The organism is Actinoplanes sp. NPDC051411, from assembly GCF_040682075.1.
Classification (GTDB): Bacteria; Actinomycetota; Actinomycetes; order Mycobacteriales; family Micromonosporaceae; genus Actinoplanes.
This window is the reverse complement of record NZ_JBFBAD010000040.1, coordinates 33,925-82,467: the sequence shown is the minus strand read 5'-3', so window position 1 is coordinate 82,467 and position 48,543 is coordinate 33,925. Positions and strand designations below refer to the sequence as shown.

Below are 48,543 nucleotides of genomic sequence, written 5' to 3'. Positions count from 1 at the left end.
TGGTCGTTAAGCCATCTACCGGAGACCTCGCTATTTATCGATCAACGCCACGCCGTGAACATCAACCGGCACCGCCGACTTCGATACACGCCCTAATCGCATCTGATCGAATACGCGCACTGGTTAGAGCAAGATATGGCCTCTGGCCGCCAAACGACGTCGACCGGGCGCGGTCGACGTCGTTCAGCGGGCAGGTGCGGGCCGTCGAGCCGCAGCCCCGAGAGACGCCGCCGGTGACCGCTGCCGCCATTCCCCAACCGACCGACACGAAGCCGTCGTGGCCGCTCGACGGCGACGGTCAGCCCCAGGAGGACGCGACCGCCCCGGTTTCGGCAGCCGCTATGACCTGGGCGTGAAGCTGCTCGAGCTGGTCACCCGCTCGGTCCCGGCCGGCTGGGCCCGGCCGGCCGGCAAGACCGGCTCCGGCCTGCCCCTTCAGGAGCATCAGGCCCAGGTCGACGGCGACGGCTGGAGCTACCTCGCCGCGGCCGCCGTGTCGAAGGGCGACCGGACCGGCCGTCTCCTGGCTGAGGTGCACACGCCCGGCGACCCGGTGACCGCCACCGGTCCGTGCGTGCTGGCCGGCACGTTCTGCAGCATGCGCGACGACTGCCAGGCGTCACCGTCGTCTATGCGGCCCAGAGCCGCAACGCGGTCAACGGTGCCAGCAGCCTCAAGGCGCTGACCATGCTGCCCCTGACCGTTCCGCGGCTGGCCGCGCTGGCCGCCGACCCGAAGTTCCATCTCAGCTGAGGGATCACGTCGCCGGATAGGGTTCGGCCTGCAGCAGGCGGGCGAGGTGGGCGGTGTTGGCGGCCAGGGTCTTCGTGGCTCCGCCGGTGGTGTCGGGCTTCGGGCCGGCCTTGTCGTAGTCGAGTTTGCCCATCGCCTCGCCGACCCAGTAGGTGCCGGCCGCCGCCGCGATGCTGAAGCCGACGTCGTTGAGTGCCTGGAACACCTCGGCGGTGACGTGGTGGGCGCCGTCCTCGTTGCCGACCACCGCGACCGCGGCGACCTTGCCGTAGGTCAGCAGGCGGCCCCGGTCGTCGGTCTCGGACAGTTCGGCGTCGAGGCGTTCCAGCACCATCTTGCAGATGCTGGAGGGCTGGCCCATCCAGATCGGCGTCGCGATGACCAGGATCTGCGCGGCGAGCATTTTCTCCCGGATCGCCGGCCAGCCGTCGCCGTCACCCTCGTCGGTGGAGACCCCGAACCGTACGCCGTGGTCGGCGACCCGCACGATCTCGCCGTCGACGTCGTGGTCGGCCAGCGCGGTGAGCACCTCCCGGCCGAGCAGTTCCGAGCTTGACGGCGCCGGTGAGGGTTTGAGCGAGCAGCAGAGCACGAGGGCGCGCAGGGTGGTCACGTCGGGGTTCTCCTTCCGGACGGTCCGGGCCGGCCGCCACGGACTTCCCCGTCCCGGTGACCCCACAAACCAGTTCCGGTGGCCCGCGGACCAGTGACTTAGTCGACAGCCGTCTTCGTTTGGCCGGGCGGATAGGAGGGCATCCACTCGACGGCCCGAATACGGCAGTTGCGGAGCTTTGGGGGCATGATGCGAGTCCGGCGGAAGCCGTCGTCGACGGTGCGATGGGACATCGACCGCATGGTCGGCAACGTCGAGACCGGGCGTTTCGAGCGCAGCCTGTCCGCGCTGACCGCGGCGGGGGCCCTGGTGACCGCGGCCGAGATCTATTTCGAGCACGACTCGGCGAGCTTCGGCAACAAGATGATGTGGGTTCCGGTCGCGCTCGGCCCGGTCGGGGCGGCGGCCGGGGTCGCGGGCTTCTTCAGCCGGCGGATGGCCAAGACGGCGCTGCCGATCGCGTCGGCCGCCATCGTCGCGAACGGGCTGCAGGGCACATACCTTCACGCCCGGGGCATCGCGCAGAAGCCCGGCGGCTGGCGTAACGCCCGCTACAACCTGGAGATGGGGCCGCCGCTGCTGGCGCCGCTGCTGGTGACCATGGTCGGTGGGATGGGCCTGCTGGCGGCGGTGCTGCGACGTGAGCGCTGATCCCCGCTTTCCCGGTTTCGACGCGCTCGCCCAGCAGCGGCACTGGGATCCGGTGACCGCCGGCGTCGTGCTCGAGCGGGTGAGCAACGTACGCGACTTCCGCTTCTTCACCCCCCACGAGCAGGCGATCGCCACCGTGCTGTGCGACCGGCTGCTCGGGCAGGGCGGCGACGGCCGGATCCCGGTCGCGGCGATGATCGACGCGCGGCTGGCCGAGGCGCAGACCGACGGCTGGCGCTACGCCGACATGCCGGAGGACGGTCAGGCCTGGCGCGACACCCTCGCCGCGCTGCGGGAGGACGGGTTCGCCGAGGCCACCGAGAAGGAACAGGACGCGCTGATCCAGGGCGTACAGGACGCCGAGGGTGATTGGCACGGCCTGCCGGCGTCCCGGGTATGGAGCCTGTGGACCCGGTACGCGTGCACCGCCTTCTACGCCCACCCGGACGCGTGGTCGGAGATGGGCTTCCCGGGCCCCGCCTACCCGCGCGGATACAAGAACACGGGCGTCGACCGCCGGGAGCCGTTCGAGGTCCGCGACGCCCGGCCGGACGAGGATCCTCTGCGATGAACCCGGTACGCGAACGCAACGAGTCGGCCTGGCTGATCCCGAACGACGGCACCCGCACCAACCACGGACTGCGGCGGGACATGCGCCGCTTCGACGACACCGACGAGGTCGACCTGGTGGTCGTCGGCTGTGGCGCCGGCGGCTCGGTGCTGACCCAGCGGCTGGCCCGGTCCGGCTGGACCGTGGTCGCGCTCGATGCCGGCCCGTTCTGGGATCCGGACCGCGACTGGGTCAGCGACGAGGCCGGCTCGCACCGGCTGTACTGGACGGAGCCGCGGGTCATCGACGGCGCCGACCCGGTGCCGCTGGGCTCCAACAACTCCGGGCGCGGCGTGGGCGGGTCGATGGTCCACTACGCCGGCTACACCCCGCGCTTCCACCCGAGCGACTTCGAGACGTACACCCGCGACGGCGTCGGCGCCGACTGGCCGCTTTCCTATCACGACCTGAAGGGCTACTACGCGGCGATCGAGGAGGAGCTGCCGGTCGCCGGCGACGCCTGGCCGTGGGGCGACCCGCACTCGTACCCGCATCGCCCGCATCCGGTCGGCGGCAACGGCGAGATCTTCCTGCGCGGTGCCCGCAAGGCGGGAATCACCGCGAAGGTCGGTCCGGTGGCGATCGTCAACGGCCGTTTCGGCAATCGGCCGCACTGCATCTACCGCGGTTTCTGCCTGCAGGGCTGCAAGGTCAACGCCAAGGCGTCGCCGCTGATCACCCATATCCCGGACGCCCTCGCGCACGGCGCCGAGGTCCGCCCCGACTCGATGGTCACCCGGGTCGAGGTGGATCCGCGGACCGGCCGGGCGACCGGGGTGCATTACGTCCGCGACGGCATCAGCCGGTTCCAGCGGGCCCGGATGGTCGCGGTCGCCGGATATTCGATCGAGACGCCGCGCCTGCTGCTCAACTCGGCCTCGAAGCGGTTTCCCGACGGGCTGTGCAACGACTTCGACCAGGTCGGACGATACCTCATGGTGCAGGGCGCCCCGCAGACCGCGGGCCGGTTCGACGCCGAGGTACGGATGTACAAGTCGCCGCCGCCCGAGGTCAGCTCCGAGCAGTTCTACGAGACCGACCCGGCCAAGCCGTACCGAAGAGGGTTTTCGATCCAGACGGTCTCGCCGCTGCCGATCACCTGGGCCGAACACGTCGCCGCCCAGGGCCATTGGGGCCACAATCTGCGCGAATACATGAGCGACTACGTGCACTGGTCGTGTCTCGGCGCGCTGTGCGAGTTCCTGCCGCAGGCCGGCAACCGGGTCACCCTGGCCGACCAGAAGGACCGCCACGGCCTGCCGGTCGCCCGGTTCTCCTACAGCCAGGGCGACAACGACAAGCAGCTGATGCGAGCCGCGCAGAAGGTGATGGAAGACATCCTGCACGCCGCCGGGGCCGACGAGGTGATCACCATCAAGCGGTACGCCCACCTGGTCGGCGGCGCCCGGATGGCGGCCGACGAGCGGCACGGCGTGGTCGACGCCGACTGCCGCGCGTTCGCCGTACCCAATCTCCTGATCACCGACGGCAGCGTGCTGCCCACCCAGGGCAGCGCGAACCCGGCCCTGACCATCATGGCCGTCGCCGCCCGCGCCGCCGACCGCATCCGGGGCCGGGCGTAGGGCCTGGCCACCGGTGGGTGGTGGCCGGTTTCAGACGGCGGGTCCGCGGGCATCCCGGACGTCATGAGCGATTCGGATACCCCCACCGATCCCCAGGCGCTGCGCAGCGAGATCGCGGCGACCCGGGCCGATCTGGGCGACACGGTCGAGGCCCTGGCCGCCAAGGCCGACGTGAAGACGCGGGCGAAGGGCGCGATCGGTGACGCCGCCGGCCAGGCGAGGCAGAAGCTCGCCTCGGCGTCGGACCGGGCCGCGCAGGCCGCCGGCGCGCTCACCGAGACCGCCGTGTCGGCCAAGGATCAGCTGCCGCCCCAGGTGCGCCGTCCGCTCCCGTGGGCCCTGATCGGCGCGGTCGCGGCGGTGGCCGGCCTGGTGGTCGTGCTGGTCCGGCGGAAACGGGCCTGACCGGCCCGACGCCGGACACCATCCGCGTCGTCGCCTCTGATCCGCATCGGCCGATGGGGCAGGATAGGCGTACCTAGCCGCAAGGAGCTGTCCATGGAGTCATCGCCGATCTGGCGTCACCGCATGACGCGCGAGGCCGGTGTGTCCACCATCCTGCTCAGCGGCGAGCTCGACCTGGCCAGCGCCTCGACCGTGCAGGCACTGCTGTTCGAGCAGGTCGAGTCCCCGGAGGTCACCGCGGTGCGGGTCGACCTGGCCGGGGTCGGGTTCCTCGATTCCAGCGCGCTGGGGGTGCTGATCAGCGGCCTCAACCACGCGCAGGAGGAGGGCCGCGGCTTCGCGGTGGTCAACCCCAGCGTGGCGGCTCAGCGCATCCTGGCCGTCACGGGCCTGGACGAGGTCCTGTGCGGCCCTGAGCAGGCGGCCGCCGTCCCGGAATAGTCGTCCGCCGGCACCAAGATACGCTGGTGGATACGCCGTGCGGGCGACGCGGCGTCGATCACGACGAGGCAAGGTTCCTGCATTGGTGGACGACAGCGCCGACGACCTGTTCGAGCATGCCCCCTGCGGCAATCTGACCTCGCGGCCCGACGGCACCATCGTCAAAGTCAACGCGACCCTCCTCGACTGGCTCGGCTTCACCCGCGACGAGCTGGTCGGGCGCAGGCGGCTCGGTGATCTGCTCACGGTCGGCGCCCGCCTCTACTACGAGACCCACCTGGCGCCTCTGCTCGCGATGCAGGGCGAGATCAGCGGCATCTCGCTCGACCTGCGCACGAAGGACGGCGGCACGTTTCCCGTCCTGGTCAGTTCGATCGTGCGGACCGGCGGCGACGGCCGTCCCGACGTGGTCCGGACCATCGTCTTCGACGGCCGCGACCGGCGCGCCTACGAACAGGAGCTTCTCCATGCCCGCCGGGTCGCCGAGAACGAGGGTGGCCGGCTGCGGCACCTCGTGGCCGACCTGCAGCGCAGCCTGTTGCCCTCGGTGTTGCAGACGCCACCCGGGCTGGAGGTCGCGGCGCACTACCGGATGGCGTCGGTCGACGAGGTCGGCGGCGACTTCTACGACCTTTTCCGGTTGAACGACGGCCGCTGGGGGTTCTTCCTGGGCGATGTCAGCGGCAAGGGCGTCGACGCCGCCGCGGTGACCGCGCTGGCCCGTTACACGCTGCGGGCCGCCGCGGTCTACGACCCCGATCCGGCCGCCGTCCTCAACAATCTCAATCAGGTGCTCTATCAGGAGTATCGCCAGGACGCCCGCTACTGCACCGTGGTGTTCGGCATCCTGACGCTGGAGGACGACGGCTTCAGCGCGGTGGTCGCCAGCGGTGGGCATCCGGAACCACTGCTCCTGCGGGCCGACGGGACGGCCGGCCGGCACCCCACCAAGGGGCGGCTGGTCGGGGTGTTCCCGAGTTCGACCTACACCAACACGGTGCTGACCGCGCGGCGCGGCGACACCCTGGTGCTCTACACCGACGGCGTCACCGAGGCCCGCACCGGCATCGGCCGGCAGCGATTCGGCGTGGAAGCGGTCACCGCCTTCGCGAACGACCTGTCCCCGGCCGGTGCCGCCTCCACCGTCGACGCCTTCGTCGACCTGCTGGACGGCTTCGCCGCCGGCCTGGAGGACGACACCGCGGTCATGGCGATCGGCGTGCCCAAGTAGGACTTCCGAGGCGAATTCGTGATGTGGGTAAATCGCCCCGCCTGGGTAAGGGTCGGCAATGACCACGGGTGAACGAGCCGGCAACCGGGAGCGCACCACCGCGGCGATGCACTCCACCGCGACCCAGCTGGAGGAAGCGGAAGCGACGTTGCATCGCAGCGCCGAGGCCGCCCCGGAGGAGGAGGCGCGGCGCCGGTTGCACAGTTTGGGCGATCAGGTCACCGCGGAAGCGCAGGCGATCGAGCGCCGCGCCGACCGCCTGGACGATCAGGAAAGCTGATGGGTGAACCAACCGCCACCGGTGTGAGGCATGCTGGGCCGGTGGTGTCGGCAGGCAAGGCCCGGCGGGGCGAGGCGCGCCTGCCGTCCGCCCTGGTCGTGGTCGCGGCCATCGCGCTCTACGCGTTGCTGCCCGAGCAGCTGATCCTCGGGCCCCGCCTGGTCATCCCGGTGCTCGAGGTCGTGCTGCTGGCCGCGCTCGTCATCGTCAACCCGCGCCGGATGACCCGGGACAATCCGTGGGAGCGCGCGGCCGCGCTGACCCTGGTCGGCCTCATCGCCCTGGCCAACGTGGTGGCGCTGGTGCTGCTGCTGCGGCAGCTGGTCACCACCGGCAACTCCCGGGCCGTCGAGTTGCTGATCGCCGCCGGGCAGGTGTGGCTGACCAACGTGATCGTCTACGGGCTCGCGTTCTGGGAACTGGATCGCGGCGGGCCGGTCGCCCGCACCCACCTCCCCCGCCACCAGCTGGCCCCGGCCGACTTCCGGTTCCCGCAGGACGAGGACCACGACGCCGTCGACGAGGTGCAGGCCGGCTCGAGCCGGGTCAGCGACTGGGTGCCCGCGATCGTCGACTATCTGTACGTGTCGCTGAGCAACTCCTCGGCCTTCAGCCCGACCGACACCATGCCGCTGTCGACCCGCGCGAAGATCCTCATGGGCATCGAGTCCACGTCGGCTCTGGTGATTTCCGTACTCGTGATCGCCAAGGGCGTCGGCAGCCTCGGTCAGTAGGCTCTCACCGCACGCCCACGAGGTCGGGCAGGCGCACCTCGAACCGGCAGCCGTGCCCGGTGTTGCGCACGTCGACGCGGCCGCCGTGGGCCTCGACCAGGCCGCGTACGATCGCCAGCCCGAGCCCTCCCCCGGCGCCCGGGGTCCGGGCGCGCTCGCCGCGGAAGGCGACCTCGAAGACCCGGTCGAGATCGCCGTCGGGGATGCCCCCGCAGGTGTCCGAGACCGCGAGCCAGACGCCGTCCTGCCCGTGTCCGGCGTCGATCTGCACGGTCCCCGCCTCGGGCGTGTAGCGCACCGAGTTGACCAGCAGGTTGCTGACCACCCGGGCCAGTTCCCGCTCTCCCGCCTGCACGATCGGCCAGCCGGTCTCGGCCGCCACCAGCGTGATCCGCTTGCTGGCGGCGAGCGGGGCGATACCGGCGATCGCGTCGGAGACCACCTCCCGCAGCGGCACCCGGGTCGGGGCGAGCCGCAGTGCGCCCGCGTTGATGCGGGACAGCTCGAACAGGTCGTCGACCAGTTGAGTCATCCGGTCGGCCTCGACCCGGATCCGGGCGTGGTAGTCGGCGACCGTGAGCGGGTCGACGACCACACCGTCCTCCAGGGCCTCGGCCATCGCGCGGAGACCGGCCAGCGGCGTACGCAAATCGTGCGAGACCCAGGCGACCAGCTCGCGGCGTCCGGCCTCGAGGTGCCGTTCCCGTTCGCGGGCGGTCTCCGCCCAGACCGCCGAGGCGGCCAGCCGCCGGCCGAAGACCGCGCCGACGGCCAGGCTGACCAGCGCCGACGCGCTCACCGTGATCAACACGACCCGCAGGTCGTGCCCGGACAGGAACATCGCCTTGGCCACCGCGACCACCCCGGCGACCACGGCCAGCACGGTCACCGCGAGCATCACGACGGTGTGGGTGAGGATCGAGCGGCCCCGGAGCAGCCGCAGCACGACCGCGCCGCCGGCCCCGACGACGCCCCCGGCGGCCAGCGCGTAGAGCCCGATCTCCAGCGAGATCATCGGACGGCCACCGGCTCGTAGCGGTAGCCGACGCCCCACACGGTCAGCACCCGGGCCGGATCGGCCGGATCGGACTCGATCTTCTCCCGCAGCCGGCGCACATGCACGGTCACCGTCGACTGGTCGCCGAACTGCCAGCCCCACACCCGGCCCAGCAACTCGGTGCGCGACCAGGCCTTGCGCGGGTGGGTCATCAAAAAGACGAGCAGGTCGAACTCGCGTACGGTCAACGCGAGCGGCACCCCGCCGCGGCGGGCGATCCGCCGGGCCGTGTCGACCGTCAGGTCGCCGTCGGTGAGCGTCTCCGGCGCCTCCTCGGCCGGCGGCCCGGCGACCCGGCGCAGCACCGAACGCACCCGCAGCACGAGCTCCCGGGGCGAGAACGGCTTGGTCACGTAGTCGTCGGCGCCCACCTCGAGCCCGAGCACCCGGTCGATCTCCTCGCCGAGCGCGGTCAGCATGATCACCGGCAGGCCGGGGTGGGTGCCGCGCAGCCGCCGGCAGACCTCGAGCCCGTCGATGCCCGGCATCATGATGTCGAGCACCACCAGATCGGGCCGCTCGGCGTCGATCGCGGCGAGCCCGGAGCCACCGTCGCCGGCCAGCCGCACCCGGCAGCCGGCCTGCTCCAGATAGCGCCGGACTACGTCGCTGACAGTGGGGTCGTCGTCGACGACCAGCACGCTCTGTCCCATCATCAGGACGCTACCGACCCTTTCCCCGGTTGCCCGTTGTGAAATTCTTACGGCTACTTGACCGCGACGATGTCGACGGTCTCGATGCTCGGCGCGGCGGCCAGCAGTTCCGGAGCCACCTCACCGAGCGCGGCCGGAATCTGGCCTTGCAGGTGGGCGGTGCGCGCGTCCTCGGTCTCGAACGTGTCGAAGATGCCGAAACGGGACTCGGAAATGCGGAACGCGTACCACGTCACCGTGCCCTCCTCGGCGACCGCGAGCGCCCGCCTCGCCTCCAGGAAGGCGGCCAGCTCGGCGCCCTTACCCGGCTTGGCCTCCAACTGCGCGAGGACCCCATACCGAACGCTCATGCCATGTCACCTTTCGTAGTGCCGGACTTTCCTAGGGTGTGCGTCCGCTCGCGCCCGTTTCTTACGTCGCACGGCGAGAATCACCCCCGTCGCCCCGGCGACACCGAGCAGCAGCAGGGCCAGGTTCCGGCCGTAATCCAGGGGTAGCGCCGACGGGTTGTCGGCGGTCCGGCCGAGCCCGAACGCGAGCGGCAGCGCGGTCACCGTCAGGGCGGCGACCACGATCGCGGCCGTCCGGACCACCGGACCCCGTAACAATTTGCCGGCCAGCAGCACCAGCGGCGACCAGATCGCGTCATGCACCACCAGCACGGCGACGAGGAAAATCAACACCCCGCCGAGCTTGCCGCCGAGTTCGAGCACCGAACCGACGGCGGCATAGAGCATCGCGAGCACGCCCGCGACCAGCAACGGTCTTCTCATCACGCCTCCCGCACAGTCAGGCGCCCGACCCACTTCGTCTGCAGCACCCCGGGCCGGTTCGGCGCGATCAGCCGGGCCGGATAGCCGTGGTCGAGATGCAGCACCTCGCCTCGCAGCCGCAGCGCGATCAGCGTGAAGGAATCCGCGGTCAGCGGCGGCTCGACGGTCGAACTCCCGTAGTGGCCGCCCGCCTGCAACGATTCGACCAGCACATGGGCCCGGCCCGGGTCGGCACCGACCATCTCCACCAGATCGCGCAGGCGCACGCCGGTCCAGGTGCCGGAGGCGCTCCAGCCCTCCACGCAGGCGATCGGCAGCACCACGGTGTACTGCGGAAGGGCATTGAGCGCGGCCAGATCCAGTCGCACCGGCCCGGCCGGGCCGGTCACGGTCAGGGTGTACGCCGGGTCCGACGCGCTCTCCCGCACCCCCGCACCGAGGGCCGTCTTGTTGACCGGAAGGCCCTGCGGTCCGATTGTGGGCCGGCGCGGGGCCAGCACGGCGATCCGCGAGAGCGGCCGGACCGTCTGCCCGACCGTGGTCACCGTGATGAGGCCGGCCGCGATCCCGGCCCCGAGCAGCACGTGCCGCCGCCCGGGGTCCGCCTCGCCGGCCTCCGCCCCAACCCGCACTGGGTGGGGTGAGTCAAGCAGCCGGGTACGACGCTTTTCGGACCTTGTCCCCAGGGCGTCGCGCACGACCGGCAGCTGAACCGAGACGTGCACGAGCAGCGCCCCGACGGTCAGCCAGGCCACCCAGTAGTGCCCGGTGGTGAAGAAGAACGGCATCGGGGTGTACCAGCGGGCGATGTTGAACACCCCGCTGGTCAGCTGGAACAACGCGCCCGCGACCAGCGCCGCGACCCCGCCCCGCTCGGCCGCCTGGAGCAGCGTGCGGGCGGGCGGCCACGTGAACAGCCGCGGATAGACCGACCACAGCTTGGCGCCGAGCAGCGGGATCGACGCGAGGCCGGTCGCCACGTGCACGCCCTGGGTCGCGCGGTAGAGCCAGACCGGCCGCGACGGCCACCAGAACCACCCCGGTGGGTGCTGGATCAGGTGGCTGAGCAGCCCGGTGACGAAGCAGACCCCGAACGCGACCCCGAGCAGCAGCCCGAGCTGGCTCGTCAGCCGGGTCGAGCGGGGCCCGAACGCACCCTCCCGGAACGGCCCGCGCCGCAACCGCTCGGGCGGCACCGGCAACGGCTGCTCCATCAGCCAGGTCACCAGGCGCCGGACACGACCGGCGGGCCCGGCCGGGGCAGCGGGGAGGGCCGGTTCGTTCAGCGGGCGGTCAGAACGGCGAACCATCGCCCGGCCTCCGTCCGCGTGTCGAGGACGCGCAACCCCGCGGCGCCCGCCGGTGTAGCCACGTCGTCCCGGGAAAGCACCGCCCACGGCAGCCGGGCTCCCGACCCCGCCACCGCGGTGCGACCCGACCAGCTGGGCGTACCCGGCGGGGCGAGCTCGACGTGGATGCTTCCGCCCGGCCCGAGCAGCCCGCGGCACCGGGCGAGCAGCCGCGCCGGATCACCCCCGATGCCCACGTTGCCGTCGGCCAGCAGCAGGTGCCGCCAGCGCCCGGCGCCGGGCAGCGGCCCGAAGACGTCCCGGCACAGCGCGGCGGCGCCGCGCAAGCGGGCGAGCCGCACCGCGGCCGGGCTGACGTCGATGCCCAGGGCGGGCGTTCCGGCCGCCGCGAGGGCCGCGGCCAGCCGTCCGGGTCCGCAGCCGACGTCGAGGGTCGGCCCGGTGCAGGGTTCGAGCAGGGCGCGGTCGCCGGGCAGCGCGTCCCGGCACCACTGCTCGGGCTCGAACCGGTGGATCCCGCCGGCCGGATGCCGCACCGTGAAGGTGGCGGCCCGGCCCGAGACCACGTTGCGGAACGCGGCATCGAACAGCGCGGCCGCGCTCACCGTCCAGCCCCTTCAAAAGCCATCACGGCCCGGAACCGGGAGCCGGCCGGGCAGAGGGCCGACACCGCATACGCGTCGGCCGCGGTGTCCACATCGGTCAGGATCCGCAGGGACGCCACCCGCAGGCCCCGCCGGCGCAGAGCCGACCGGGTTTCCGCTCCGGTGGTCGCCGTCGACGTCACGATGCCGTCCAGAACCGCCGCGTGCCGGCCGTCGCGCAGCCCGAGCGCCCACCATCCGCCGTCCGCCGCCGGCCCGAGTACCGCCCCCGGCCCTCCCGGCACCGCCAGCTGCCGAAACATCAAGTCGAAGTCCTGGGTGGACAGCTGGGGCGTATCCATCCCGACCAGCACCGTGGCCGTGCCGCGCCGATAGCTGTCGGCGAAAGCGCCCGCGATCCGGGCGCCGAGCGACCCGTCCCGCTGCGGCACCGAATCCCACCCGGGCGGCGCCGCGTAGACGCCGTCGACCGCCAGGATCCGCCGGCCGACCCGAGCGTCGGTGACGACGTCGAGCGTGTCGGCCAGCGCCGCGGCGGCCACGGCCGCCGCCTGCGACGGGGTGCAGGGCGGGCAGAGCCGGGTCTTCACCCGGCCCGCGACCGGCGCCTTGGCGAGCACGATCACCTGGGTGCCGCTCACCGGGCCAGCACCGCGCTCATGTCCCGCACCGCGCGCAGGGTGCCGAGCGCGCTGCCCGACACCTTCGACCGGGTGCCGGCCGCCCGCGGGTGATAGTCGACGTCCACTTCGGACACCCGCCAGCCGGCCCGGGCCGCGGCGAGCAGCAGTTCGAGGGGATACCCGAACCGCCGGTCGCGCAGGCCGAGCGCGAGCAGGTCGTCGCGGCGGACCGCGCGCATCGGCCCGATGTCGTGCACGGCCAGGCCGGTCGTGCGCCGGATCCGGCCGGCCAGCACCGTGTTGCCGATCCGGGCGTGCAGCGGCCAGACCCCGCGGCCGACCGGACGCCGGCGGCCCGTCCCCAGCTGCGCGCTCCCGTCCAGGACCGGCCCGGCGACCAGCGGCAGCTGCGCCGGGTCGAACGAGCCGTCGGCGTCCATCACGCACACCACGCCGTCGTCCGGATCGCTCGCCAGCACCCCGGCGTGCACCGCCGCGCCATAGCCGGGCTCGGCCACCGCGACCACCTCGGCACCGAGGGCCCGGGCGACGTCGGCGGTGCCGTCGGACGAGCCGTTGTCGACCACGATCGGCCGATAGCCGGACGGCATCCGGGACAGCAGGGCGGGCAGGGCCGGGGCCTCGTTCCGGCAGGGCAACACCACGTCGGTCATGAGCTGCGACGCTAGCCACAGGCACCCCGACCAGGGCTTACGAAGAGGTGACCAGTTCTTACGGATCGATGACGGGCATGGCCCGCCGGCCCCGCGCGGCCCTAGCCTCGGCGCCGTGACCCATGTGCTCGTGACCGGCGGCGCCGGCTTCATCGGATCCCACGTCGTCGAGGCCCTGGCGGCCCGCGGCGACGACGTGACCATCGTCGACTCCGGACATCCGGGCGCCCATCGGGCACCCCTGCCGGGCTCCATCGCCGGGATTCCGCTGCGGCTTGCCGACGTACGCGACGTGGCCGCGCTCGAACCCCTCCTCGCCGGCGTCGACGTGGTCGTCCACCAGGCCGCGATGGTCGGCCTGGGCGTCGACCTGGACGACCTGCCCGAGTACGTCGGCTGCAACGACCTCGGCACCGCCGTCCTGCTGGCCGCGATGGCCCGCTCGGGCGTACGGCGCCTGGTGCTGGCCAGCTCGATGGTGGTGTACGGCGAGGGCGCGTACGCCTGCGACCGCCACGGCCCGGTCCGCCCCGCCGCCCGCCGGATCGACCACCTGGTGGCGGGCCGTTTCGAGCCCGGTTGCCCGCACTGCGGCCACCCGCTGGCCTGGCTGGAGATCGGCGAGGACGCCCCGCTCGACCCGCGCAGCGTCTACGCCGCGACGAAACTCGCCCAGGAACACCTCAGTGCCGCCTGGGCCCGCCAGACCGGAGGCTCGGTCGCCGCCCTGCGCTATCACAACGTCTACGGCCCGCGGATGCCCAAGGACACCCCGTACAGCGGGGTGGCCGCGATCTTCCGATCGGCGCTGGAGGCCGGCCGGGCGCCCCGGGTCTTCGAGGACGGCGGCCAGCGCCGCGACTTCGTCCACGTGCGGGACGTCGCGGCGGCCAACCTGGCCGCCCTCGACGCGACGGCCGGCGCGGAGGGCTGGCGTGCCTACAACGTCGCCTCGGGCCGCCCGGCCACGGTCGGCGGGATGGCGGCCGGGCTGGCCCTGGCGGCCGGCGGCCCGGAACCGGTCGTGACGGGCGAGTTCCGGCGCGGCGTCGTGCGGCACGTGGTCGCCTCGCCGGCCCGGGCCGAGGCCGAACTCGGCTTCCGCGCGCAGATCACCCTCGCCGACGGCCTGGCCGAGTTCGCCCACGCCCCCCTGCGCGGATGACCGACCCGCCGGAGCGAAAGGCCCGGACGACCCGTCACGCGGGCGCATCGGCGGCCGAGCGAGCGAGGCGGCTGACCCCTCAGCCAGGCGCGGCAACGGCAGCACAACCGGCGCGACTGACTCGCCTGCCGGCCGCATTGGCCGCCGCCAGGGCGCCCCTGGCGGCGCGGATCGGGCGACGGACCGATCTCACCGCAGCGGCCATCGGGCTGGGCCTGTTCGCGGTGGCCGCGGTCGGCGGCGGCCTGCTCTATCTGGCCGGGCATCCGGTCCAGGCGAGCGCGGCCCCCCTCTACGCCCACTGGCTCCCCCACGCCGGCCCCGGCACCCCGTTCGCGCTGCTGGTCGCCGCCGCGACCATCCTCTATGGCCCCGCCCTCGCCGCCCGGCTGCGCTGGGCGACGCTGCACGCGACCGCCTACGCGACCGCCGTCGCCTGGACACTCTCGCTGGCCCTGATCGACGGCTGGCAGCGCGGCGTCGCCGGGCGGCTGACCACCCGCCCGGAATACCTGCACGACGTCCCCGGCGTCACCGACGTACCGGCGATGCTGCGCGGCTTCACCGGCCGGATCCTCGACTTCCAGCCCGGCTCCTGGACCACCCACGTCGCCGGGCATCCACCGGGCGCGTTGCTGGTCTTCGTCGGCCTGGACCGGTTCGGCCTGCACGGCGGCGGTTGGGCCGGGCTGCTCTGCGTGCTGGCCGGTTCCCTGGTCGCGGTCACCGTTCCCCAGACCATGCGGCACCTGGGAGACGACGGTCTGGCCCGGGCCTGCGTGCCGTTCCTGGTGCTGTTCCCGGGGGCGGTCTGGGTGGGAGTCTCGGCCGACGGCCTGTTCGCGGGCGTCACCTCGGCCGGGGTCATGCTGCTCGCCTCGCGCGGCTGGGCACGGCCGGTCGCCGGCGGCGTCCTGCTCGGCCTCGGCTGCTACCTCTCCTACGGGCTCGCGCTGATGGCCCTTCCCGCGCTCGCCGTCGTCATCAAGAGCCGCAGCCGGGCGGCGCTGATCGGGGGCGTGCTCGGTGCCGCGGCGGTGGCGGTCGCGTTCACCGCCGCCGGCTTCGACTGGCTCACCGGCTATCACCTGGTTCAGCAGCGGTACTACCAGGGGCTGGCGGCCCGCCGGCCGTACCTCTACTGGGTCTGGGCCGACCTGGCGATCCTCGTGGTCAGCGCCGGGCCGGCGGCGGTCGCGGCCCTACCGCGTACGGTCACGAAAGCGCGACTCGGCGTGCCCCTGGCCGCCCTCGCGGCGATTCTCGCCGCCGACCTCTCCGGGTTCAGCAAGGCCGAGGTCGAACGGATCTGGCTGCCGTTCGCGGTCTGGCTGGTCGCCGCGGCCGGGCTGCTGCCGGCCCGCGACCGGCGCCGGTGGCTCGCCGCCCAGGCCGCGGTCGCCCTGCTCGTCAACCATCTGCTGCTGACCACCTGGTAAGGGAGAAGGATGAGGCCATGACCACCGTCATCGCGTTCGACGTCAACGAGACCCTGCTCGACCTGCGCGCGCTCGACCCGCTGTTCACCGAGACCTTCGGCGATCCGGCGCTGCGACCGCAGTGGTTCGCCCAGATGCTCCAGCTGTCCTTTGTGGGCGGTCTGACCGGCGACTACGTCGACTTCACCACCGCCCAGCACGCCGCGTTGCGGATGCTCGCCGCCCGTACCGGAAAGGACGTCTCCGCGGCGCAGGCCGCGGCGATCGTCGAGGGGATGAGTTCGCTGCCGCCGCATCCGGAAGTGCCCGAGGCGCTGGCCCGGCTGCGCGCCTCCGGGGTGACGATGGTCGCTCTGACCAATTCGGTGCAGGCGGTCGCCGAGGCCCAGCTCACCTTCGCCGGTCTGCGCGGGCTCTTCGACGCGGCCATCTCGGCCGACTCGGTGCGCCGGCTGAAGCCGGCTCCCGAGCCTTACCGGGCGGTGGCCGAGCGGTTCGGCGTCGGCCTTGTTTCCGTACGCCTGGTGGCCGCGCACGCCTGGGACATCTCCGGGGCCCTGGCCGCGGGATGCCGGGCGGCCCTGGTGGCACGGCCCGGGGTGGTCGCCAGCCCGCTCGGGCCGCAGCCCGACATCACCGGCCCGACACTATCCGAAGTGGTCGATCAACTGCTGGCGGCCGAATAGCCGTCGAGCGTCGGGCCGCCGGGTCGGCAACGTCCGCCGGTCGGTCGGCCAGCCACTGCCCGGCCGGCGTGAGCGCCCCGCCGAGCACCAGCGTGACGACCGCGAAGAACTCGCTCACCGGAAGAAGTGGGTGACCGGGCGCTCCGGCCGGCGGCCCGCGAGCACGGCCCGGGTCTCAGGCGGGAGTGCGGTGGCGGTCGCGGAAGGTGGCCGCCTTGGCGCGGTTGCCGCAGTTCGCCATGGCACACCAGCGGCGCGAGGTGTTGCGCGAGCCGTCGACGAAGACCCAGCGACAGTCCTCGCCCCGGCACGCCTTGATCCGGGACCAGCCCGGCCGGGCGGTGGCCCGCAGCAGCGCCGCGACGGTCGCGGCGCCGATGTCCCGGGCGAGGTCACCGGGGGTGTCGGCGCGGAGGGTCGGCGCACCCCGCAGGTCGAGGCGCAGGGGCAGCGCCTCCAGGCCCGACGTCCCGCTCAGGTCGGGTTCGATGCCGTTGTTGCGCAGGGCCAGACCGCGAATCAGAGTGCGCAGCGCGCGCAGCGTGGCGACGCTCTGGGGAGTGCTGCTCCGCGCGGCGCCGTCCCTCGGGCCGGGCCACCAGGCGGCGACCGTGCCCGCGTCGGTCAACTCGTCCTGCGCCTGGTGGGCGGTGTTGGCCACGGCGATGAGCAACTCCTCGTCGCCGAGACCGGTCGCGTCTGCCATGTAACCACCGTACAGGTTTTATCGGTTGACGAGATCCGTAACCAGTGAAACCTTAATGGCGGTTACGGGAGGGAGGTCAGGGTGACAACGCTGAACACCGAGGTGGTCCGGTCGCGCTCCGGCGAGACCGCGTTGCTGCTGTCGGCCGCGATCTACGGCTTGAGCACGATCCTCTCGGTCGTCGCCCTGCGGACCGTGCGGCCGGCCGACCTGCTCGCGGTCGAGGTCTCCGGTGCGGCGGCGACGCTGCTGATCACCGCCGCGGTGCGCGGGCGGCTGCGCCGGCGCGGTGCGCTCCGCCCGATGCTGATCGGCACGCTCGTGCCCGGGCTGGCCTTCCTCTTCGGCGACCTGGGCCTGGCCCGCACCAGCGCATCGAGCGGCAGCCTGCTGCTGGCCGCCGAACCGTTGCTGTCGGTGCTGCTGGCGCTCGTCGTGTTGCGGGAACGCCTGTCCGGCCGGTCGGCCGTCGCCCTGGTCGTCGGCCTGGCCGGCGGAGCACTGGTCGCCCTCCAACCGGGCGGCACCTCCGGCACCGACACGACGCTCGGCAACGTGCTGGTCCTGCTCGCGGTGGTGGCCTCCGCGATGTTCGTGGTCTCCACCCGCCGCTTCAACGGCGACGGCGACGAGCTCAACCAGAGCGCGTGGCAGAGCACCGGCGGCGCGCTGAGCGTGGCACCGTTCCTCGCCGCGTCCTGGTCGACCGGCGGCACCCGGCTCGACACGGCCGGGGCCGCCGGCTGGACGGTCTGCGTGGCGGTGGTCGTCTGCGGCGTGCTCGGAAGCGTCCTCTTCAACCGGGGCATCACCCGGGTGCCCGCGGCGCGGGCCGGGCAGCTCGGCAACCTGACCCCGGTGGTCGGCACGCTGGCCGCGGTGGCCCTCCTCGGCGACCGCCCGGCGCTGCCGCAGCTGGCCGGCGGCGCCGCGATCCTGGGCGCGCTCGTGCTGCTGCTGACTCCCGTGGAAGGGGCCCGGCCTCCCGAGGCCGGGCCCGCCGGAGGGGTCAGCCGAGCTCGGCGTACACGTCGTCGAGCAGGCCGTGATACATGTCGCCGTTCTTGAAGTTGGGGCCGCCGATCCGGATCGGCAGGCTGTTCGAGATCGACAGCGTCGCCGGGACGGTCGCCGTCCCCTTGAGCACGTCGTCCACATAGACGCTGAGAGCGGTGCCGGAACGCTGACACAGGACCTTGTGCCACCGCCCGTCGGCCACGGTCGTCGCCGACCGCACCAGGTAGCCACCGGTCAGCCCGACACCACCGATCACGCACTGGGCCCGGCCCTGGGTGGCGCCGATCTGCATCTTCCACTGACTGCCGGTGCCGGCCACACCCTTCTGCATGATGTTGGCCGAGCCCTTGACCTGGTCCTTGTTGATCAGCACCCGGGCCGACCACCGGAACGTCCGGTTCCCCGGGTTGAGGTCGGCCGTGCTGGCCCCTTCGAGCAGACTCCGCGGGCACGGGGTGGTCACCGGGCAGACAACGGGGAAGGCGGCGTACCGGCCGCCGGTCGCCGCCCCGGGGAACCGCAGGACGCCGTTGTCGACGGTCCGCACGGTGAGCGCCGGCCCGTGCCCGGACGAGTCCGGCACCTGGCCGTTGGTCGCCCCGGCGTCGAACGTGTAGCGGGCGACCAGGGTGATCGTCGCCGCGGGAGCAGGTGTATCCGCCAGGGCCGGCGTGGCCGTCCCGGCGATGCCGGCCGCCAGGGCCAGCGCAATCGCGATCTTCATACCTAAGGGATCGCCCCCGGGCCGATCCGTTACGGCGCCTGCTCGACCTCCGCGGCTCGGGCCGGTCCTAGAGGAGGCCGTTGGCGTCGGCCATGGCGCAGACGGCAACCATGCGCATGTGGTGCCAGTCGGCGGCCATCCAGCCGGGGCCGCAGATCGGGGCCGTGCCCGGTGACGGCAGCGGGCGGCCCGCGCGCCGGGCCGCGAACGCGATGGACTTCGCGTACGCCGCGAGGCCGGGCGCGTCGGCCCGGCGGCCGGCCTCGGAGAGTGCGTCGCGGATCGCCGCCGCGTGCTGGTCGATCTGGGCCAGCACCGCCACGTCGGTGAGCGCGGCGATCAGTCCGTCGACGCCGACCCGCGCCATCATCTCGTCCAGCAGCGCGGTGTCGGAGTCCAGCAGCGGGCCGGCGGCAGCGTCCTGAATCGGGGCGAAGGCGAGGAATTCGTTCGTCATGGCGAGAACGCTAGGGCCTGCCGGGGCCGCCCGACAGGGGGGTAACCGAACGGCACCCGAGCGCCAACGGAGCCGCTACACGGGCAGCTGGTCCATCGCCTTGTAGATCCGTTTGTCGGAAATGGGGTAGGCCGTGCCGAGCGTCTGGGCGAACAGGTTGATCCGGAGTTCCTCGATCATCCACCGGATTTCTCTCAGGCCGGGGCTGTCGGGCAGGTCGGTCCGCAACTCGCGGTATTCGGCCTCGATCTCGTGGATCTGGGCCATCAGCTGCCGGTCGCGGGCCAGGTTGCCGCCGAGACGGTCGAGGCGGTAGACGATGCCGCGCAGGTAGCGGGGCAGGTGGTGCAGCTGCTTCCACCCGGTCGCGGTGACGAAGCCGGTGTGCACGAGCCCCTTGAGCTGCTGCCGGATGTCGGCCAAGGCCGGGACCATGGCCGGGTCGCGCAGCGACCGGATGCGCTGGTCCACCTCGTACGAGGAGGCGAGCACCGCCTGCACCTCGGTCACCACGCCCTCGGTCGCGTCGACCAGGTCCTGGCGCACGGTGTCGCGCAGCGAGGCGAACTCGACCGACGACCAGACCGGGCCGCCCGCGTCGGTGACCAGCTGGTCGATGGCCGCCCCGGCGCAGTCGTCGAGCAGGTCGGCGATCGAGCGGTACGGGTTGGCGCGCGACAGCTCCAGTTTGGCCCGGTTGTCCATCCGCCCCTGCAGGTAGCGGGCGGCCGGCGGCAGGGTGAGCAGGAGCAGCCGCCGGGTTCCGGCCACCATCGCGAGCCGTTGCGAGGGCTCGTCCTCGAAGACGCGGATCGCCACCGAGTCGCCCTCGTCGACCAGGGCCGGGAACACGTTGACCTCGTAGCCGCCGCGTACCTGGGCGACCCGGCGCGGAATCGCGCCGAAATCGTTGGTCGTGATCCCCCGGCGCTCGATGTCGCCGGCGGCCGCCGAGATGGTCTGCTGGATCTTGGGCGCCAGTGAGCGCTGCAGCGCGATGAGGTCGCGGCCTTCGCCGACCACCGCTCCCTGCTCGTCGACGACGCGGAAATTCATCCGGAGGTGGTCGGGGATCTGGGCCGGCTGCCACGCACTGACCGGCACGACCGTGCCGGTCAGCCGCCGCAGCTCGGCGCCGACCGCGTCGGGCAGCGGGCCGCGGCGGGCCGGGATGCGGTCGAGGACCGCCTCGGCCCAGTCCGGCACCGGCACGAAGTTGGTGCGCAGCGCCTTGGGCAGGCCCCGGATCAGCGCGACCACGACCTCGCGCCGAAAGCCCGGCACCGACCAGCCGAAGTCCTCCGGGTCGAGCTTGTTGAGCAGCGCCACCGGCACCTGCACGGTCACGCCGTCGGACTTGCTGTTGGGCTCGAACGAGTAGCTCAGCGGCAGGCGTACGCCGTCGGCCAGCCACGCGTCGGGGTAGGCGTTGGGGTCGACCCCGTCGCGGCCCGCGTTGACCAGCAGCTCGCGGGTGAACGTGAGCAGGTCGGGGTCGGTGCGGCGGGCCTTCTTCCACCACGCGTCGAAGTGCCGGGACGAGACCACGTCGGCCGGGATGCGGGCGTCGTAGAGGGCGTACACCGTCTCGTCGTCGACCAGGATGTCGCGGCGCCGGGCCCGGTTCTCGATCTCCTCGATGCGTTCGAGGAGCTTGCGGTTCTCCTCGAAGAACTTGTGGTGGGTCTCCCAGTCGCCCTCGACCAGCGCGTGCCGGATGAACAGCTCACGGCTCAGCACGGGGTCGATCTTGGCGTAGCCGACGCGGCGCCGGGGCACGATCGGCAGGCCGTAGAGGGTGACCTTCTCGAAGGCCATCACCGCGCCCTGCCGCTTTTCCCAGTGCGGCTCGGAGTAGCTGTGTTTGACCAGGTGGGGCGCCAGTTTCTCGGCCCATTCGGGCTCGATGCGGGCGTTGACGCGGCCCCACAGCCGGCTCGTCTCGACCAGCTCGGCCGACATCACCCAGCGCGGCTGCTTCTTGAACAGCGCCGACCCGGGGAAGATCGCGAACTTGGCCCCGCGGGCCCCCAGGTATTCGCGCTTGTCGGTCTCTTTGAGACCGAGGTGGCTGAGAAGACCCGAGAGCAGGGCGGTGTGCACGTGCGGGCCGTCGGCCAGTTCCTCGCGGTCCTCGGCCAGGGTCAAACCGAGCGTACGGGCGACCTGCCGCAACTGTGAGTAGATGTCCTGCCACTCGCGTACGCGCAGGTAGTTGAGGAATTCCGAGCGGCAGAGCCGGCGGAACTGGTTGCCCGAGAGCTCCTGCTGCTTCTCGCGCAGGTAGCGCCAGAGGTTGAGGTAGCTGAAGAAGTCCGATTCCTTGTCGGTGAACCGGGCGTGCTTCTCGTCGGCCTGCTGCTGCTTGTCGACCGGCCGCTCGCGCGGGTCCTGGATCGACAGCGCGGCCGTGATCACCATGACCTCGGCGACGCAGTCCTGCTTGTCGGCCTCGATCACCATGCGGCCCAGGCGCGGGTCGACCGGCAGCTGGGCCAGCTGCCGGCCCAGTGGGGTGAGCCGGCGCTGATCGAGCGCGCCCAGTTCCTCGAGCAGCTTCACGCCGTCGTTGATGTTGCGCGGGTCGGGCGGGTCGATGAACGGGAACTTGGCCAGGTCGCCCAGGCCGAGGCTGGTCATCTGCAGGATGACGCTGGCCAGGTTGGTGCGCAGGATCTCGGGTTCGGTGAACTCGGGCCGGGCCTCGAAGTTCTCCTGAGAGTAGAGCCGGACGCAGATGCCGTCGGCGGTCCGCCCGCAGCGGCCCTTGCGCTGGTTGGCGCTGGCCTGCGAGACGTCCTCGATCGGCAGCCGCTGCACCTTGAGCCGGTTGCTGTAGCGGCTGATGCGGGCCGTGCCGGGGTCGATCACATAGCGGATGCCGGGGACGGTCAGCGAGGTCTCGGCGACGTTGGTGGCGAGCACGACCCGCCGCTGCGAGTGTCGTTCGAAGACCTTGTGCTGCTCGGCCGCGCTGAGCCGGCCGTAGAGCGGGACGATCTCGGTGTTGCGCAGGTTGCGTTTGTTCAGCGCGTCGGCGGTGTCGCGGATCTCGCGTTCGCCGGAGAGGAAGACGAGGATGTCGCCGTCGCCCTCGCGCCCGAGTTCGTCGACCGCGTCGGCGATGCCGTCGATCTGGTCGACCGGCTCCTCGCGACCGTCCGCCGAGTCCTCGTCCTCGACCGTCGTCGTGACCAGCGGCCGGTAGCGGACCTCGACCGGGTAGGTGCGGCCGGTCACCTCGATCACCGGGGCGGCGGTTCCGTCGCGCTGGGCGAAATGCTGGGCGAAGCGGGCGGTCTCGATCGTCGCCGAGGTGATGATCACCTTCAGGTCGGGCCGCTTCGGCAGCAGCTCCTTCAGGTAGCCCAGGATGAAGTCGATGTTGAGGCTGCGCTCGTGCGCCTCGTCGATGATCAGCGTGTCGTAGCGGTGCAGCATCCGGTCGTTCTGCAGCTCGGCGAGCAGGATGCCGTCGGTCATCACCTTGATCAGCGTGTCGTCGCCGACCTGGTCGGTGAACCGCACCTTGTAGCCCACGGTGGACCCGAGCGGCCGCCCGAGCTCCTCGGCGATCCGCTCGGCGACCGTGCGCGCCGCGATCCGCCGGGGCTGGGTGTGCCCGATCTGGCCGCGCACCCCGCGCCCCAGCTCGAGACAGATCTTGGGGATCTGGGTGGTCTTGCCGGAGCCGGTCTCGCCGGCCACCACCACGACCTGGTGGTCGCGGATGGCGGCGAGGATGTCGTCTTTGCGCTGGCTGACCGGCAGCGACGCGGGATAGGTGACCGTGGGGACCGAGGCCAGGCGCGCGTCGAGGCGCAGCCGGGCCTGCTCGGCCTCGGCCGCGATCTCCTGCAGCACCGCGCCGCGGGCCACCTCGTCTCTGATCTTGCGGGTGCCCTCGAGACGGCGCTGGAGCCGGCGCTCGTCGCGGGGGAGAAGTTCGGCGATGCGGGAGCGCAGCTCGGGAGTTATAGACATGGCGCAGCAAGAATAGGCAGATCCCCGGTTCGGCTGCTTCTGGATTAAGGCCCCTTTGGGGGTGGTCGGCCAGGTATTGCCAAGATCGTGTCGTCCCTCACAGCACTGTCCTAGTGCCGCCGATGCCGGCCCAGGTTGTCGATGGCCGCCATCTCGTGGTCGGTCAGGGCGAAACCGTCGACATCGGCATTGCGGGCGATGCGCTCCGGGGTCTTCGACTTCGGGATCACCACGATCTCGTGCTGGATGTGCCAGCGCAGCACGATCCGGGCCGGGTCGACGCCGTGGGCGGTGGCGATGCCGGTCAGCACCGGGTCGTGGAGGTTGGTGGTCTTGAAGGGTGAGTAGCCCTCGACCACGATGCCCCGCTCGCGGTGGGCCGCCACCTCGGCCGGATCCCACAGGGTCGGGCCGAAGCGGATCTGGTTGACCGCCGGGCGCTCGCCGGTCTCGGCGAACAGCTCGTCGATCTCGTCGATGCCGAAGTTGCTGACGCCGGCCGCGCGGATCTGGCCGGCCTCGCGGGCGGCCAGGAACTGACGCCAGACGCCGACCGCCCGGCCCCGGGACGGCGGCCAGTGGATCAGCCACAGGTCGATGGTGTCGAGGCCGAGGGCCCGGAGGCTGGCGTCGAGGGTGGCGCGCTCCTTGCCGGCCCGCTCGGGCGGCAGCTTGGTGGTCACGAAGACCTCGTCGCGGGGCACGCCGGAGTCCTTGAGCGCGCGCCCGACCTCGGCCTCGTTGCCGTACATGGTGGCGGTGTCGAGATGCCGGTAGCCGGCTTCGAGGGCGTCCCGGACCGCCTGGTAGGCCGCGTCGCCGCGGATCTGCCAGGTGCCGAAGCCGAGCAGCGGCATCTCGGGCGTGGTGCCGTCGGCGGCCTTGGACAGCGGCAAGGATGGGATGGTCATGGCACCCATCTTGCCTCGCGGACCCGGACCGAGCCGACCGGCGCGGACCGGACCCCTCAGTTCCCGTGCTGATGATCCGGCACCGGCGCGCGCAGCCGGGCCGCCGGCTCGTGGTGTGCGCTCGGCTCGGCGGCGGGCAGTGCGCTCATGCCGGGCAGCCGCGAGTTCTCCATGTTGGCCCGTTCGGCCAGGGCCCGTTCCAGGGCGCTGCGCACCGCGGCGTCGTCCTCGGGCAGGTTGAGTTCGGACATTTCGGTCTCCTGGGTGAGAGCAGCGGGCAGGGTGAAAAAGAACCGCGTGCCGCCGCCCGGGTTGTCGGCGACGCCGATCGCGCCCCCGTGCCGCTCGACGATCCGCTTGCAGATGGCCAGGCCGAGGCCGGTGCCGGCGTACCCGGCGGCCGCGGTCGAGCGGTGGAAGGTCTCGAAGACCTCCGGTTTGTCGGCCTCCGGGATGCCGATCCCACGGTCGGCGACCTCGATCCGTACGCCGCCGCCCGGCTCGGGCGAGGCGGTGATGTCGACCCGTGCCGTGGCGCCCGGGCGCACGTATTTGAGGGCGTTGCCGATCAGGTTGTCCAGGACGTGCCGGAGCATCGCCGGGTCGGCGCCGACCGAGGGCATCGGGCCGACGTAGACGTCGGGCTGCCGGTCGGCCGGCAGGTACGACACCCGGTCGTGCACGACCTCCTCGACCAGCGGCGCCAGCTCGACCGGTACGACCTTGAGCGGCGCGTCCCGGGCGGTCGCGTAGGACAGCAGCGTGTCGATCAGCGCGGCCATCCGGTCGACCGCCCGTACGACCCGGCCGAGGGTCTCCCGGATGGTCCCGGCCTGGTCGATGTGGGAGAGCTCGTCGTCGGCCGCCTCGCAGTGCCCGCGGATGACGGCCAGCGGCGTCTTCAGGTCGTGCGCCACCACTCCGGCGAAGATGGCCAGGTCGTTCTCGTAGCGCCGCAGCGAGGTGATGTCGTGGAAGACCGCGACCGCGCCCGGCTGCCCGGCCCGGTCGCCGAGCGGCTGCCCGTCGACGCTGATCAGCAGCCCGTCCGGCCGCTGCGGGTTGCGGACGATCATCTCGACGCCGTTCGACGAGTGCCCGGCCAGCGCGCGCATCAGCGGCAGTTCGTCGAGCGGGAACGGCGTACGCCCGTCCGGCCGGAACAGGCCGTAGTGCTCCTGCCAGGCGTCCGGGTCGTCGTTGTCCAGGTCGATGCCGAGCAGTTCCTTGGCCGCCGGGTTGTGCAGCAGGAACGCGCCGTGCTCGTCGACCACGCCGACGCCGTCCCCGATGCTGTCCATGATCGCCCGGAGCAGGCCGGCCTGCCGGCGGCTCTCGGCCTCGGCCGCCCGCAGCTCGCGGGTGGCGTCGTGCACCCGGGCGACGGCCCGGGACCGCCCGGTGGCCAGCACCCGGACCAGGCCGGCCAGCATGAGGGTGATGGCCAGGCAGCCGATCAGCACGATCGGCGGCAGCATGCTGTGCGCGCCCGGCAGCCGGCTCGGGTCGGCCCGGGTGAGCAGCGTCCATTCCTGGTCGGCGACCGTGAAGTCGTTGTGGCGGCTCAGGGACGGGTGCCCCGGGACCGTGTAGTCGGCGACGGTGGAACGGGCACCTCCGGTCGTGGTGGCGAGCAGTCGCCCGTCGAGCTGGCCCTGACTCACCGTACGCAGAACGCCGGACAGAAAGTCCTGGCCGCGCATTCCCAGAACGAGCCAGCCCCGGAACACCGGGATCGGCGCGCGGGTCCAGATCGGCGCCACGAAGACGAACGAATGCTGCTGCTGGGCGGCCGGAAGATCGCGGTCGCGCAGCAGCACGTAGGTGTCGGAGACGGTCGGCTGCCCGATCTGCTGGGCGTAGGCGAGCGCGGCCGAGGCCTCCGGCGATCCGCGCGCGTCGGCGCCGTCGAGCGGCTCGCCGACCTGGTTGAGCATCCGGGTGAAGATCGAGAAGTAGTGGGTGCCGGCCGGCCCGGTCGGGCGCAGCGTGAGGCCTTCGGCCCCCCGGCTGCGCCACAAGCTCTGGGTCGCGGCGATCTGTTCGGTCCGGCTCGGGATGACGTACGCGACACTGACCGCGCCCGCGAGGCCGGCGGTCGCCAGGGGCGCGGTCGCGACGTCGAAGTCGTCCCAGGTGAAGCTGTCGTCGGTGCTGATCCCGGCCGCGGTCGCCTCGAGCAGGGCCCGGTAGCGCTCGGTCTCGGTCTGCACGGCGGCCAGCGCGACCGCGGTCCGCTGGTCCATCACCTGCTCGGCGTTGTCGCGCTGGTTGTCCCGCAGCGCGACGACGATCAGGGCGGTGGCGGCGAGCCCGGCGATCAGGACGGCCAGCGCGAACACGGGGCCACCGAGACGACCACGGCGCGTGCTCGCCTCGCCCCGGTTTTCCTCTTCTGGCCTCACTAAAGCGAGCATAAGACGCAAATCGCCCCCACCGGCCAGGTTCGGCAGATGGGGGCGGGACGCTCACTTCCAGGTGTCGTACTGATACAGGTTGTAGGTCGCCATCAGCCCGGTGACCTTGGTGAAGTAGTTCGGGTCGGTGGCGTAGCCCGCCTTCCACACCGTCCAGATGAACTTGTTCGCGTCCCTGGTGTAGACGAACGCCGGCTTGTAGCGGCTGTTCACCTTCAGGAAGTTGCCGTGGTCGCGGAACGAGTTCGCCATCGTGGCGTACGTCCGGAAGCTCGCCGAAGTCGCGAAGCAGGAGGCCGCGGTGCTGCCGCACTCGGTGGTGTTGTAGACGTGGCAGCCGGTCGCCAGCTTGCCGTAGCCGGTGCCCTGGCACTTGATCCCGAAGTAGTTCCGGTCGGTCATCGAGAGGCTGCTCCGGCCCCAGCCCGACTCGAGGATCGCCTGGGCGATCGTCGTCGACGGGGGCACGCCGTACTCCCGCCAGCCGGCCTGCGCGCCCGGCACCACCGCCGCGATGAACTGGGCCGGGGTCAGCGCCGGGGTCGACACCGGCGGCGTCGAGGCGGCACCCGGGCACAGGTGCAGGGTCGGCGTGACGACGTACGCATGCGAGATGTAGGTGCCGTCGCTCAGCCGGTTCCACTGGGTCGTCGTGCGTACGGTGCCCTTGACCAGCGTGCCCACCACGCCGCAGATCTCCTGCACCTTCGTCCCTGTGGCCACGCTCCGCTTCACCGGCGACGCCGGCGACGGCCCCGTCCTGATGTTGACCTTGCCGTCGGTGCTGCGGACGGTGCCGACCTTGTAGGCGGTCGTGGTCTTGACCGCCGGCTTCGACTGCACCTTCTGCGCCTGCGGCGTCGTGCAGCGAGGGATGCTCCTGGCCGCGGCGACATACGCGTCGGTCACGTATCCGCCGGTGCTCAACTTGTCCCACTGGGTCGTCGTACGGATCGAGCCGCGGACGCTCGGGCCCGTGACGCCGCAAAGAGCCGTCACCCTCTGGCCGTCGCGCAGGCTGCCCAGCACCTCCGAGTCGAGCGTGGCGCCCGCGCGGATCATCAGCGTGCTGTTCACGCGGATCGTGGCGGAAATTCCGGTCGCCGCGTGTGCGGCGTCCGGCGCGAGACCGATTCCGGCCCCCGCGGCCAGCACCAGCAACGGCCCGGCGAACGTGCGTCGGGTCAACCTGCCCATGAAAACGTCCCCTCGTCCTACTTCGGCGGTCCTGACGAAGGTCCCGTCGGGCGGTTGCGGGACGAGAGCGCAACGGGTTGCCACTGAGTTGCCCTGCGGGGTGGGTGGCACTGGAAGCTCTCAGGGAGACCCTGGAGACTGAGGGGGCTTGAAAATCGCGACGGTTGGGCACATTCCCGCCGTCCCCGTTCACCGCAGCAGGAGGACCCCAGCCGATGACGGCCCTGGCATCGCGAGAGCAGACAGTCGATCTGAGCGCGCCCCGGCGCGGGCCGGGCCACGTACTGCTACCGCTGGCCATCGCGGTGCTGGCCGTGGCCGGGGCCTACCTGGTCTACCGCCTCTTCGTCCAGACCTCACTGGGCCAGGCGGTCGACAACGCCGCCCTGCGCAGCGGGGTGCACCACCCGAAGATGGACCAGGTGCTCGGCCGCGCCCTCGACAACACGACGCTGGCCAGCGTGGTGCTGGGCTGCGTGGTGGCGGCCGCGATCGGCATCCTCCGCAAGCGCATCGACCTCGCGATCGGTGCGGCGTTCCTGGTGATCGGGGCCAACGGCAGCGTCGAGTTGCTCAAGGGCCACCTCGTGCGGCCCGATCTCGACCACTTCCCGGGTCCGAACTCGTTCCCCAGCGGCCACACGGCGGCGGCCGCCTCGGTCGTGTACGCGCTGGTCCTGGTGTTGCCGAGGGCCGTACGCGGGATGGTCGCCCTGATCGGCTTCGTCTACGTCACCGTGATCGCGATCGCGACGGTCTGGGCCGAGTGGCACCGCCCGAGCGACACCATCGCGGCCATGCTGATCGTGCTCGCCTGGGGCGCGATCGCCATCTTCGGCATCCGGGTCGGCCGCCTGCGCCGCCCCGAGCCGGGCGAGCGCTCCAGCCGGTTCACCCAGTGGCCGCTGCTCGCCGCGTTCGCGATCACCGCCGCCGGGGGCGTGCTCGGCATGCTCGCGGTCGCCTTCTCCGAGCGGTTCCACCCGGGCCTGGTGTCCGGGCGGGTCGCCTTCCTCGCCGGCTCGGCCGTGATGGCCGCCGCCGCGGCCGGCTCCTTCGTCTTCTGGGTGCGGCTCACCTCCGGCCCTCGCCGGCGGCCCCTCGCCCCCGAACCCGCCCCTGTCGAAACGGACTGATCACTTAAGGGAGGCCCGAAAATGACCACCCCAGCCGACGACTCCCCCGCCACACCCGGCGGCGCCACCGTTCCGCCGTCCACCGGCCCCGGCGCTCCGGCGCCGGCCGGCCCCGGCGGTACGCCGACCACCGGCCTCGGTGTTCCGTCACCGGCCGGCTCGGCCGCGTCCTCGGTCCCGCCGGGGCCGGCCGGCGTGCCCAGCCTGCCGTCGCAGACCGGCGGCGCGGCCGTGCCGCCCACCGCCACCGTCGTGGTCGGCAGCTACGCCGACTACGCCCTGGCCCAGCAGGCGGTCGACCACCTCTCCGACAACAAGTTCCCGGTCGAGCGCACCGCGATCATCGGCACCGACCTGCGCCTGGTCGAAAACGTGCTGGGCCGGCTCACCACCGCCCGGGCGGCCGGCGCCGGACTGGCCAGCGGCGCCTGGTTCGGCCTGCTGATCGGCCTGCTGCTGGGCATCTTCAGCAACTCGAACTGGTTCGCCGTCATCTTCGTCTGCCTGCTCATCGGCGCTGCCTGGGGTGCGATCTTCGGCGCGATCGCCCACGCCGCCACCGGTGGCCGGCGCGACTTCGCCTCCCGCAGCTCGCTGCAGGCCGGCCAGTACGCGGTCACCACCGACCCCGAGGTCGCGGACCAGGCCCGCTCGCTGCTCGTCCAGCTCAACTGGAACGCGAGCGGCGCCGAATAGCGCCGCTCTCAGGCGGCCGCGAGTTGATTTCGACCGTTGCGCTTGGCCAGGTAGAGATGCCGGTCAGCCAGGTCGAACAGCTCGTGGCCGCTCGTCTCCCCGGCAAACGGGGCCAGCCCCATGCTCAACGTCACCCGCAGGCCCGGCGCGACCACACTCCAGTCGTAGGACCCGACCACCTCGCGGATCCGCTCGGCCACCCGCGCCGCCTCGGCCGGCTCGGTCTTGAGCAGCATCGCGAACTCGTCCCCGCCGAACCGCACCGCCACCTCGTCCTTCCGGCAGTGATCCCGCAGCACCCCCGCGATCGCCGCCAGCACCCGGTCGCCGACACTGTGCGAGAACGAGTCGTTGATCCCCTTGAAGTGGTCGACGTCGATCAGCAGCAGCGCGCCACCGCCCCGCAAATCCCCCATCAGCCGGTCGAACGCCCGCCGGTTGCCGAGCCCGGTCAACGCGTCCGAGGCGGCCGCCCGGTCAGCCCGCGCCTGCGCCGACTCCAACTCCACCCGGCGGATCGCCTGCCGCAGCATCGACCGCCGGTCCAGCCGCAGCCGCCACAGCAACTCCAGCTGGTTGGTCAACGCGCGGAACATCGTCTGGGTGGCCACCCCGGGCGACTCCAGCGCGGCCACCTGGGCCAGCTCGTACCGGAACAGCAGGCGCTGCCCCGGAAGCCCGGCCATTTCATCGGCGGCGACGAACTCCCGGTGCGCGCCGGCCAGGTCGCCCCGCTCGCGCAGCACCAGGCCGTACGCCAGATGCAGCAACCGGGCCTCGTGGTTCTGACCCGCCTCCCGCATCGGCCACAACCACCGGCCGACCACGTCCAACGCCACCTCGGGCCGGCCCGTCTTGGCCGCCCCGACCGCCAGCAGCGCGGCGCCGATCGGACCCGACTCGTCCAGCCCGTCCCAGTCGGCCAGCGTCGCCACACTCCGGGCGAACAGCCCCGCCGCCTCCTCCAGCCGGCCGATCTGCTCCAGGCGCAGCCCCCACTCCAGCAGCAGCTCCGCCTTCTGAAGAAGCACGGCCTCCCGATAGACCGGGTCGGCACCGGTCGCGAACGCCTCGGTGACAATGCGAATGCAGTCATCGGCCAGCTCGAACAACTCGGCCGCCCGGGCCGCGTCACACAGCGAAGACATCGCCGACACATAACGCACAGTGCCGCGCGGAGCCACCTCGAGCAGCCCCCACGCCCGGGCGACATAATTCAGGCCGTCATCGATCCGCCCCAGCCGCAACAACGTGTCCGCGACATCGGCCAAAATCTTGGCCTTGGTCGCCAGCGGCGCGGTGGCCTCCCCACTCTCCGCCGCGAGCGCCTCCCCCACGGCGAGCGCCTCATCGAGCCGGCCCAGAGCGGCCAGCGCATAGACCCGCCCCAGCCGAACCACCCGCGCGGTCCGGTAGTCACCGAACAGGTTGACCACGAACTCGGCCCGGTCGGCCTCGACGAGACTCTCGAGGTGGCGGCCGTGAGCGGTAAGGTCGTAGACCTCGAAGGCCAGGCCGGAAAGCGGCCCATAGGGCGAGACGGCCATCAGCCCGTTGTTCGCCACGGCGCTCCCCCTCGGTCCGCCCACGTCCCGAGGTGCCGATCGGCCCTTGCCTTCCTGACCTGAGCTTTTGAAACTTACGCGGTTGGGCGTTACGGCTTCTCGACGGGCCCGGGTCCACGGAGCCGCGCGACCGTCCCCTCAAGCGCCGCCGGTCGTACTACGCTTCGGCCCCGTGACAACGGATTCGGCCCTCGCCGGGCTCCGGACCGCGACGGCGCAGTGCGGAGCTCGGGCTGGCGTCGGCGTTCCCGCCGGACGCGGCTTTCCGTACGTACGAGTCGGCGCATGCCCGCGCGGATCGGATCGGCCGGCCGGAGCTGCGGAGTCAGGTTCTGCGTAACTGGGGTCTGGCGCTGAAGGAGGCCGGCCGGCCCGGCCCGGCCGAACAGCGGCTGACCGAGGCCGTGCACCAGCGCCGCCTCGGGTCCGGCAACGAGATCCTCGGGCGGGCCGCTGTGGCGCTCGGCGTCTTCCTGGCCGCCGCCTTCCGCGAGTTCGTCCTCGGCCGTCTCCCCGCCGGCCTCCTGGACCGGCTCGACGTGTCCATCGCCGACTGCGAGATCGACCGCCTGAACGAGCTCATCACCACCGCCAACGCGGAGTTCCGCCGCCGACTCGGTTGACATGCGCGCGGGCCGGGCACCACGACCGTACCGACAGCGAGAGGAGGATCATCCATGCCGAACGCTCCGCTGATCGAGGTCCCGGCATCCGCGTGGGAAGAACTGCGAAGCCGGGTACGCGCGACACGGTGGCCACGCCCCTGGCCGATGGATGGGCGGATGGACGGTTGGCGCGCCGGAACCGAGCCGGGCGAACTGCGCCGCCTGTCCGGCTATTGGGCCGACGGTTTCGACTGGCGCGCGCGGGAAGCCGAGATCAACGCGCTTCCGTCCCACCACGCGATGCTCGACGGAACCTCCGTGCACTACCTGCGCTTCGACGGCGAGACGACGGATGCCACGCCGATCCTGCTCACCCACGGCTGGCCGAGCACCTTCCTCGAGGAGGTCGAACTCGCCCGGCGCCTCTCCCGCCCTTCCGACTATGGAGCGGGCGCCGCACCCTCGTTCACCGCGATCGTGCCTTCCCTGCCCGGCTTCCCCTTCACACCCGAGCAGAGCCGGAAGCCCGGCATCGCGACGCACGAGCTGTGGCACGCGCTGATGACCCGGCTCGGCTTCCCGCGGTATCTCGCCCACGGCGGCGACCTCGGGGCCGGCATCAGCGCCCGTCTCGCCCAGGCCCACCCCGAAGCGGTCGCCGGCATCCACGTGCTCGCCGTCGCCGACCCCGGGAATCAGTCGAACCCGACCGACGCCGAACGCGCCTACCTCGACCAGGGCGAACGCTGGTACGCCGAGGAGGGCGGCTACGAACACCTGCAGCGCACCCGCCCGCTCAGCGCCGCCTACGCCCTCAACGACTCCCCGGTCGGCCTGCTGGCCTGGCTGCTGGAGAAGTACCACGCCTGGACCGACCACACCGACGGCGCTGTCGGCCTGGATGACGACCTCATCCTCACCCAGGCAAGCCTCTACTGGTTCACCGGCGCCATTGCCGCCACCTTCCGCCCGTACTGGGAGCACAAGGCTTACCCACCCGGCCCGATCCTCGTCACGGTGCCCACCGGAGTCGCCGTGTTCCCGGCCGACCTCGTCCAGCCCCCACGGAGCTGGGCCGAACGCAACCACAACGTCGTCCACTACACCCGAATGCCACGCGGCGGCCACTTCGCCGCCCGCGAGCAGCCCGACCTCCTGGCCGAAGACATCCGAACGTTCGCCCAAGGCCTCCAGCGCCCCCGCCCGTGACTGGGAGCCGGTCCGGTCTGTCCGCTGCGTGTGGTGGAAAGCCGGCTGACTAAGTTGCGCCCATGAGTGACGACGGAACGGCTTCCTACTTGGAGCGCAGCGGCCCGAACACTTCGCGGTACGCCCTGGGGCCGGCAATCGGCATGTTGAGCTCGCGGACCTCGAGGGGCAGCGCGAGCGCTTCGGAGAATCGGTCCGTAGCGGTCTGCACGTGGCGCACTCGTTCGCGCCGCTGCTGCTGATAACGGGTGCCTGCCGTGTCCCAGTCACCTTCGGCCAGCACGTCGGCGATCGTCAGTGCGTCCTCGACGGCGAGTGCCGCACCCTGCGCCCATATCGGGGCGGTGGCATGCGCCGCGTCGCCGATGAGCGCGATGCGCCCGCGGGACCACTCGCCGATCCGGATCTCCTCGATCGGTGAGTGGTACAACGCGTCCGGACGGCGTTGCGCGTGGGCCACGACCGGCTTGACCGGCTCGGGGTAACTCGCGAAGGTGCGGCTCAGCCACGACGGATCGGCGTCGACGTGGCCACCCCCGGCCGCGGAGGCGAACGCGTACACCTCGTCGTCGTCCACCGGGATCAGCAGGAACGCGCTGCCGTCTCCGCTCCAGGCGGTGAAGCAGTCGACGCCGGGATTGGGCGCCATGATGCGGAAGCTGGCGGTGCTGATGACCGCCGAGCTTGACGTCTGCTCCGGAAAGAGAGACTGACGCACCACGGATCGAACCCCGTCGGCGCCGATCACGAAGTCGTGCTGTTCCACCTGCCCGTCGGCGAACGCCGCCTCGGCGCCCCCGGCCGACGGCCGCACCGACTCGATGACCGACCGCCGCCGGTTGTCCTCGTGCGGCTCGTCGAGCAGTGCCAGAAGGTCGGAGCGGCGTACGCAACGCGGCCGGCTGTCCGGACCCCAGAACTCGTCCTCGTCGACCTCGAAAAGTAGCCGGCCGGCGGCCGAGCGGTACTCGCGCCGGCGGGTCGGCCGGCCCGTCTTCTCGAGCTCGTCCTTGAGGCCCAACTCGGCGAACGCGGTTACCGCGTTGCCCGGCAAGTTGATCGCCAGCCCCGGAGCAGAGGTGTGCGCCGTGCGTTCGGAGACAACCGCGCGTATGCCGTGGCTCCGGAGCGCCCGAGCGACGGCGAGCCCGGCGATGCCCCCGCCTGCGACCAGCACAGATTCCTGTCTCATGATGCCCTTCCGTTGTTCGGTGAACCGCCCTCCCGATCCATTACCGATCGACTGAGCAGGCGACGGCGGCGGTGATGGCGGCGTCGTCAAGGAGCGAGCCGTCCCAGACCGCGGTGAATTCGGCGATCTGGCCGTGGTCGTCGAGCACGAGTGCCACCGCGCCGCGCGGAACCGGATGGTTGTCGGCGCGCCATTCGAATCCGCCGGACACGCTGTTGCCGACGATGTGCCGGATCGATGCCCCGGCGTACGGCAGGTGCGGCAGCGCACGGCCCAGGTAGCGCGCGATCGCCGCTCGGCCGCGGATCTGCGAACGCAGTGTCATGTCCTCGAACACGGCATCGTAGGTGAACAGATCGGCCACCGGCCGAGCATCTCCCTCGCCGAAAGCGTCGGCGATGTTCCGTGCCGCGTCGGCCAGGGCACCGACCCGGTCCGTGACCGCATCGGAGCCGAGCTCGTGCGGATAGCTTTCGACGGGAACGCTCATCGTGCGGGCGATCTCGCTGCCCCGCCCATCCCAGTAATCGACCCAGCGCACGATCTTGCCGTCCTCGAAGTCGACGACGGCGATCGCCCTCAGCTCCGCGCCGAACAGTTCCGGGGTGTCGGTCATGAAGACGATGCCGCTGGTCGTGTCGCCGAGAATCCCGGTGGGATACGACTTCGCCGCGTCCGGCCACGTGGGCATCAGCTGCTGCCAGCCTTTGTGTACGTCGGCGTGGCTGGTGAAGGCCCAGCCGAGCGTGGCGTCGAAATAGGCGGTCTTCGCGGGGTGGAAGTGGGCCTGCGTGGCCTCGATGTCCTTGGAGCTCTTGGCGCTGAAGAACGACCGGAAGAACGCCGCGGCCGGTGCGCTCGCGTGCGCGACGTCAGCGACATCGGGGTAGGGAACCGGCCGCTGGGAGAGGTCCGAGGTCATGGTCATGCTCCTTGGGATGATTTTCGATGAGACGGGTCAGGCGATCCACGAAGTCACGTCGCCGACCGGGCCGGGCCAAACCTAGGCGGACGGAGTTGGCCGCATTTGCCGGTGCGTGCGCGACGGTTGCCGATCCACGCGGGATCGACATGAGCCACTGCACAGGCGTGTCGTGACGACGGTCACCCGGCCTTGTCGCTCACTCGCCCGAGGCATGACCATCGCCGCATGAACGCGCGATCGCCCGGCCGGTCCGAGCAGACGGAACCGGCCGGGCCGACACAGCGGATCGACCGTTGGGCGAGTGTTCTCGCGATTTCCACGCTGATCGACCGGACTGACTCGGCCGGAACGGTCACCGATTTCCTCGGTGCTCCGGCCCGTGCACGCAACCTGGAGGCCCTCAGCCTGATGGACGGGCGGGTCGACACCCTCGGCCGGCCCTCGTCGCGCTCCGCCGTACCGGTTGATCAGGCGAACAGCATCGCGATGATCTTCATCCGGTCAGGCCGGGGAGTTGCCGGCGGCGGGCCTCGCCGGTTTGAGCTGCTCGCCGGGGACACCTTGTTCTGGGACGGCGGCGATCCGCTCACCTTCGAGGCCGCCGCCGAAGTTCAGAGCCGCATACTCCTGTTCCCGCGGGCCTCGGTAATACAACTCTGCCCCGAACACGACGCCCTGCTCGGCAAGCCGATAAGACACAAGACCGACCTGGTGGGCACGCTCTTCGGGGTCGTGGACCTCTTCCGCGTACGCCTGCCCGCGCTGGGCCCGAGCATCCGCCACTCCGCCGCCGACCTGCTGCTGCAACTACTCAACGAGTTGAGCCCGGCCACCGACCGGCTCGACCAGGACCCGCAGCAACGGCGACTGATCAGCCAGATCCTCGAATACATCGAGGACAACCTCGGTGATCCGGCGCTGACACCGCCCGGCATCGCCGCGGCGCACGCGATCTCGCTGCGCACTCTCTACTCACTGTTCCGCCACTACGGCCCGCCGGTCGGCACGCACATCCGCGACCGCCGGCTCAGCCGTGGCTATCAGGACCTTCTGCAGAACGCCGGCGAACCGGTCGCGCGCATAGCCCGCCGATGGGGATTCGCCAGTGCCGCCCATTTCAGCCGACTGTTCCGCGAACGCCACGGCATGCCACCGAGCCACCTGCGAAACACCTTCGTCAGCTGAACGAGCGTCGCCGGCGCCTGCCCACACGCGGCACGCACCAGCGACGGCTCTGATCCTCAAGGTCGAAGAGTGGAAACCCACGGGTCCTAGAAACCGGCCACCAGCTCGGAACGAAGCTTCACCAGGGCCTTCCCCAGCAGCCGAGAAACATGCATCTGCGAAATCCCGATCCGATCGGCGATCTGCGACTGAGTCAAATTCCCGTAGAACCGCAGCGTAAGGATCTTCTGCTCACGCTCGTCAAGGGTCGCCAGCGCGGGACCGAGGGCCACCCGGGTCTCCGCCAACTCGTACTCGTAGTCCTCGCCCCCCAGCGTGTCCCCCAACTCCGTCGATCCGTCAGCGGAGATCGGAGTGGAGAGCGACGTCGCGTTGTACGCCCGGGCGCCTTCCAGCCCTTCCAGCACATCCTCTTCCGAAACCCCCAGGTGCACCGCGATATCCGGCACCGTCGGGGATCGCCCCAGAGTATGGGTGAGGGTGCTGTTGGCTTCGGTGATCGCCAGGCGCAGCTCTTGGAGGCGCCGGGGGACGCGGACCGACCACGTACGGTCGCGGAAGTGGCGTTTGATCTCGCCGATGATGGTGGGGATCGCGTAGCCGGCGAAGTCGACGCCTCGGCTCGGGTCGAACTTGTCGACTGCTTTGATCAGGCCGACGGTGGCGGTCTGGATCAGGTCGTCGGTGGGTTCGCCGCGGCCGGAGTAGCGGTGGGCGAGGTGGCGGGCCAGCGGGAGCCAGGCTTCGATGGCCCGGTCGCGGAGGTCTCCGCGGGCCGGGTCGGCGGCCAGCACGTTGAGCAGGTCGGTGGCACTGTCGGTGGATGTCTCGGTGTAGAGCATCGCTGTGGTCCTCCATGGGCGGGCAGAGAGCCGTGCCCGCGTGCGGCGACCGTTCAGCTGCTTACGTTATCCGATTGGCCCAGCCTTGCCTAGCCGAAAGTATGAGTCTTACCCCCCACGATGAGGGTAAGAGAACCCGAGCGGGTCAACCGCCACCCATGCGATGTCGGTGCCCCGTGGTAGACAGCGAGAAACATCTTCGAACTGGAGACGGGAAACAGGATGGCCATTCTCGGCATCGACATCGGCGGCTCCGGGGTCAAGGGCGCACCGGTCGACACGGTGCGCGGTGAGTTCTTAGCCGAGCGCTATCGCGTGGTGACACCCCAGCCGTCCGACGTGACCAGCGTGGTCGAGGCGGTGGCTGAGGTCGCGGCGCAGTTCAGCGGGTTCGACCGGGTGGGCATCACCTTCCCCGGCGTGGTCGTCGACGGCGTCACGCGGACGGCGGCGAACGTCGACAAGTCGTGGCTCGACGCCCCCGCGGCCCAGCTGTTCTCCGACCGGCTCGGCATGCCGGTCTCGGTGCTCAACGACGCCGACGCGGCCGGGGTGGCCGAGGTGGCGTTCGGGGCGGGCCGCGACCAGTCCGGTCTGATCATGATGCTGACGTTCGGCACCGGCATCGGCAGCGCGCTGTTCCTCGACGGCAAGCTGATTCCGAACACGGAGTTCGGCCACATCGAGATCGACGGGAAGGACGCCGAGGTCCGCGCGTCTGACCGGGCCCGCGAGGCCGACGACATGAGCTGGGAGAAGTGGGCCGGCCGCGTGCAGGACTACCTGCGGGCGGTCGAGGCGCTGCTGTCGCCCCGGCTGTTCATCATCGGCGGCGGCGTCAGCAAGAAGTCGGACCGCTTCTTCCCCCTGATCGACATCCGCACCCCGATGGTTCCGGCGACGCTGCTCAACAACGCCGGCATCATCGGCGCCGCCGTGACCGCCGAGCAGTCGGACGGGCCGGGCGTCGTCCCGGTCGACGCCCACGCGCAGGCGCACGCCGCGCCGAGCCACAGCTGAGGAGAGTCAGTGCCCCGCACCATCGCGACCAACACCAAGGTCGACCGCGAGCGGCTGCTCGAGTTCATCCGCCCGCGTCACCACGCGATCCTGATGACGACCCGCCGGGACGGCCGCCCCCAGTCGTCGCCCAACACCTGCGGCGTCGACACCGAGGGCCGCATCGTCATCTCCACCTATCCCGACCGGGTCAAGGCGACCAACGTCCGCCGCAACCCGCAGGTCTCGGCTCTCATCCTGTCGGACGACTTCGGCGGCGCCTGGGTGCAGGTCGACGGCACGGCCGAGGTGCTCGATCTGCCCGAGGCCCTCGAGCCCCTGGTCGAATACTTCCGCGTCATCTCCGGCGAGCACCCGAACTGGGACGAATACCGCCAGGCGATGAAGGACCAGGGCAAATCCCTGATCCGCATCACGATCGACCGCTGGGGCCCGATCGCGACCGGCGGCTTCCCCGCCCGCCTCGCCGACAGCTGAGAAACCCCAACCAGGAAAGCCGCCGCCGGGAGATCCGGCGGCGGCTTTTCCGGTACGCGTCGAAGACCTGTGCACGGCCGTCCCGAAAGTGTCATACCCACGTGCGTTACTCGACCCCACCCAGTAACGGGGTGGGGTGAGTCAGGCGGGCAGCGCCGGCTCGTTGCGCTCGGCGTCGAGCAGATAGAGCAGCGTGTCGCGGTGGAGCTCGGCGATCGGCTCGAGCAGGTCGGGGTGGCGCAGCAGCACGGCGGCCTTGCGGTCGCGCTCGTCCGGCGCCAGCAGCCGGCGGAACTCGTGGGGCACGTCGCCCGCCGTGCGCGGGTAGGGGCTGGGCCGCGACGTGTCGGACGGGACGGCCGCGAGGACCGCGTCGACGCCTCGGCGGGCCAGCAGCGGGTCGGCCAGCAGGCACGCCGCCCAGGAGACCACGACCTCGTCGACCCAGGTGCGCCAGCCCTCGGACTCCAGGGCCTCGTCGTCCGGTTCGCTGCCGGCGCGCCAGTCGAGGACGGCCGAGCCGCCCGGGCCGGCGATCGCGACCAGGGCCGCGTCCATCTCGGTCGGGTAGCGCAGCCACGCCGCGACCGTGATCGCCTGGCGGGCCTGCAGTTCGGAGAGGGTGTGGGCGATGGAGTCGGCGCTGCCCGCCGGGTAGGCGCGGGCGAGCCAGTGGGTGCTTGCCGCGATCACCGGGGAAAGCTCACCAGAGGGACCCGCCACGTCGTGCTCCTAAAGGCTCGGGCGCGGCAACCGGTCGGTGCCGCGTCGAGGGTCTGGTCGGCGGCCCGGGCGGGTGTTCTGAGCAGGGTCACCGGAGTGGGACCACCTGGCAACCGAGACGCTCCCGGAGGGGAGCGGAGGAGCGCGCGGACGCCTTTCGGCGAGACCGTGCCGGGGCGGCTGTGGCGTTTGTGGCGGCCCCGCGCGTACGGAAAGCCGGCGCCGACCGGGAAGCGTGATTTTGCCGGCCGGCAATGTCCCGGTGATCAGGCCGGGCAAGCATGAACGGGTGCCGCGGGGACCGAATCAGCGGAATTCGTGGGCGGCGCGAAGGCACGGTGCGGATGAGGCGGGCCGGGCGCGCTCCGGTAGGTTGGACGCGTCGGCTCTGCGTCGTTTGCGGCGGCTCCACTGCGGAGATGTATGCCTTGACGATGTCTCACTTTTCGCCGACCCCGCCCGCGCCCTCCTGACTACGGTGGAGATCATGACCGGTCGTTTCCCCATCGAAGACGTGACGCCCTCGGTGTCCTGCGGTCGTTACCCGGCCAAGGCAGTTGTCGGAGAACTCGTGCCGGTCGCCGCGGTGTCCTACCGCGAAGGCCACAACGCCCTCGGCGTAAATGTGGTATGGCGTGGCCCCGACGGTGAGGCCGAGCCGTTCACGCGGATGCTGCCCGGCGAGCCCGGCCTCGACCAGTGGCACGGCGTCATCCGGCCGAGCCGGGTGGGCCGGTGGACGTTCACGGTGGAGGCGTTCGACGACCCCTACCGCACGTGGCGTGACGCCGTCGTGAAAAAGATCGGCGCCGGTCAGGGCGTCGAAGACCTGCACAACGACCTCGACGAGGGCGCCGAGGTGCTCGACCTCGCCGCCAAGATCGTGCCGAACGAGTCCGAGGAGCGGGTGCGCGACGCGGCGGCCGCCCTGCGCGACGAGCAGCGGTCGCTGTTCGCCCGGGTCTCCCCCGCGCTCGACCTGGAGGAACTCCTCTGGGACAACCCGGTCCGCCACCTGGTCACGACGACCCGGTCCTATGCGATCTGGGTCGATCGGCCCCGCGCGCTCTACTCGTCGTGGTACGAGTTCTTTCCCCGCTCGGAGGGCGCCGAGGTCGGTCCCGAGGGCATCCCGATCAAGCACGGCACGTTCGCGACCGCGGCCGGGCGCATCCCGGCGGTCGCGGCGATGGGCTTCAACGTGCTCTATCTGCCGCCCATTCACCCGATCGGCAAGGTCAACCGCAAGGGCCGCAACAACACGCTCGTCGCCCGTCCGGAAGACGTCGGCTCCCCGTGGGCGATCGGCTCGGACGAGGGCGGCCACGACGCGATCCACCCTCAGCTCGGCACCCTGGAAGACTTCCGCGCGTTCATCGCGACGGCCGAGGAGCACGGTCTCGAGGTCGCGATGGACCTCGCGCTGCAGGCGGCGCCCGACCATCCGTGGAGCAGGACCCACCCCGAGTTCTTCACCACGCGGGCCGACGGCACGATCGCGTACGCGGAGAACCCGCCCAAGAAATACCAGGACATCTACCCGCTCAACTGGGACAACGACTACAAGGGCCTGCGCGAGGAGGTGCTGCGCATCGTCCGCCACTGGGTCGCCCAGGGCGTCAAGATCTTCCGCGTCGACAACCCGCACACCAAGGCGCTCAACTTCTGGCAGTGGCTGATCGCCAAGGTCAAGGAGGAGGAGCCGGACGTCCTGTTCCTGGCCGAGGCGTTCACCCGGCCGGCCATGATGAACGGCCTCGGCAAGATCGGGTTCAGCCAGTCCTACACGTACTTCACGTGGCGCACCTCGGCCTGGGAGATGCGGGAATACATGGGCCAGCTGCTCGCCTCGCTCGACTGGATGCGGCCCAACTTCTGGCCCAACACCCCCGACATCCTGCACGAGTCGCTGCAGCACGGTGGCCCGCCGATGTTCAAGATCCGGTCGGTGCTGGCCTCGATGCTCTCGCCGTCCTGGGGCATGTACGCGGGCTTCGAGCTGTTCGAGCACGTCCCGCGGCCGGGCGCCGAGGAATACCTCGACAACGAGAAGTTCGAGCTGAGGCCGCGCGACTGGGCCGCCGCCGAGCGCAGCGGCCGGTCCCTGGCGCCCTACATCACGATGCTCAACCGCGTCCGCGACGAGAACCCCGCGCTGCAATGGCTGCGCAACCTGCGGTTCCACGAGGTCGACAACGGCGCGCTGCTGTGCTTCTCCAAGCGCGACGAGCCGACCGGCAACACGGTGCTGGTGGTGGTCACGTTCGACTCCGGCAACGTGCAGTGGGGAAACACGGTGCTGGACATGCCGGCCCTGGGGATGGACTGGCACGACCGGTTCACGGTCACCGACCAGATCACCGGGGCGACCTACGAGTGGGGCCAGCACAACGCGGTCCGGATCGATCCGTACGTCGAACCGGCCCACATCTTCGTTGTGCAGCCACGCAACTGATTCGTTTACCTGCGGGTGGGTAGGTGGGAATGTGATGGACCAGAACAATGAGCTCGACGCCGATTTCGACCCGGCGGAGGGCAGCCACGTCGAGGACGGCGTGGTCGAGCATCCCACCGCCGACGATTTCGGGCACGCGCGATCACTGCCGGCCGACCGCACCTGGTTTCAGCGGGCAGTCTTCTACGAGGTCCTGGTCCGGGCGTTCTACGACTCGAGTTCCGACGGCTCCGGCGACCTGCGCGGCCTGATCGAACGGCTCGACTACCTGCAGTGGCTCGGCATCGACTGCCTCTGGCTGCCGCCGTTCTACCAGTCGCCGCTGCGCGACGGCGGCTACGACATCAGCGACTTCTACCGGGTGCTCCCCGAGTTCGGCACGGTGGAAGACTTCGTGGCCCTGCTCGACGCGGCCCACAAGCGCGGCATCCGGGTGATCACCGACCTGGTCATGAACCATACGAGTGACCAGCACGCGTGGTTCCAGGAGTCACGCCGTGACCCCGACGGGCCGTACGGCGATTTCTACGTATGGAGCGACACCAGCGACAAATACAAGGACGCTCGGGTCATCTTCGTCGACACCGAGGAGTCGAACTGGACCTTCGACCCGGTGCGCCGGCAGTTCTTCTGGCACCGCTTCTTCTCCCACCAGCCCGACCTCAACTACGACAACCCGGCCGTGCAGGAAGCGATGATCGACGTCCTGCGTTTCTGGCTCGACCTGGGCATCGACGGCTTCCGGCTCGACGCGGTGCCCTATCTTTACGAGCGCGAGGGCACCAACGGGGAGAACCTGCCCGAGACCCACGCCTTCCTGAAGCACTGCCGCAAGGTGATCGACGACGAATACCCGGGGCGGGTGCTGCTGGCCGAGGCCAACCAGTGGCCGGCCGACGTGGTGGAATACTTCGGCGACCCGCGCAGCGGCGGCGACGAGTGCCACATGGCGTTCCACTTCCCGCTGATGCCGCGCATCTTCATGGCGGTCCGGCGCGAGTCGCGCTTTCCGATCTCCGAGATCCTGGCCCAGACGCCGGCCATCCCCGACAACTGCCAGTGGGGCATCTTCCTGCGCAACCACGACGAGTTGACGCTCGAGATGGTGACCGACGAGGAACGCGACTACATGTACGGGGAATACGCGAAAGACCCGCGCATGAAGGCCAACGTCGGCATCCGGCGCCGCCTGGCTCCCCTGCTCGAGAACGACCGCAACCAGATGGAGCTGTTCACCGCCCTGCTGCTCTCGCTGCCCGGGTCGCCGGTGCTCTACTACGGTGACGAGATCGGCATGGGCGACAACATCTGGCTGGGCGACCGGGACGGCGTACGCACCCCGATGCAGTGGACACCGGACCGCAACGCCGGCTTCTCGACCGCCAACCCGGGCCGGCTGTTCCTGCCGGCCAACCAGGACCCGGTGTACGGCTATCAGGCGGTCAACGTCGAGGCCCAGCGCGACAGCTCCACGTCGCTGCTGAACTGGACGCGTACGATGCTCGCCGTGCGCCGCCGCCACGAGGCGTTCGCCGTCGGCACGTTCCGCGAGCTCGGCGGGTCCAACCCGTCCGTGCTGGCCTACCTGCGCGAGGACGGCGACGACGTGGTGCTGTGCGTCAACAACCTGTCGCGGTTCCCGCAACCCATCGAACTCAACCTGCAGCACTGGAACGGGTACACGCCGGTCGAGCTGACCGGGCACGTGAACTTCCCGCGAATCGGCCAGTTGCCCTACCTTCTGACTCTGCCGGGTCACGGCTTCTACTGGTTCCAGCTGTGCGGTTCCGAGGAGAAGCAATGACGCTGCCTTTCGCCGAATGGCTCCCCGAGCAGAGGTGGTACGCCGGGCGGTCCCGCACCCTGGCGTCGGTCAAGCAGGCGTCGTCGACGACGCTCGCCGACGCCCTCGACCTGGTGCTGATCGACGTCGAATACACCGACGGCAGCTCCGAGCGCTACCAGGTGCTGGTGGCCTGGGACAGCGGCCCGATCGTCGAATACAGCACGGTCGCCACGATCGGCACCGACGGCAACCGCACCGGCTACGACGCGCTCTACGATCCTCGGGCCGCGCGGCGGCTGCTCGAGATGATCGCGGCCGGCGGCACGGTCGGTGACGTCGTGTTCGAGCCCGAGCCGGGTGCCACGTTCCCGGTCGACGCGGCCCCGCGGGTGTTCGACGCCGAGCAGAGCAACACCAGCGTGATCTTCGAGCAGGAGGCCATCCTCAAGGTCTTCCGCCGGGTCGCCGCCGGCATCAACCCCGACATCGAGCTCAACCGGGTGCTCGGGCGGGCCGGCAACCCGCACGTGGCCAAGCTGCTGGGCTCGTTCGAGACGACCGAGAGCGGCGAGCCGTGCCCGCTCGGGATGGTCACGGCGTACGCGGCCAACTCGGCCGAGGGCTGGGCGATGGCCACGGCGAGCGCCCGCGACCTGTTCGCCGACGCCGGGTTCGGGGCCGACGAGGTGGGCGGCGACTTCCAGAGCGAGTCGTACCGCTTGGGCGAGGCGGTCGCGTCGGTGCACGCCGACCTGGCCGCCGCGCTGGGTTCGGGCCCGGCGCCGTTCCCGGTCGACGCGGTGCTGGCCCGGCTGCGGTCGGCGGCCAACGCGGTCGGCGAGATCCAGCAGTACGTCCCGCGGATCGAGGAGAAGTTCCGGGCCCTGACCGGCCGCCAGGTGACGGTCCAGCGGGTACACGGCGACCTGCACCTCGGACAGGTGCTGCGCACCCCGGGCGGGTGGCTGCTGATCGACTTCGAGGGCGAGCCGGGTTCGCCGCTCGAGGAGCGCCGCATGCCCGACTCGCCGTTGCGCGACATCGCGGGCGTGCTGCGCAGCTACGAATACGCGGCCTACCAACTGCTGGTCGACCAGTCCGACGACGAGCACCTGGCCGCCCGGGCCCGCGAGTGGGTCGACCGCAACCGGGCGGCGTTCTGCGACGGATACGCCAAGGCGGCCGGCTTCGACCCGCGCGAGCAGGCCGATCTGCTGGCCGCCTACGAGCTGGACAAGGCGGTCTACGAGGCCGCGTACGAGTCCCGGCACCGGCCGGGCTGGCTGCGCATCCCTCTGCGCTCCATCGCCCGCCTTGTCGGCTGAAAAGTTAAGGAGCCTTCTGTGACCTCCGCCCTGGCCGCTGACCAGCGCATTCTGAACAGTGTCGTCGCCGGCGACACCCACGATCCGCACGCGGTCCTCGGCGCGCACCCGAGCGGCGACCACACGGTGATCCGCACCATGCGCAAGGGCGCCAAGGCGGTGTCGGTGATCGTGGGCGACGAGCGGGTCACCATGGTCCAGGTGCATCCGGACGGCATCTTCGCCGCCGAACTGCCGGGCACGGTGCTCGACTACCGGCTCGACGTCGACGGCGTGGAATTCGACGACCCGTACCGTCACCTGCCCACCCTGGGCGAGCTCGACCTGCACCTGATCGGCGAGGGCCGGCACGAGAAGCTGTGGAAGGTGCTCGGGGCCCAGCCCCGGGGCACCGGTGTCGGCTTCGCGGTGTGGGCGCCGAGCGCCCAGGGGGTCCAGGTGGTCGGCGACTTCGCCGGCTGGGGGCCGTACGACGGGTGGCCGATGCGGTCGCTCGGCAGCAGTGGCGTCTGGGAGCTGTACATCCCGAACGCGCACGTGGGCACCAAGTACAAGTACAAGATCCTCGGCCGTGACGGCGTGTGGCGCGAGCACGCCGACCCGCTGGCCCAGCACACCGAGGTGCCGCCGGCGACCGCCTCGGTGGTCTTCGCGTCGTCCCACGAGTGGGCCGACGCGGAGTGGATGCGTTCGCGCGCCTCGAAGGCCTGGCATCAGGAACCGATGAGCGCCTACGAGGTGCACCTCGGCTCGTGGCGGCCGGGTCTGTCCTACGTGGAGCTGGCCACCCAGCTCACCGAATACGTCGTCGACGCCGGGTTCACCCACGTCGAGCTGATGCCCGTGATGGAGCACCCGTTCGGCGGTTCCTGGGGCTATCAGGTGACGGGCTATTTCGCCCCGACGTCGCGGTTCGGCAACCCCGACGAGTTCCGCTTCCTGGTCGACAAGCTGCACCAGGCCGGCATCGGCGTGATCCTCGACTGGGTGCCCGCCCACTTCCCCAAGGACGAGTGGGCCCTGGCCCGCTTCGACGGCACCCCGCTCTACGAGCACGGCGACTGGCGGCGCGGCGAGCACCCGGACTGGGGCACGTACGTCTTCGACTTCGGCCGCAAGGAGGTCCGCAACTTCCTGGTCGCCAACGCGCTCTACTGGTGCGAGGAGTTCCACGCCGACGGCCTGCGCGTCGACGCGGTCGCCTCGATGCTCTACCTCGACTACTCGCGCAAGGACGGCGAGTGGACGCCCAATCAATACGGCGGCCGGGAAAACCTCGACGCGATCAGCTTCCTGCAGGAGATGAACGCGACCGTCTACAAGAACAACCCCGGCGTGATCACGGTGGCCGAGGAGTCGACGGCGTGGCCCGGCGTCACCCGCCCCACCCACCTGGGCGGCCTCGGGTTCGGCTTCAAATGGAACATGGGCTGGATGAACGACACCCTCTCGTACATCGAGAAGGAGCCGATCTACCGGCAGTGGCACCACCACCAGATGACCTTCGCGACGGTCTACGCGTGGAGCGAAAACTACATTCTGCCGATCAGCCACGACGAGGTCGTGCACGGCAAGGGCTCGCTGACCGGCAAGATGCCCGGCGACGACTGGCAGAAGCTGGCCAACACCCGCGCGCTGCTCGGCTTCATGTGGGCCTTCACCGGCAAGCAGCTGCTGTTCATGGGCAGCGAGCTGGGCGACATGCGGGAGTGGAGCGAGGAGCGCGGCCTCGACTGGGGCCTGCTCGACAACCCGTTGTTCGGCGGCATCCACTCCCTGGTCAAGGACCTCAACCGGGTCTACCGCGAAACCCCGGCCCTCTGGACCCAGGACACGTCGCCGTCCGGCTTCCGCTGGATCACGAGCGAGGACTCCCAGCACAACACGTTCTCGTTCATCCGCTTCGCCCCGAACGGCGACCCGCTGGTCTGCGTGGTCAACTTCGCGGCGGTGCCCCAGGAGGACTACCGCATCGGCCTGCCCCGCCCCGGCCACTGGGCCGAGGTGATCAACACCGACAGCGAGCTCTACGGCGGCTCCGGCGTCGGCAACCTGGGCTCGGTCGAGGCCGACGCCCTCCCGTGGCACGGCCTCGACTTCTCGGTGTCGCTGCGGGTGCCCCCGCTCGGCGCGGTCTGGCTACGCCCGTCCTAGAAGCCACTCCTCCGCCAGCAGGCCGTAGATCAGGTCGTCGGTCCACTCGCCCTTGATCCAGGTCTGCTGGCGCAGGTGCCCCTCCCGCGTGAACCCGAGCCGCTCCATCAGCCCGGCCGACGCGGCATTGCGGGCGTCACACTCCCCGCTCACCTTGTGCAAACCCTGCACCCGAAACAGCCGGTCGATCACGGCCGTCACCGCTTCCGCGGCGAAGCCTCTCTTCTGGTACGCGGCGGCCACCGTGAACCCGAGCTCGGCCTGCTTGAGGTTGTCGTGCAGGTGCACGGCCACGTCCCCGATCAGCACCTTCTCGTCGGCGTGCTCGACGGCATACTGAAACCAGCCCGCCTTGTCAGGATCCGACGCCATAAAGTTGGCCACCGCGGTCTCGGCCCGCAGCAGCGAGAACGGCGCATCCCACGACTGGTACCGCGCCACCTCCGGATCCGACCGGTAGCCGGCCAGCACCTCCGCGTCGGCCGGCCGGAAGCGCCGCAGCACAAGCCGCTCAGTCGCGATCAGCATCCTCGAAGGCTAGCCCGGCCCGCCACTTCCCCGCGGCCCGCGTCCGCGAAGTGGTGACCGGTACGGGCCGGCCGCCGCTCTCATCAACGTCGGCCTCCCCACCGCCGGTCGGGTCGACCAGCTGCTGCTCCCCCGACGCCGACCCCGAGGTCCGGTTCGAGGTAGTCCAGCACCGCGAGGACAAGATACGGCTGTTCCCTCCGGACGCCGGCATACAAGGGCGACAGCGCCGGCACACACACTGGCCAGCCCCGGAGTGGGCGACCATCAGCCTGTGGATGGCGGTGCGGAATTGTCGGAGGTTGCTGGTTGAATAGGCCCCACCCAACGGGCGGGGGTGGACCGCGGAACTAGACAGTGGGCTAGCCCGCAAGAACAACACTGGCCGCGACGAACGACAATGGAGTGGCCGGAGCCGACGAGGCCATAGCTGAGGAAGCCGTCGTATGTGGATATGCCCCAAATGCGCCGCACACAACGACGACAAGACCCATGTTTGCCCGGTTTGCGGCACGCGGTGGCTTTCCGGCCCGGCCGACGGATCCGTTCCGGAATACCCGGTCCCGGTCGATCCCTGGGCGTCACAGGCCGACACCCAGACCGTCATGGCACCGTTCGACCACAGTCCCAGCTCGGGCGCTCCGACCTCGGCCGCGCCCCACTCCGGATCGCCCAACCCTGCGTCCCCCGCTTCCGGCGCCGGCCCGAACTCCGGCGGCCCAAGCTCCGGCGGCCCAAGCTCCGGCGGCCCGAACTCCGGCGGCCCGAACTCCGGCGGCCCGAACTCCGGCGGCCCAAGCTCCGGCGGCCCAAGCTCCGGCGGGCAACACTTCGGTAACCCGAACTCCGGCGGCCAAGGCTTCGGCGGACCGAGCTCCGCTGGACCGAGTTCCGCTGGACCGAGTTCCGCTGGACCGAGCTCCGGCGGACCGAGCTCCGGCGGACCGAGCTCCGGCGGACCGAGCTCCGGCGGACCGAGCTCCGGCGGACCGAGCTCCGGCGGACCGAGCTCCGGCGGACC

General features: G+C 71.1%; 46 protein-coding genes and 1 pseudogene. 25 read left to right on the top strand and 22 right to left on the bottom strand.

What is annotated here, in order from left to right; all coding sequences use genetic code 11:
- Nucleotides 1–352: 352 nt before the first annotated feature.
- Nucleotides 353–685, top strand: coding sequence for a hypothetical protein (locus AB0M88_RS22925; RefSeq protein WP_364105323.1), 333 nt, complete (start codon nt 353–355; stop codon nt 683–685).
- A gap of 72 nt (nt 686–757) precedes the next feature.
- Here the strand turns inward: AB0M88_RS22925 and AB0M88_RS22920 are convergent, their stop codons facing one another.
- Complete coding sequence (locus AB0M88_RS22920) at nt 758–1,366, bottom strand: NAD(P)H-dependent oxidoreductase (protein WP_364105321.1); 609 nt, start codon at nt 1,364–1,366, stop codon at nt 758–760.
- A 186-nt stretch (nt 1,367–1,552) separates the two neighbouring features.
- Here AB0M88_RS22920 and AB0M88_RS22915 point away from each other — a divergent pair, with 186 nt between their 5' ends.
- From AB0M88_RS22915 to AB0M88_RS22880, 8 genes are all read left to right on the top strand, one after another.
- On the top strand, nt 1,553–2,017 hold the full coding sequence (locus tag AB0M88_RS22915; protein WP_364105319.1) for a hypothetical protein: 465 nt from the start codon (nt 1,553–1,555) through the stop codon (nt 2,015–2,017).
- On the top strand, nt 2,007–2,588 hold the full coding sequence (locus tag AB0M88_RS22910) for a gluconate 2-dehydrogenase subunit 3 family protein (RefSeq protein WP_364105317.1): 582 nt from the start codon (nt 2,007–2,009) through the stop codon (nt 2,586–2,588). Before AB0M88_RS22915 ends, AB0M88_RS22910 begins: the two co-directional genes overlap by 11 nt.
- Nucleotides 2,585–4,210, top strand: coding sequence for a GMC family oxidoreductase (locus AB0M88_RS22905; protein ID WP_364105315.1), 1,626 nt, complete (start codon nt 2,585–2,587; stop codon nt 4,208–4,210). The genes AB0M88_RS22910 and AB0M88_RS22905 overlap by 4 nt, the downstream gene beginning before the upstream one ends.
- 63 nt (nt 4,211–4,273) lie before the next feature.
- Nucleotides 4,274–4,615, top strand: coding sequence for a DUF3618 domain-containing protein (locus AB0M88_RS22900; protein WP_364105313.1), 342 nt, complete (start codon nt 4,274–4,276; stop codon nt 4,613–4,615).
- A gap of 93 nt (nt 4,616–4,708) precedes the next feature.
- Entirely contained in the window at nt 4,709–5,056 is a 348-nt protein-coding gene (locus AB0M88_RS22895; RefSeq protein WP_364105311.1) for an STAS domain-containing protein, read from the top strand.
- An 85-nt stretch (nt 5,057–5,141) separates the two neighbouring features.
- Complete coding sequence (locus AB0M88_RS22890; protein ID WP_364105333.1) at nt 5,142–6,287, top strand: SpoIIE family protein phosphatase; 1,146 nt, start codon at nt 5,142–5,144, stop codon at nt 6,285–6,287.
- A 58-nt stretch (nt 6,288–6,345) separates the two neighbouring features.
- On the top strand, nt 6,346–6,567 hold the full coding sequence (locus AB0M88_RS22885; protein WP_364105309.1) for a hypothetical protein: 222 nt from the start codon (nt 6,346–6,348) through the stop codon (nt 6,565–6,567).
- Between the two features lie 41 nt (nt 6,568–6,608).
- Complete coding sequence (locus AB0M88_RS22880) at nt 6,609–7,301, top strand: hypothetical protein (protein ID WP_364105308.1); 693 nt, start codon at nt 6,609–6,611, stop codon at nt 7,299–7,301.
- 4 nt (nt 7,302–7,305) lie between these two features.
- Here AB0M88_RS22880 and AB0M88_RS22875 read toward each other — a convergent pair whose 3' ends face one another.
- The 8 genes from AB0M88_RS22875 to AB0M88_RS22840 are packed head-to-tail and all read right to left on the bottom strand — an operon-like array spanning nt 7,306 to nt 12,996.
- Nucleotides 7,306–8,316, bottom strand: a complete 1,011-nt coding sequence (locus AB0M88_RS22875) for a HAMP domain-containing sensor histidine kinase (protein WP_364105306.1) — start codon at nt 8,314–8,316, stop codon at nt 7,306–7,308.
- Nucleotides 8,313–9,011, bottom strand: coding sequence for a response regulator transcription factor (locus tag AB0M88_RS22870; RefSeq protein ID WP_364105331.1), 699 nt, complete (start codon nt 9,009–9,011; stop codon nt 8,313–8,315). The genes AB0M88_RS22875 and AB0M88_RS22870 overlap by 4 nt, the downstream gene beginning before the upstream one ends.
- A gap of 53 nt (nt 9,012–9,064) precedes the next feature.
- Nucleotides 9,065–9,361, bottom strand: a complete 297-nt coding sequence (locus tag AB0M88_RS22865; protein ID WP_364105304.1) for an antibiotic biosynthesis monooxygenase — start codon at nt 9,359–9,361, stop codon at nt 9,065–9,067.
- Between the two features lie 6 nt (nt 9,362–9,367).
- Nucleotides 9,368–9,784 carry a hypothetical protein gene (locus tag AB0M88_RS22860; RefSeq protein ID WP_364105302.1) on the bottom strand — a complete coding sequence of 139 codons (417 nt, stop codon included), beginning with the start codon at nt 9,782–9,784 and terminating at the stop codon, nt 9,368–9,370.
- Nucleotides 9,784–11,094 carry a molybdopterin-dependent oxidoreductase gene (locus AB0M88_RS22855; RefSeq protein ID WP_364105301.1) on the bottom strand — a complete coding sequence of 437 codons (1,311 nt, stop codon included), beginning with the start codon at nt 11,092–11,094 and terminating at the stop codon, nt 9,784–9,786. The genes AB0M88_RS22860 and AB0M88_RS22855 overlap by 1 nt, the downstream gene beginning before the upstream one ends.
- Nucleotides 11,067–11,699: a class I SAM-dependent methyltransferase gene (locus AB0M88_RS22850; RefSeq protein WP_364105299.1), complete on the bottom strand. Its 633-nt coding sequence runs from the start codon at nt 11,697–11,699 to the stop codon at nt 11,067–11,069. Before AB0M88_RS22850 ends, AB0M88_RS22855 begins: the two co-directional genes overlap by 28 nt.
- The gene (locus tag AB0M88_RS22845) at nt 11,696–12,340 is read right to left on the bottom strand and encodes a DUF2064 domain-containing protein (protein WP_364105297.1); all 645 of its coding nucleotides are present in this window, start codon (nt 12,338–12,340) and stop codon (nt 11,696–11,698) included. Before AB0M88_RS22845 ends, AB0M88_RS22850 begins: the two co-directional genes overlap by 4 nt.
- Nucleotides 12,337–12,996, bottom strand: a complete 660-nt coding sequence (locus AB0M88_RS22840; RefSeq protein WP_364105295.1) for a glycosyltransferase family 2 protein — start codon at nt 12,994–12,996, stop codon at nt 12,337–12,339. Before AB0M88_RS22840 ends, AB0M88_RS22845 begins: the two co-directional genes overlap by 4 nt.
- Before the next feature lie 115 nt (nt 12,997–13,111).
- On the opposite strand from AB0M88_RS22840, the gene AB0M88_RS22835 reads away from it, so the two are divergent.
- The 3 genes from AB0M88_RS22835 (at nt 13,112) to AB0M88_RS22825 (ending at nt 16,286) form a co-directional block, all read left to right on the top strand.
- Entirely contained in the window at nt 13,112–14,161 is a 1,050-nt protein-coding gene (locus AB0M88_RS22835) for an NAD-dependent epimerase/dehydratase family protein (protein ID WP_364105293.1), read from the top strand.
- 209 nt (nt 14,162–14,370) lie between these two features.
- Nucleotides 14,371–15,600, top strand: a complete 1,230-nt coding sequence (locus AB0M88_RS22830; protein ID WP_364105329.1) for a hypothetical protein — start codon at nt 14,371–14,373, stop codon at nt 15,598–15,600.
- Between the two features lie 17 nt (nt 15,601–15,617).
- Nucleotides 15,618–16,286, top strand: coding sequence for a haloacid dehalogenase type II (locus tag AB0M88_RS22825; RefSeq protein WP_364105291.1), 669 nt, complete (start codon nt 15,618–15,620; stop codon nt 16,284–16,286).
- Nucleotides 16,287–16,461: 175 nt separating this feature from the next.
- Here AB0M88_RS22825 and AB0M88_RS22820 read toward each other — a convergent pair whose 3' ends face one another.
- Nucleotides 16,462–16,992: a CGNR zinc finger domain-containing protein gene (locus tag AB0M88_RS22820; RefSeq protein ID WP_364105289.1), complete on the bottom strand. Its 531-nt coding sequence runs from the start codon at nt 16,990–16,992 to the stop codon at nt 16,462–16,464.
- An 81-nt stretch (nt 16,993–17,073) separates the two neighbouring features.
- On the opposite strand from AB0M88_RS22820, the gene AB0M88_RS22815 reads away from it, so the two are divergent.
- The gene (locus AB0M88_RS22815; RefSeq protein WP_364105287.1) at nt 17,074–18,060 is read left to right on the top strand and encodes a DMT family transporter; all 987 of its coding nucleotides are present in this window, start codon (nt 17,074–17,076) and stop codon (nt 18,058–18,060) included.
- On the opposite strand, the gene AB0M88_RS22810 is transcribed toward AB0M88_RS22815, so the two are convergent.
- From AB0M88_RS22810 to gsmA, 6 genes are all read right to left on the bottom strand, one after another.
- The gene (locus tag AB0M88_RS22810) at nt 18,002–18,733 is read right to left on the bottom strand and encodes a LamG-like jellyroll fold domain-containing protein (RefSeq protein WP_364105285.1); all 732 of its coding nucleotides are present in this window, start codon (nt 18,731–18,733) and stop codon (nt 18,002–18,004) included. The genes AB0M88_RS22815 and AB0M88_RS22810 overlap by 59 nt on opposite strands.
- A 67-nt stretch (nt 18,734–18,800) precedes the next feature.
- Nucleotides 18,801–19,190 carry a DUF6401 family natural product biosynthesis protein gene (locus tag AB0M88_RS22805; protein ID WP_364105283.1) on the bottom strand — a complete coding sequence of 130 codons (390 nt, stop codon included), beginning with the start codon at nt 19,188–19,190 and terminating at the stop codon, nt 18,801–18,803.
- 75 nt (nt 19,191–19,265) lie between these two features.
- Nucleotides 19,266–23,174, bottom strand: a complete 3,909-nt coding sequence (hrpA, locus tag AB0M88_RS22800) for an ATP-dependent RNA helicase HrpA (RefSeq protein WP_364105281.1) — start codon at nt 23,172–23,174, stop codon at nt 19,266–19,268.
- 110 nt (nt 23,175–23,284) lie between these two features.
- The gene (locus AB0M88_RS22795) at nt 23,285–24,085 is read right to left on the bottom strand and encodes an aldo/keto reductase (protein ID WP_364105279.1); all 801 of its coding nucleotides are present in this window, start codon (nt 24,083–24,085) and stop codon (nt 23,285–23,287) included.
- Nucleotides 24,086–24,141: 56 nt separating this feature from the next.
- A complete protein-coding gene (locus tag AB0M88_RS22790; protein ID WP_364105277.1) occupies nt 24,142–26,490 on the bottom strand; it encodes an ATP-binding protein in 2,349 nt (782 codons plus the stop codon).
- A 63-nt stretch (nt 26,491–26,553) separates the two neighbouring features.
- Nucleotides 26,554–27,699 (bottom strand): sporangiospore maturation cell wall hydrolase GsmA, encoded by a 1,146-nt coding sequence (gene gsmA / locus AB0M88_RS22785; protein ID WP_364105275.1) that lies wholly within the window; start codon nt 27,697–27,699, stop codon nt 26,554–26,556.
- Between the two features lie 215 nt (nt 27,700–27,914).
- Here gsmA and AB0M88_RS22780 point away from each other — a divergent pair, with 215 nt between their 5' ends.
- Nucleotides 27,915–28,835 carry a phosphatase PAP2 family protein gene (locus tag AB0M88_RS22780; protein ID WP_364105273.1) on the top strand — a complete coding sequence of 307 codons (921 nt, stop codon included), beginning with the start codon at nt 27,915–27,917 and terminating at the stop codon, nt 28,833–28,835.
- Between the two features lie 21 nt (nt 28,836–28,856).
- Entirely contained in the window at nt 28,857–29,531 is a 675-nt protein-coding gene (locus tag AB0M88_RS22775) for a general stress protein (protein ID WP_364105271.1), read from the top strand.
- Between the two features lie 8 nt (nt 29,532–29,539).
- On the opposite strand, the gene AB0M88_RS22770 is transcribed toward AB0M88_RS22775, so the two are convergent.
- Nucleotides 29,540–31,096: a GGDEF domain-containing protein gene (locus tag AB0M88_RS22770; protein ID WP_364105269.1), complete on the bottom strand. Its 1,557-nt coding sequence runs from the start codon at nt 31,094–31,096 to the stop codon at nt 29,540–29,542.
- Nucleotides 31,097–31,500: 404 nt separating this feature from the next.
- Between AB0M88_RS22770 and AB0M88_RS22765 the strand changes: the two genes are divergently transcribed.
- Both AB0M88_RS22765 and AB0M88_RS22760 read left to right on the top strand, forming a co-directional pair.
- Nucleotides 31,501–31,719, top strand: a complete 219-nt coding sequence (locus tag AB0M88_RS22765; RefSeq protein WP_364105267.1) for a hypothetical protein — start codon at nt 31,501–31,503, stop codon at nt 31,717–31,719.
- 54 nt (nt 31,720–31,773) lie between these two features.
- On the top strand, nt 31,774–32,910 hold the full coding sequence (locus AB0M88_RS22760) for an epoxide hydrolase family protein (protein WP_364105265.1): 1,137 nt from the start codon (nt 31,774–31,776) through the stop codon (nt 32,908–32,910).
- Nucleotides 32,911–32,995: 85 nt separating this feature from the next.
- On the opposite strand, the gene AB0M88_RS22755 is transcribed toward AB0M88_RS22760, so the two are convergent.
- Both AB0M88_RS22755 and AB0M88_RS22750 read right to left on the bottom strand, forming a co-directional pair.
- Entirely contained in the window at nt 32,996–34,102 is a 1,107-nt protein-coding gene (locus AB0M88_RS22755) for an FAD-dependent monooxygenase (RefSeq protein ID WP_364105263.1), read from the bottom strand.
- 40 nt (nt 34,103–34,142) lie between these two features.
- A complete protein-coding gene (locus tag AB0M88_RS22750; protein WP_364105261.1) occupies nt 34,143–35,024 on the bottom strand; it encodes a nuclear transport factor 2 family protein in 882 nt (293 codons plus the stop codon).
- Nucleotides 35,025–35,252: 228 nt separating this feature from the next.
- On the opposite strand from AB0M88_RS22750, the gene AB0M88_RS22745 reads away from it, so the two are divergent.
- Nucleotides 35,253–36,212 (top strand): helix-turn-helix domain-containing protein, encoded by a 960-nt coding sequence (locus AB0M88_RS22745; RefSeq protein WP_364105259.1) that lies wholly within the window; start codon nt 35,253–35,255, stop codon nt 36,210–36,212.
- A gap of 86 nt (nt 36,213–36,298) precedes the next feature.
- Here AB0M88_RS22745 and AB0M88_RS22740 read toward each other — a convergent pair whose 3' ends face one another.
- The gene (locus tag AB0M88_RS22740) at nt 36,299–37,054 is read right to left on the bottom strand and encodes an RNA polymerase sigma factor SigF (RefSeq protein WP_364105257.1); all 756 of its coding nucleotides are present in this window, start codon (nt 37,052–37,054) and stop codon (nt 36,299–36,301) included.
- A gap of 222 nt (nt 37,055–37,276) precedes the next feature.
- On the opposite strand from AB0M88_RS22740, the gene ppgK reads away from it, so the two are divergent.
- Nucleotides 37,277–38,074 carry a polyphosphate--glucose phosphotransferase gene (gene ppgK / locus AB0M88_RS22735; protein WP_364105255.1) on the top strand — a complete coding sequence of 266 codons (798 nt, stop codon included), beginning with the start codon at nt 37,277–37,279 and terminating at the stop codon, nt 38,072–38,074.
- Between the two features lie 9 nt (nt 38,075–38,083).
- Nucleotides 38,084–38,551: a PPOX class F420-dependent oxidoreductase gene (locus tag AB0M88_RS22730; protein WP_364105253.1), complete on the top strand. Its 468-nt coding sequence runs from the start codon at nt 38,084–38,086 to the stop codon at nt 38,549–38,551.
- Between the two features lie 141 nt (nt 38,552–38,692).
- On the opposite strand, the gene AB0M88_RS22725 is transcribed toward AB0M88_RS22730, so the two are convergent.
- On the bottom strand, nt 38,693–39,274 hold the full coding sequence (locus tag AB0M88_RS22725) for a hypothetical protein (RefSeq protein WP_364105251.1): 582 nt from the start codon (nt 39,272–39,274) through the stop codon (nt 38,693–38,695).
- Nucleotides 39,275–39,761: 487 nt separating this feature from the next.
- On the opposite strand from AB0M88_RS22725, the gene AB0M88_RS22720 reads away from it, so the two are divergent.
- The 4 genes from AB0M88_RS22720 to glgB are packed head-to-tail and all read left to right on the top strand — an operon-like array spanning nt 39,762 to nt 46,994.
- The gene (locus AB0M88_RS22720) at nt 39,762–41,729 is read left to right on the top strand and encodes an alpha-1,4-glucan--maltose-1-phosphate maltosyltransferase (protein WP_364105249.1); all 1,968 of its coding nucleotides are present in this window, start codon (nt 39,762–39,764) and stop codon (nt 41,727–41,729) included.
- A 34-nt stretch (nt 41,730–41,763) separates the two neighbouring features.
- Nucleotides 41,764–43,533, top strand: a complete 1,770-nt coding sequence (gene treS / locus AB0M88_RS22715) for a maltose alpha-D-glucosyltransferase (protein WP_364105247.1) — start codon at nt 41,764–41,766, stop codon at nt 43,531–43,533.
- Nucleotides 43,530–44,840: a maltokinase gene (locus tag AB0M88_RS22710; RefSeq protein WP_364105245.1), complete on the top strand. Its 1,311-nt coding sequence runs from the start codon at nt 43,530–43,532 to the stop codon at nt 44,838–44,840. Before treS ends, AB0M88_RS22710 begins: the two co-directional genes overlap by 4 nt.
- Nucleotides 44,841–44,891: 51 nt before the next feature.
- A complete protein-coding gene (gene glgB / locus AB0M88_RS22705) occupies nt 44,892–46,994 on the top strand; it encodes a 1,4-alpha-glucan branching protein GlgB (protein ID WP_364105327.1) in 2,103 nt (700 codons plus the stop codon).
- Here the strand turns inward: glgB and AB0M88_RS22700 are convergent.
- On the bottom strand, nt 46,980–47,522 hold the full coding sequence (locus AB0M88_RS22700) for a GNAT family protein (protein ID WP_364105243.1): 543 nt from the start codon (nt 47,520–47,522) through the stop codon (nt 46,980–46,982). The two genes, glgB and AB0M88_RS22700, sit on opposite strands and share 15 nt — an antisense overlap.
- A gap of 931 nt (nt 47,523–48,453) precedes the next feature.
- On the opposite strand from AB0M88_RS22700, the pseudogene AB0M88_RS22695 reads away from it, so the two are divergent.
- Nucleotides 48,454–48,543: pseudogene (locus tag AB0M88_RS22695) on the top strand (pentapeptide repeat-containing protein); the annotation flags it as partial.

Excerpts from the sequence above, each read along its gene's own strand:
- AB0M88_RS22915 (WP_364105319.1), top strand. The coding sequence starts at position 1,553 with ATGATGCGAGTCCGGCGGAAGCCGTCGTCGACGGTGCGATGGGACATC.
- AB0M88_RS22905 (WP_364105315.1), top strand. The coding sequence starts at position 2,585 with ATGAACCCGGTACGCGAACGCAACGAGTCGGCCTGGCTGATCCCGAAC.
- AB0M88_RS22900 (WP_364105313.1), top strand. The coding sequence starts at position 4,274 with ATGAGCGATTCGGATACCCCCACCGATCCCCAGGCGCTGCGCAGCGAG.
- AB0M88_RS22895 (WP_364105311.1), top strand. The coding sequence starts at position 4,709 with ATGGAGTCATCGCCGATCTGGCGTCACCGCATGACGCGCGAGGCCGGT.
- AB0M88_RS22885 (WP_364105309.1), top strand. The coding sequence starts at position 6,346 with ATGACCACGGGTGAACGAGCCGGCAACCGGGAGCGCACCACCGCGGCG.
- AB0M88_RS22875 (WP_364105306.1), bottom strand. The coding sequence starts at position 8,316 with ATGATCTCGCTGGAGATCGGGCTCTACGCGCTGGCCGCCGGGGGCGTC.
- AB0M88_RS22870 (WP_364105331.1), bottom strand. The coding sequence starts at position 9,011 with ATGGGACAGAGCGTGCTGGTCGTCGACGACGACCCCACTGTCAGCGAC.
- AB0M88_RS22865 (WP_364105304.1), bottom strand. The coding sequence starts at position 9,361 with ATGAGCGTTCGGTATGGGGTCCTCGCGCAGTTGGAGGCCAAGCCGGGT.
- AB0M88_RS22860 (WP_364105302.1), bottom strand. The coding sequence starts at position 9,784 with ATGAGAAGACCGTTGCTGGTCGCGGGCGTGCTCGCGATGCTCTATGCC.
- AB0M88_RS22855 (WP_364105301.1), bottom strand. The coding sequence starts at position 11,094 with ATGGTTCGCCGTTCTGACCGCCCGCTGAACGAACCGGCCCTCCCCGCT.
- AB0M88_RS22840 (WP_364105295.1), bottom strand. The coding sequence starts at position 12,996 with ATGACCGACGTGGTGTTGCCCTGCCGGAACGAGGCCCCGGCCCTGCCC.
- AB0M88_RS22825 (WP_364105291.1), top strand. The coding sequence starts at position 15,618 with ATGACCACCGTCATCGCGTTCGACGTCAACGAGACCCTGCTCGACCTG.
- AB0M88_RS22820 (WP_364105289.1), bottom strand. The coding sequence starts at position 16,992 with ATGGCAGACGCGACCGGTCTCGGCGACGAGGAGTTGCTCATCGCCGTG.
- AB0M88_RS22810 (WP_364105285.1), bottom strand. The coding sequence starts at position 18,733 with ATGAAGATCGCGATTGCGCTGGCCCTGGCGGCCGGCATCGCCGGGACG.
- AB0M88_RS22805 (WP_364105283.1), bottom strand. The coding sequence starts at position 19,190 with ATGACGAACGAATTCCTCGCCTTCGCCCCGATTCAGGACGCTGCCGCC.
- hrpA (WP_364105281.1), bottom strand. The coding sequence starts at position 23,174 with ATGTCTATAACTCCCGAGCTGCGCTCCCGCATCGCCGAACTTCTCCCC.
- AB0M88_RS22795 (WP_364105279.1), bottom strand. The coding sequence starts at position 24,085 with ATGACCATCCCATCCTTGCCGCTGTCCAAGGCCGCCGACGGCACCACG.
- gsmA (WP_364105275.1), bottom strand. The coding sequence starts at position 27,699 with ATGGGCAGGTTGACCCGACGCACGTTCGCCGGGCCGTTGCTGGTGCTG.
- AB0M88_RS22780 (WP_364105273.1), top strand. The coding sequence starts at position 27,915 with ATGACGGCCCTGGCATCGCGAGAGCAGACAGTCGATCTGAGCGCGCCC.
- AB0M88_RS22775 (WP_364105271.1), top strand. The coding sequence starts at position 28,857 with ATGACCACCCCAGCCGACGACTCCCCCGCCACACCCGGCGGCGCCACC.
- AB0M88_RS22760 (WP_364105265.1), top strand. The coding sequence starts at position 31,774 with ATGCCGAACGCTCCGCTGATCGAGGTCCCGGCATCCGCGTGGGAAGAA.
- AB0M88_RS22755 (WP_364105263.1), bottom strand. The coding sequence starts at position 34,102 with ATGAGACAGGAATCTGTGCTGGTCGCAGGCGGGGGCATCGCCGGGCTC.
- AB0M88_RS22750 (WP_364105261.1), bottom strand. The coding sequence starts at position 35,024 with ATGACCTCGGACCTCTCCCAGCGGCCGGTTCCCTACCCCGATGTCGCT.
- AB0M88_RS22745 (WP_364105259.1), top strand. The coding sequence starts at position 35,253 with ATGAACGCGCGATCGCCCGGCCGGTCCGAGCAGACGGAACCGGCCGGG.
- AB0M88_RS22740 (WP_364105257.1), bottom strand. The coding sequence starts at position 37,054 with ATGCTCTACACCGAGACATCCACCGACAGTGCCACCGACCTGCTCAAC.
- ppgK (WP_364105255.1), top strand. The coding sequence starts at position 37,277 with ATGGCCATTCTCGGCATCGACATCGGCGGCTCCGGGGTCAAGGGCGCA.
- AB0M88_RS22720 (WP_364105249.1), top strand. The coding sequence starts at position 39,762 with ATGACCGGTCGTTTCCCCATCGAAGACGTGACGCCCTCGGTGTCCTGC.
- treS (WP_364105247.1), top strand. The coding sequence starts at position 41,764 with ATGGACCAGAACAATGAGCTCGACGCCGATTTCGACCCGGCGGAGGGC.
- AB0M88_RS22710 (WP_364105245.1), top strand. The coding sequence starts at position 43,530 with ATGACGCTGCCTTTCGCCGAATGGCTCCCCGAGCAGAGGTGGTACGCC.
- AB0M88_RS22700 (WP_364105243.1), bottom strand. The coding sequence starts at position 47,522 with ATGCTGATCGCGACTGAGCGGCTTGTGCTGCGGCGCTTCCGGCCGGCC.